Annotated in this window: 57 protein-coding genes and 4 pseudogenes (1 of these 61 running past the window's edge); 23 read left to right on the top strand and 38 right to left on the bottom strand. The window is 60.9% G+C overall.

Annotated features, from left to right (window positions below):
* The coding region (locus M3A49_RS32530; RefSeq protein ID WP_133185892.1) for a transposase at positions 1-210 on the bottom strand (210 nt) is incomplete at its 3' end.
* Between the two features lie 140 nt (positions 211-350).
* On the opposite strand from M3A49_RS32530, the pseudogene M3A49_RS32535 reads away from it, so the two are divergent.
* The 7 genes and pseudogenes from M3A49_RS32535 (at position 351) to M3A49_RS32565 (ending at position 5,880) form a co-directional block, all read left to right on the top strand.
* Positions 351-573 (top strand): annotated as a pseudogene (locus M3A49_RS32535) (IS1096 element passenger TnpR family protein).
* Between the two features lie 241 nt (positions 574-814).
* Entirely contained in the window at positions 815-1,810 is a 996-nt protein-coding gene (locus M3A49_RS32540) for an agmatinase family protein (protein WP_266232633.1), read from the top strand.
* A gap of 25 nt (positions 1,811-1,835) precedes the next feature.
* Positions 1,836-2,621, top strand: a complete 786-nt coding sequence (locus M3A49_RS32545; protein ID WP_266232634.1) for a transporter substrate-binding domain-containing protein — start codon at positions 1,836-1,838, stop codon at positions 2,619-2,621.
* Between the two features lie 5 nt (positions 2,622-2,626).
* On the top strand, positions 2,627-3,304 hold the full coding sequence (locus tag M3A49_RS32550; protein WP_266232635.1) for an ABC transporter permease: 678 nt from the start codon (positions 2,627-2,629) through the stop codon (positions 3,302-3,304).
* Positions 3,301-3,987: an ABC transporter permease gene (locus M3A49_RS32555; RefSeq protein ID WP_266232636.1), complete on the top strand. Its 687-nt coding sequence runs from the start codon at positions 3,301-3,303 to the stop codon at positions 3,985-3,987. The genes M3A49_RS32550 and M3A49_RS32555 overlap by 4 nt, the downstream gene beginning before the upstream one ends.
* Positions 3,988-4,252: 265 nt before the next feature.
* Positions 4,253-5,035: an ABC transporter ATP-binding protein gene (locus tag M3A49_RS32560; RefSeq protein WP_266232701.1), complete on the top strand. Its 783-nt coding sequence runs from the start codon at positions 4,253-4,255 to the stop codon at positions 5,033-5,035.
* Between the two features lie 452 nt (positions 5,036-5,487).
* Entirely contained in the window at positions 5,488-5,880 is a 393-nt protein-coding gene (locus M3A49_RS32565; protein WP_416339060.1) for a hypothetical protein, read from the top strand.
* A 249-nt stretch (positions 5,881-6,129) separates the two neighbouring features.
* Here M3A49_RS32565 and M3A49_RS32570 read toward each other — a convergent pair whose 3' ends face one another.
* Positions 6,130-6,480, bottom strand: a complete 351-nt coding sequence (locus tag M3A49_RS32570) for a hypothetical protein (protein ID WP_266232637.1) — start codon at positions 6,478-6,480, stop codon at positions 6,130-6,132.
* Positions 6,481-7,146: 666 nt separating this feature from the next.
* Here M3A49_RS32570 and M3A49_RS32575 point away from each other — a divergent pair.
* Positions 7,147-7,566: a hypothetical protein gene (locus M3A49_RS32575; protein ID WP_266232638.1), complete on the top strand. Its 420-nt coding sequence runs from the start codon at positions 7,147-7,149 to the stop codon at positions 7,564-7,566.
* A gap of 295 nt (positions 7,567-7,861) precedes the next feature.
* Positions 7,862-8,053, top strand: a complete 192-nt coding sequence (locus M3A49_RS32580) for a hypothetical protein (protein WP_266232639.1) — start codon at positions 7,862-7,864, stop codon at positions 8,051-8,053.
* A 64-nt stretch (positions 8,054-8,117) separates the two neighbouring features.
* Here the strand turns inward: M3A49_RS32580 and M3A49_RS32585 are convergent, their stop codons facing one another.
* Positions 8,118-8,462 carry a hypothetical protein gene (locus tag M3A49_RS32585; protein ID WP_266232640.1) on the bottom strand — a complete coding sequence of 115 codons (345 nt, stop codon included), beginning with the start codon at positions 8,460-8,462 and terminating at the stop codon, positions 8,118-8,120.
* Positions 8,463-8,642: 180 nt separating this feature from the next.
* Positions 8,643-9,305 (bottom strand): H-NS histone family protein, encoded by a 663-nt coding sequence (locus M3A49_RS32590; RefSeq protein WP_266232641.1) that lies wholly within the window; start codon positions 9,303-9,305, stop codon positions 8,643-8,645.
* Between the two features lie 613 nt (positions 9,306-9,918).
* Here M3A49_RS32590 and M3A49_RS42795 point away from each other — a divergent pair.
* Both M3A49_RS42795 and M3A49_RS32600 read left to right on the top strand, forming a co-directional pair.
* Positions 9,919-10,257 (top strand): H-NS family nucleoid-associated regulatory protein, encoded by a 339-nt coding sequence (locus M3A49_RS42795; RefSeq protein WP_416339061.1) that lies wholly within the window; start codon positions 9,919-9,921, stop codon positions 10,255-10,257.
* A 470-nt stretch (positions 10,258-10,727) separates the two neighbouring features.
* Positions 10,728-10,916 carry a hypothetical protein gene (locus M3A49_RS32600; protein ID WP_266232643.1) on the top strand — a complete coding sequence of 63 codons (189 nt, stop codon included), beginning with the start codon at positions 10,728-10,730 and terminating at the stop codon, positions 10,914-10,916.
* 328 nt (positions 10,917-11,244) lie between these two features.
* Here the strand turns inward: M3A49_RS32600 and M3A49_RS32605 are convergent, their stop codons facing one another.
* Both M3A49_RS32605 and M3A49_RS32610 read right to left on the bottom strand, forming a co-directional pair.
* Positions 11,245-11,547: a BrnA antitoxin family protein gene (locus M3A49_RS32605; protein WP_266232702.1), complete on the bottom strand. Its 303-nt coding sequence runs from the start codon at positions 11,545-11,547 to the stop codon at positions 11,245-11,247.
* Positions 11,534-11,800: a BrnT family toxin gene (locus M3A49_RS32610; RefSeq protein WP_266232644.1), complete on the bottom strand. Its 267-nt coding sequence runs from the start codon at positions 11,798-11,800 to the stop codon at positions 11,534-11,536. The genes M3A49_RS32605 and M3A49_RS32610 overlap by 14 nt, the downstream gene beginning before the upstream one ends.
* 199 nt (positions 11,801-11,999) lie before the next feature.
* Between M3A49_RS32610 and imuA the strand changes: the two genes are divergently transcribed.
* Together imuA and M3A49_RS32620 are read left to right on the top strand one after the other, a co-directional pair.
* A complete protein-coding gene (imuA, locus tag M3A49_RS32615; RefSeq protein WP_266232703.1) occupies positions 12,000-12,710 on the top strand; it encodes a translesion DNA synthesis-associated protein ImuA in 711 nt (236 codons plus the stop codon).
* On the top strand, positions 12,631-13,902 hold the full coding sequence (locus M3A49_RS32620; RefSeq protein WP_266232645.1) for a Y-family DNA polymerase: 1,272 nt from the start codon (positions 12,631-12,633) through the stop codon (positions 13,900-13,902). Before imuA ends, M3A49_RS32620 begins: the two co-directional genes overlap by 80 nt.
* 53 nt (positions 13,903-13,955) lie before the next feature.
* Here M3A49_RS32620 and M3A49_RS42535 read toward each other — a convergent pair.
* The 20 genes and pseudogenes from M3A49_RS42535 to M3A49_RS32720 form a co-directional block, all read right to left on the bottom strand.
* Positions 13,956-16,550 (bottom strand): annotated as a pseudogene (locus tag M3A49_RS42535) (LPD7 domain-containing protein); the annotation flags it as partial.
* A 217-nt stretch (positions 16,551-16,767) separates the two neighbouring features.
* The gene (locus tag M3A49_RS32630) at positions 16,768-17,169 is read right to left on the bottom strand and encodes a plasmid mobilization protein (RefSeq protein WP_266232646.1); all 402 of its coding nucleotides are present in this window, start codon (positions 17,167-17,169) and stop codon (positions 16,768-16,770) included.
* A gap of 63 nt (positions 17,170-17,232) precedes the next feature.
* A complete protein-coding gene (locus M3A49_RS32635) occupies positions 17,233-17,568 on the bottom strand; it encodes a killer protein (RefSeq protein ID WP_266232647.1) in 336 nt (111 codons plus the stop codon).
* Between the two features lie 39 nt (positions 17,569-17,607).
* On the bottom strand, positions 17,608-18,099 hold the full coding sequence (locus M3A49_RS32640) for a hypothetical protein (RefSeq protein ID WP_266232648.1): 492 nt from the start codon (positions 18,097-18,099) through the stop codon (positions 17,608-17,610).
* A complete protein-coding gene (gene stbB, locus M3A49_RS32645; protein WP_266232649.1) occupies positions 18,096-18,824 on the bottom strand; it encodes a StbB family protein in 729 nt (242 codons plus the stop codon). The genes M3A49_RS32640 and stbB overlap by 4 nt, the downstream gene beginning before the upstream one ends.
* Before the next feature lie 41 nt (positions 18,825-18,865).
* Positions 18,866-21,484 (bottom strand): DUF5710 domain-containing protein, encoded by a 2,619-nt coding sequence (locus M3A49_RS32650; RefSeq protein ID WP_266232650.1) that lies wholly within the window; start codon positions 21,482-21,484, stop codon positions 18,866-18,868.
* The gene (locus tag M3A49_RS32655; protein WP_266232651.1) at positions 21,477-23,798 is read right to left on the bottom strand and encodes a type IV secretory system conjugative DNA transfer family protein; all 2,322 of its coding nucleotides are present in this window, start codon (positions 23,796-23,798) and stop codon (positions 21,477-21,479) included. The genes M3A49_RS32650 and M3A49_RS32655 overlap by 8 nt, the downstream gene beginning before the upstream one ends.
* Before the next feature lie 97 nt (positions 23,799-23,895).
* Entirely contained in the window at positions 23,896-25,047 is a 1,152-nt protein-coding gene (locus M3A49_RS32660; RefSeq protein ID WP_133189215.1) for an ATPase, T2SS/T4P/T4SS family, read from the bottom strand.
* 21 nt (positions 25,048-25,068) lie between these two features.
* Complete coding sequence (gene virB10, locus M3A49_RS32665) at positions 25,069-26,277, bottom strand: type IV secretion system protein VirB10 (RefSeq protein ID WP_266232652.1); 1,209 nt, start codon at positions 26,275-26,277, stop codon at positions 25,069-25,071.
* Positions 26,270-27,106, bottom strand: a complete 837-nt coding sequence (locus M3A49_RS32670) for a TrbG/VirB9 family P-type conjugative transfer protein (RefSeq protein ID WP_266232653.1) — start codon at positions 27,104-27,106, stop codon at positions 26,270-26,272. Before M3A49_RS32670 ends, virB10 begins: the two co-directional genes overlap by 8 nt.
* Positions 27,103-28,005, bottom strand: coding sequence for a virB8 family protein (locus M3A49_RS32675; RefSeq protein ID WP_266232654.1), 903 nt, complete (start codon positions 28,003-28,005; stop codon positions 27,103-27,105). The genes M3A49_RS32670 and M3A49_RS32675 overlap by 4 nt, the downstream gene beginning before the upstream one ends.
* Before the next feature lie 184 nt (positions 28,006-28,189).
* Positions 28,190-28,549: a hypothetical protein gene (locus tag M3A49_RS32680; protein WP_266232655.1), complete on the bottom strand. Its 360-nt coding sequence runs from the start codon at positions 28,547-28,549 to the stop codon at positions 28,190-28,192.
* Between the two features lie 22 nt (positions 28,550-28,571).
* Entirely contained in the window at positions 28,572-29,504 is a 933-nt protein-coding gene (locus tag M3A49_RS32685) for a type IV secretion system protein (protein ID WP_266232656.1), read from the bottom strand.
* Positions 29,505-29,518: 14 nt separating this feature from the next.
* Positions 29,519-30,169, bottom strand: a complete 651-nt coding sequence (locus tag M3A49_RS32690; protein ID WP_266232657.1) for a type IV secretion system protein — start codon at positions 30,167-30,169, stop codon at positions 29,519-29,521.
* A gap of 210 nt (positions 30,170-30,379) precedes the next feature.
* The gene (locus tag M3A49_RS32695) at positions 30,380-32,779 is read right to left on the bottom strand and encodes a transporter (protein WP_266232658.1); all 2,400 of its coding nucleotides are present in this window, start codon (positions 32,777-32,779) and stop codon (positions 30,380-30,382) included.
* 192 nt (positions 32,780-32,971) lie between these two features.
* The gene (locus M3A49_RS32700; RefSeq protein WP_266232659.1) at positions 32,972-33,400 is read right to left on the bottom strand and encodes a VirB3 family type IV secretion system protein; all 429 of its coding nucleotides are present in this window, start codon (positions 33,398-33,400) and stop codon (positions 32,972-32,974) included.
* Between the two features lie 6 nt (positions 33,401-33,406).
* Positions 33,407-33,751 carry a hypothetical protein gene (locus M3A49_RS32705; protein WP_266232660.1) on the bottom strand — a complete coding sequence of 115 codons (345 nt, stop codon included), beginning with the start codon at positions 33,749-33,751 and terminating at the stop codon, positions 33,407-33,409.
* A 12-nt stretch (positions 33,752-33,763) separates the two neighbouring features.
* Positions 33,764-34,435 (bottom strand): lytic transglycosylase domain-containing protein, encoded by a 672-nt coding sequence (locus tag M3A49_RS32710; protein WP_266232661.1) that lies wholly within the window; start codon positions 34,433-34,435, stop codon positions 33,764-33,766.
* A gap of 37 nt (positions 34,436-34,472) precedes the next feature.
* Positions 34,473-34,766 carry a hypothetical protein gene (locus M3A49_RS32715; protein ID WP_266232662.1) on the bottom strand — a complete coding sequence of 98 codons (294 nt, stop codon included), beginning with the start codon at positions 34,764-34,766 and terminating at the stop codon, positions 34,473-34,475.
* A 3-nt stretch (positions 34,767-34,769) separates the two neighbouring features.
* Positions 34,770-34,982, bottom strand: coding sequence for a hypothetical protein (locus M3A49_RS32720; protein WP_266232663.1), 213 nt, complete (start codon positions 34,980-34,982; stop codon positions 34,770-34,772).
* 614 nt (positions 34,983-35,596) lie between these two features.
* Here M3A49_RS32720 and M3A49_RS32725 point away from each other — a divergent pair.
* Entirely contained in the window at positions 35,597-35,995 is a 399-nt protein-coding gene (locus M3A49_RS32725) for a helix-turn-helix domain-containing protein (protein ID WP_266232664.1), read from the top strand.
* 358 nt (positions 35,996-36,353) lie between these two features.
* On the opposite strand, the gene M3A49_RS32730 is transcribed toward M3A49_RS32725, so the two are convergent.
* Together M3A49_RS32730 and M3A49_RS32735 are read right to left on the bottom strand one after the other, a co-directional pair.
* Positions 36,354-36,935: a hypothetical protein gene (locus M3A49_RS32730; RefSeq protein WP_266232665.1), complete on the bottom strand. Its 582-nt coding sequence runs from the start codon at positions 36,933-36,935 to the stop codon at positions 36,354-36,356.
* A 332-nt stretch (positions 36,936-37,267) separates the two neighbouring features.
* A pseudogene (locus M3A49_RS32735) lies at positions 37,268-37,489 on the bottom strand (IS110 family transposase); the annotation flags it as partial.
* 389 nt (positions 37,490-37,878) lie between these two features.
* On the opposite strand from M3A49_RS32735, the gene M3A49_RS32740 reads away from it, so the two are divergent.
* Both M3A49_RS32740 and M3A49_RS32745 read left to right on the top strand, forming a co-directional pair.
* The gene (locus tag M3A49_RS32740) at positions 37,879-38,589 is read left to right on the top strand and encodes a hypothetical protein (protein ID WP_266232666.1); all 711 of its coding nucleotides are present in this window, start codon (positions 37,879-37,881) and stop codon (positions 38,587-38,589) included.
* Positions 38,590-39,177: 588 nt separating this feature from the next.
* Positions 39,178-39,654: a hypothetical protein gene (locus M3A49_RS32745; RefSeq protein WP_266232667.1), complete on the top strand. Its 477-nt coding sequence runs from the start codon at positions 39,178-39,180 to the stop codon at positions 39,652-39,654.
* A gap of 785 nt (positions 39,655-40,439) precedes the next feature.
* Here the strand turns inward: M3A49_RS32745 and M3A49_RS32750 are convergent.
* From M3A49_RS32750 to M3A49_RS32765, 4 genes are all read right to left on the bottom strand, one after another.
* The gene (locus M3A49_RS32750; RefSeq protein WP_266232668.1) at positions 40,440-41,597 is read right to left on the bottom strand and encodes a hypothetical protein; all 1,158 of its coding nucleotides are present in this window, start codon (positions 41,595-41,597) and stop codon (positions 40,440-40,442) included.
* A gap of 276 nt (positions 41,598-41,873) precedes the next feature.
* Positions 41,874-42,884, bottom strand: coding sequence for a ParB/RepB/Spo0J family partition protein (locus M3A49_RS32755; protein WP_266232669.1), 1,011 nt, complete (start codon positions 42,882-42,884; stop codon positions 41,874-41,876).
* Positions 42,868-44,091 carry a ParA family protein gene (locus M3A49_RS32760; protein WP_266232670.1) on the bottom strand — a complete coding sequence of 408 codons (1,224 nt, stop codon included), beginning with the start codon at positions 44,089-44,091 and terminating at the stop codon, positions 42,868-42,870. The genes M3A49_RS32755 and M3A49_RS32760 overlap by 17 nt, the downstream gene beginning before the upstream one ends.
* A 698-nt stretch (positions 44,092-44,789) precedes the next feature.
* Entirely contained in the window at positions 44,790-44,963 is a 174-nt protein-coding gene (locus M3A49_RS32765; protein ID WP_266232671.1) for a hypothetical protein, read from the bottom strand.
* Positions 44,964-45,022: 59 nt separating this feature from the next.
* Here M3A49_RS32765 and M3A49_RS32770 point away from each other — a divergent pair.
* Positions 45,023-45,537, top strand: a pseudogene (locus M3A49_RS32770) (transposase); the annotation flags it as partial.
* Positions 45,538-45,582: 45 nt separating this feature from the next.
* Here M3A49_RS32770 and M3A49_RS32775 read toward each other — a convergent pair.
* The 5 genes from M3A49_RS32775 to M3A49_RS32795 form a co-directional block, all read right to left on the bottom strand.
* The gene (locus M3A49_RS32775) at positions 45,583-45,912 is read right to left on the bottom strand and encodes an XRE family transcriptional regulator (protein ID WP_266232672.1); all 330 of its coding nucleotides are present in this window, start codon (positions 45,910-45,912) and stop codon (positions 45,583-45,585) included.
* A gap of 701 nt (positions 45,913-46,613) precedes the next feature.
* Complete coding sequence (locus tag M3A49_RS32780) at positions 46,614-46,844, bottom strand: DUF3717 domain-containing protein (RefSeq protein WP_266232673.1); 231 nt, start codon at positions 46,842-46,844, stop codon at positions 46,614-46,616.
* A gap of 63 nt (positions 46,845-46,907) precedes the next feature.
* A complete protein-coding gene (locus M3A49_RS32785) occupies positions 46,908-47,216 on the bottom strand; it encodes a hypothetical protein (protein ID WP_266232674.1) in 309 nt (102 codons plus the stop codon).
* Positions 47,217-47,266: 50 nt separating this feature from the next.
* On the bottom strand, positions 47,267-48,094 hold the full coding sequence (locus tag M3A49_RS32790) for a DUF932 domain-containing protein (RefSeq protein ID WP_266232675.1): 828 nt from the start codon (positions 48,092-48,094) through the stop codon (positions 47,267-47,269).
* A 51-nt stretch (positions 48,095-48,145) separates the two neighbouring features.
* Entirely contained in the window at positions 48,146-48,559 is a 414-nt protein-coding gene (locus M3A49_RS32795) for an antirestriction protein (RefSeq protein ID WP_266232676.1), read from the bottom strand.
* A gap of 208 nt (positions 48,560-48,767) precedes the next feature.
* On the opposite strand from M3A49_RS32795, the gene M3A49_RS32800 reads away from it, so the two are divergent.
* Positions 48,768-50,435, top strand: coding sequence for a ParB/RepB/Spo0J family partition protein (locus M3A49_RS32800; RefSeq protein WP_266232677.1), 1,668 nt, complete (start codon positions 48,768-48,770; stop codon positions 50,433-50,435).
* Positions 50,396-50,803, top strand: coding sequence for a hypothetical protein (locus M3A49_RS32805; RefSeq protein ID WP_266232678.1), 408 nt, complete (start codon positions 50,396-50,398; stop codon positions 50,801-50,803). The genes M3A49_RS32800 and M3A49_RS32805 overlap by 40 nt, the downstream gene beginning before the upstream one ends.
* A 102-nt stretch (positions 50,804-50,905) precedes the next feature.
* Here the strand turns inward: M3A49_RS32805 and M3A49_RS32810 are convergent, their stop codons facing one another.
* Positions 50,906-51,493 (bottom strand): hypothetical protein, encoded by a 588-nt coding sequence (locus tag M3A49_RS32810; protein WP_266232679.1) that lies wholly within the window; start codon positions 51,491-51,493, stop codon positions 50,906-50,908.
* 508 nt (positions 51,494-52,001) lie between these two features.
* On the opposite strand from M3A49_RS32810, the gene M3A49_RS32815 reads away from it, so the two are divergent.
* From M3A49_RS32815 to M3A49_RS32830, 4 genes are all read left to right on the top strand, one after another.
* On the top strand, positions 52,002-52,352 hold the full coding sequence (locus M3A49_RS32815) for a hypothetical protein (protein ID WP_266232680.1): 351 nt from the start codon (positions 52,002-52,004) through the stop codon (positions 52,350-52,352).
* Positions 52,353-52,359: 7 nt separating this feature from the next.
* The gene (locus tag M3A49_RS32820; RefSeq protein WP_266232681.1) at positions 52,360-53,736 is read left to right on the top strand and encodes a hypothetical protein; all 1,377 of its coding nucleotides are present in this window, start codon (positions 52,360-52,362) and stop codon (positions 53,734-53,736) included.
* A gap of 398 nt (positions 53,737-54,134) precedes the next feature.
* Positions 54,135-55,154 (top strand): hypothetical protein, encoded by a 1,020-nt coding sequence (locus tag M3A49_RS32825; protein WP_266232682.1) that lies wholly within the window; start codon positions 54,135-54,137, stop codon positions 55,152-55,154.
* A gap of 311 nt (positions 55,155-55,465) precedes the next feature.
* Positions 55,466-55,706, top strand: partial view of a hypothetical protein gene (locus M3A49_RS32830; protein ID WP_266232683.1) — the 5' portion only. The gene runs 143 nt beyond the window's last position; only the first 241 of its 384 coding nucleotides appear in the window; the start codon lies at positions 55,466-55,468; its stop codon lies off the right edge, out of view.

Below are 55,706 nucleotides of genomic sequence, written 5' to 3' on the forward strand. Positions count from 1 at the left end.
GTCTACCGGTGGCTCGCTAGACACCGGGCCTGCCGCACCGAACACGTCGGCCGCGCGCTCCTGCAACTGCCGTTTCCATTCCGTGATCTGGTTCGGATGCACATCGAACTGCTGCGCCAGTTCGGCCAGCGTCCGCTCGCCCTTGACTGCCGCCAGGGCCACTTTCGCTTTGAACGCCGCTGAGTGCGTGCGTCGGGTTCGTTTCGTCATTTCCTCGGTTCCTTTGCCTGCATTATCGCTGGCTCAGGCCCCGGCCGTTCCACTTATCCCGCTGTCCGATTTTGCGCGGCCACCTCTTCTACGACTACGGTGACAACTGGCAGCATCGGATCAAGGTCGAGAAGGTGTTGGTGCCTGATCCAGACATGCGCCGGCCGCTGTGCCTGGACGGGCAGAATGCGTGTCCACCGGAAGACCGGCGGAGTGCCAGGATATGCCGACTTCCTCGAAGCGATCACCGATCCGACGCACGAGGAGCACGACCACTTCCTCGAGTGGTGTGGCGGCAGCTTCGATCCCGCCGCCTTCGATCTCTTGCTCGCGAATCAGCGGCTCTCAGAGGTCAAGTTCTGATCGTCAAGACGGCCTCAGATTGACGCTTACTGTTGGGTAGACGTCGATAATGGATCGCTTACGTATAACCGAGCACGCAAGCGCGCTGTACGGCTGGACCGCTCTCTGTTTGGAAAGGATCGATCTTGTCAGGAAATTAACTTGACAAAACCTTTTTGAGCACGAAAACTTTATTCCACGGCGCGCCCAGAAGCGCTGATTTGGAGGCTTCGAGCCTCCGTCCACTGGAGAGAGCGAGACAATGGAAAAAGATGGTGCTAAGGGCCTTTTTGAGCTAATGGACCCTCCGGGAATCATTGTGAACCGCCTTAAAGGTGATCCCGCAGAACAGCGAGCTCACGCAGCGTTGGCATACCAGAGAACGCTTGACCTCGATGCATGCCTATTGGGTGTGCCTTTCGACGGGGCTTCCTCCGTGCGCACCGGTTCACGGCATGGGCCCGATGCGGTACGGGCCGGCCTCAGTTACTTCACAACGTACTCGGCCGAATCCAGGAAGCGCTTTGGCGACCGCCTTCGAACCGCCGACATCGGCGACGTCAAGACCGTCTTGACAGACATGACGGGAAGCTTCCGCAATGTCACGGCAGTCACGCGGACATTGTTCGAGCGCAATATTGTACCGGTGACCATCGGAGGGGATCATTCGGTTAGCTGGCCGATTCTACAGGGCTTGTGTACAGCAAAGGGTGGTCAACGGGTCGGCATCGTCCATTTTGACGCTCATCATGATCTTCGCGAGGCACATTTCGGTTTCGAATCGAGTGGCGTCCCGTTCCGTAAGGCGCTGAATTTTGAAGGCTCGCCAATCAAGGGCCGCAACATGACCCAGATCGGCATCGCTGAGTTTTGCAACAACCCCGAACATCACGATTACGCAATCCAGGAAGGGGTCACGGTTGTCACCAACACGGCTGTTAGGCGCAACGGATTGCTCGGATATGTGAAAGAAGCTTTGAACCGAGCATGCGATCAGACGGAGGCAGTTTATGTGTCGTTAGACATCGACGCAATCGACCAGAGTCAGGCTCCAGGAACTGCGTCGCCTAACCCAAATGGACTTGATTCGCGAGATCTGGCGATCGCGCTGTATGACGCTGGCCGTTGTCCGAAGGTGGCAGGGCTAGATATTGTTGAAATTTCCCCGCCCTTCGACTTGAACAACACGACAGCGCTCACAGCGGCGATGCTAGTTCTTCATTTCCTGAGCGGCGTAGCCGAACGCCATACCGTTTGACCTTTCATTGCAAGAGCCGACGACCATGAAAAACCTCCTTGCTGCACTAATCGTTATGCTCGTGGCGATCAATTCGACTGCGTTCGGTAAAGATGTTCGTGTTGCAATTGACGCCACTTCCCCGCCGTTTGAGTCGATAGCGCCGGACGGAAAGTTACAGGGATTTGACATTGACCTCATGAATGCGCTTTGTAGGCGGATCAATGCGCCTTGTAACCTGATCGCGGCGGAGTGGAACGGTATGATTCCCGGTTTGATCAGCGGGAAGTACGACGTTCTGATCTCAGCGCTCAACATCACGGAAGAGCGCAAGAAAGCATTCAGTTTCACGACGCCGTATATGTACCCGAGATTCGCATTCGTTGGCAAAAAGGGCGACAGCACTCAGCTCACCCCTGACGGGCTCAACGGTAAAGTTATCGGTGTGCAGCAGGGCACTCCCCAGGACGCTTTTGTTACCGCGCGTTTTGGGAAAACGGCGACAATCAAACGGTACTCATCCGGCAGTGCGCCATTTCTTGACCTGACAAACGGAAGAGTCGATCTCGTATTCAACCTGGTGATTCAAATCCAGCAGACCTTTCTCAACAAGCCAGAAAATGCTCAACGATATGGATTCGTCGGACCGGTCTTTGCAAGCGGCCAAGCACCAGAGTTGGGAGAAGGCGTCGCGATTGCAGTCGGGAAGCAAAACACAGAATTGCTCGCAAAGCTCAACGACGCCCTAGCAAAGATGAAGCAGGACGGATCATTCAAGGCAATAAACGATAAGTACTTCACGTATGACGTCTCGGCCTTGCCCAAAAACTAACGGACATGTTAGCCGCATACTTCCCCTCTCTCGTTCATGGCGCCTCCGTGACGTTAGCGCTGGCTTTCCTCGCTTTAACCATCGGACTTCCAGTAGGCTTGGCTGCGGCTTTTTGTGGGCTTTCCGGCAAGCGATTTTTGAGGGGTTTGGCGGACGGGTACACATTGCTTAATCGGGGAGTACCGGACCTGGTTCTACTTCTCCTGGTTTTCTACAGCCTTCCGGACGCTCTGAATCGACTCCTCGCGCTATTAAACGTCGATCTGCATTTGGACTTTGATCCGTTCGTGTCTGCGGTGGTCACATTGGGTGCAATTTCTGGTGCCTACATGAGTCAAACATTTCGCGCAGCGTTTCTAGGCGTTCCGAGAGGTCAGTACGAGTCCGGACTTTCTATGGGCATGAGTAAATTCAACGTTGCGTATCGAATTTTGCTCCCACAGATGTTCCGGATCGCACTGCCTGGGCTGACCAATAACTGGCTAGTCTTGCTCAAGGCGACTGCGTTGGCATCCCTGATCGGACTGCATGACTTAATGTTCAGTGCCCGAGGCGCTTCAGAATCTACAAGTCTTCCCTTCACGTTCTACGCAGCCGCCGGATTTCTCTATCTGGCGGGAACGTGGGCGTCGGTGTTCGCCTTGAGGTTGTTACACCAACATCTCTCGAAGGGGTTGCGATGAACGGCTGGCACGTGATAATTGAGAACAGCGATCTGTTCGTTCGAGGATTCTTCACTACCCTATTAATACTGGCATTCTCAGCGCTTTTTAGCATCGTTCTGTCTATACCGTTTGCATTCGCGTTGAACAGTAATCGTGCGGTTTTACGCATACCGGCGAAAGCTTACACGATGACGATCCGTGGTTTTCCCGCGCTTATACAACTTTTCATGGTGTACTACGGCTTGTCCCAGTTTGACATCCTCAGGGACAGCTGGATGTGGCGTTTCTTCTCCAGCGCCTTGTTCTGCACTTTACTTGTTTTCACGCTCAACACGGTAGCTTACACGGGCGAGATCTTCGCAGGCGCACTCCACGAAATCCCACGAGGTGAGATCGAAGCGGGTGCCAGTATAGGCATGTCAGCGTGGCGCCTCGCACTGTCCGTCCAGATACCGCTCATGCTTCGAAAATCGCTTCCGCAGTACAACAATGAAATCGTTCTGTTACTGCATGCAACTGCACTTGCGAGCGCTGTGACTCTTCTAGATCTGACCGGGGCCGCACAGACGATCAGCATGGAGCACTACGTCATGCTTGAACCTTATCTCTGCGCCGCTGCGATCTACTTTTTGCTGACGGCAATCTTGATGAGAGGATTCAAGTTCGCCGAGCGCCGATGGCTCGCGTACCTGATCAAATAACCGCAAGGGAGACGACTAAGTCATGGATCAATCGCCACTACGCAAGAGTCAGTCGCGCGCAAAGAACGAGGTCAGATATGGCACGAGAGCCGGCGCGGTGGACTCTGACGCCTTAGCGCTCGGTGTACCGGCTAGCGGCGCCTTGTCCGAAGTCACTTCTCAGCGTGAGCAGTCGTTGTCCCCTAGTGCGGAGTCGGGTACCGATGCAGAGCACGGTCTTTCGGTAAACGGAAAGCAGGGCTCCGACTTCGATGGCCTAGCGGGGATGAATGTCAATGAAGTCGCCGCGCAATTGCAGGTTACAGATCTGCACAAACGTTTTGGTTCCAACGAAGTCCTGAAAGGGGTAAGTCTAAGGGCGGAAAAAGGCGACGTCATTGCCGTGATTGGATCGAGTGGTTCTGGGAAGAGCACGTTTCTCCGCTGCATTAATCTGCTTGAGAGGCCAAATCAGGGCACCATCGTCGTCGGTGGTGAGGAACTGCGTCTCCGCGTTGGGAAGTGCGGAGAACTGGAGGCAAGGGACCCAAAGCAGCTCCAACGGATGCGCGCAAGGCTTTGTATGGTGTTCCAGGGGTTCAACCTTTGGCCACACATGACTGTGCTTCAAAATGTTGTGGAGGGGCCGCGACGCGTATTGAAGGTCCCACGGGTTCGAGCGGAAGCGACAGCGCGCCACTATCTGAGCAAGGTAGGGATGCTTGAGAAGATCGATGCGTACCCGTCTCGCCTCTCTGGCGGTCAACAGCAACGAGTTGCGATAGCGAGGGCGCTTGCGATGGAGCCGGAAGTCCTTTTGTTTGATGAACCGACCTCTGCCTTAGACCCGGAACTGGTCGGAGAAGTACTACGTGTGATGCGCGAACTCGCAAACGAAAAGCGAACGATGATCGTCGTAACTCATGAAATGGGATTTGCGCGAGAGGTAGCGAATCGCGTGATGTTTTTCCATAAAGGAAAGATCGAGGAAGAGGGTTGTCCAAAGCAAGTGTTTGCATCGCCAAAGAGCGACAGGCTCAAACAATTTCTCTCTGGCTCTCTCAAATAGCTTGAGCGAGCCGGTAGACGCAGGGCGCTTTTACGCAGGCCCAACGGTTGGTCCACAGCCTGTAATCGGTGTATTCAACAACGGCCGGGGTCGGGATGACGAAGAGTCACGTATCGACGTAACGACCCCCTCGTCCGGTGCCGCACGAAGCGTGCCGGTGCGCACTATTGTCGCGAGCGACAAGAGAAGGCTGCATTTCTGCGTTCGAAAGGTGACAAAACATAAAGCTTCGACGCGACATTTCCGTCGGGTGCGCATCGACCTCCTTAACGTTGCTCGCTTCCCATGTTTTTTTCTCTTGCCGAGAGACGCGAACATCCCTCACGACAACGGATGGACCAATCCGCTAGGCCTCCCCAACTGCTTCTCGCCGGGCCTCACTAAACCCGCTAGCTCCAGATTTGAAAGGGTGTTGGCGAAGACCACTAATGCTGTGCTTCCATCAGAGACGAGTGGGTGCACAGAAACATGGCGAGCCGGTTGCTTTCGAAGAAATCCCAACCGTCTGTCCATGCTTTTTGCTTTTGCTCAAGAGGCGATCGTTGTCGACCCGCAAGATCACGCAAATGGTTTTCCCGGCGACGTCACCGGTCACCTGCCTCAAGAAGGTGGCGACGGAGTCCCGGCAGCTAGACCGGCAAACCCCCGAATCGTTCGCCGCGTCCGCAGTACCGCAGCGAAACCTGGCAGCGCTCCCCTTCGCTTGCCTGACGAGTCTGGACAATCTTCACGGTATTGAGCCGATAGCGGAAGCCTTGATCAAGACGCTCGCAGGCAAGGCACGCACGGGTCGCCTGGACGAACTGAAAGCGCTGGAACTGCTGCAGCAGGCGATCCTGCTATAAGCCGGTAGTAGCGTGCCAGGCTCCTCGCATCACGCCGCACAAAGCGCATCGCGGTGACCGGCTCCCGGTACGCAGTAAATTGCGCTGTGTCAGGCCGACATGCCACCGACCTGCATCGCCCGGCTAACCGGAGAGGTCATTCATCTGACACTGCGGGCGATGGCGGAGACTGGATTTTCTCCCGGGGTTTTCCTGGGCATACTGAACAGCGTGTGCCAGGCTATCCGCGGCGCGGAGTTCGCTCGCCGTTCAATGGAGTTTGGACATGTGACGACGGCGGGCAGTTGCCAGAAGCGGATTCTCGTCGGCTTCGGCGCCCCCCACGGCGCCGCCCTTTGGCGCACCGCCATCCGCAATCACGACGTGGACGTCCTGCGCGAAGGCATCTTCCAGACAGCTACGCGCGCGTGCAACGCATTCATCGGCCGGCGCATCGCCCGCACTCGCGGCGGCCTGAGCGATAGCTTTAGCGGCCAGGCCAAATGCGGCGACGATCTCTTCCCACGTCAGTCCGGTCGTCATCGCTTCCTGCACGAGCTTGCCCGCGACAGCACCAATCTTCGCCCTTAGTTCATCGTTCATCTGCTTTAGCTCCTGCAATCCTTGCGCCGCGCACTTGCGGCATCACGCGCCCTGTTTCCGCTGGTCAGGCGGATGCGTCACGGGCGGCTACGGCTACCAGGACGGTTATTCTAGCGTTTGCTCAACGCTCGCCGATTCCATTCTTCCGATGCCCGCTGAACAGGGAGTCGCTCCCGCGTAGCATTTGTGGAAGGACATCGCGAACGATACGGCCCGCGACGCCATTTGACGGGCCGAAGCTCGTTTCAAGGTGAATCAGCCGATCTTTCCCGCGTGCCTTCAAGGCGCTCGACCGATCCGGTTTAGCGCCTGCCATCCTGAACGCCAGGTCGCTGACAGACTCCGGCTCCGTCTGCGCAATCAGCGCGAGGAAGGCACAGTTGTTTTCGTCCTGGTCCGGACAACAACGCCCCGCTGCCTGCTCCGACTTTCCAGCGGTTCCTGGGAAGTGCCGCCAATGCAGGTAAGCGAGGCCGCCGTCAGGCGCTTGCTGGAGTCGCTGCGCGCGGACAGTTAGTCGCGTTTATAGGCGGTTTCGCAACAGGGCTGCAGCCAGGCATCGAAAGGCGACCACACAGAAAACGCGACGAACCGCGAGACAGGGACAAATTTTGACGGGTGCTCTTGCCCCGCGGTGAAGCGTCCCAATATGCGAACCCGAAATCCATTCGCCAGCTGTCGACCATGTCAAACAAGAACTACCGTTCCCCGCGTCGTCCGTCTGCCAGTGCGCATGCAAAATCGCGCTTTCTTCCCATGCCCCGCAAGGAATCCTCGGATCTTGCGCTGCGTGCACGGATTGCGCTCGAGCGTCTGCGCAATGGAGAAGCGGACCGCTCGCTGGTTAATCTCCTCTCGCAGATCATCATCATCACGAGCTTCATCACCCGGGCGGGACATGGGCAGCTCGATATCGCGGACATCGACCGCGTTGAGCGTGGCCTCGCAGAGGTGCTCGATCAGGCAGACCGCACTGGCGTCTGGAATGTGCCTGAATCGTTGACTGACGGTCTCACCGCCGTGGTAAATGAATACGACCGCGCGCTCAGCGTGACCGAATGGAGATCGTACTCAGGGCGAGTGACCACCTCGGAATTGCATTAAAGGCCGCCGGTGAATAAGGACGTGCGGACGTGAGAGAGGCTCGTACAAACGTCATACGGATATTCCGGCATCTGATGGTAACCGGCTCCCATAGAGGGGGACCAAACCGCCGGGCTTGCATTACAGGGAAATGGAGTCGCGGGCGGTGCAGCCTGCGATGGTCGGCAAAAGCGCGCAAGCGCTCACAACAAACAACGACAGGTGTATCGCGCGCTACACTGAGTCCACAACCCCCTGCATAGCCCTGCGCACATTGCATGCACTCCCGGCAACCACATCTCCGATAGATAACAGCATGGAAATCCGCGTTGCGTACGAACATAGTCTCGCCACTGCGCCGGAGGAATTCATCGTTCAGGTGCCTTCGCAGCTCATGACCGATATCCCCGCGAACGTGCCGCGCGCCCTGCTGCCTGAATTCATCGCGAACCTGATCGTCGAACGCTCACCGGCAATCGGAAAGATTCGCAATCTCAGGATTCTCTAGCGGGCCTCTTTTCAGCGGTGATGCCTGTGTGTCGAAAGGCGTTGTTGCCCAGCCTCGGCAACACTCAGAAAAGGCTTTGTTGCCTGATATCGCGCGCTGGAGGCAATGACGGCTTCTGGCGTCGCGCGCCCGTGTGGCGGCGAATGACACGGCGTACATGGGCAACCAGAACGAACTGCTCATCCGCAAAGCTGAGCGTGAGCCGGAACTGCGTCAGCCCATCCGGTCCGATACCGGGCTGCACCCGCAGCGATGCACGCATGTCGAGCCGACGGGCACGGTCCACGAGCTGCGCGCCGCTCATGCCATTCCATGCGGCCGCGATCAGCCAACCAACCGCCGGAGGAATCGACTCGGGTGGACAGTCAACTGGCAAGGCGAGAGATACGACCGCGAAACGATAAGCCATTCGGTTGACGGCGCGCGGCGCTATGTCCGCACTTCCTCACGCACAAACATGGCGCGCCGCTCTCATTAAGGTGACGCGCGAAGAGACCTGAGTGATCAGTCGTAGCGGGCCGCGACTGCGGCGTGGCCAGCATGTCACTCCGCCAGCTACGACTGGATCGCCCGTTACCACCGTTGTCCTTTACGCTGCTGCGACTTCAGGCGTGGCAGCAGCCTCAACTGCGGCCGGTGCCTTTTTAGCTGCAACCTTGCGCGGCGCCGAAGCCTTTTTCGCGGGTGCTGCGGCCTTGCGTCCACGCACACCCTTTGCCGGAACAGCCGCTGCCCCGCCGGCCTTCTTCGTAGCGACTGCCGTCTTCGCCGCCTTCCTGGCCACGACACGTTTTGCGCCTGCCGCCTTCGGAGCTACCTTTTTAGCAGCTACCTTTTTCGCAGCAGACTTTTTCGCAGTTGCCTTCCTGGCAGGCGCTGCCTTTGCGCCGGCAGTCTTCGCCGTTGCCGCAGCTTCAATCAGGAATTTCGAACGATCCTTGACGTCGCGAATCCACAGCGGCGCCAGACCACGACCCGACCACGTCGCACCCGTTTTCGGATCCGCGTATTTCGGCGCAACGTGATGCACGACCGCACCCGGCGCTTTTGATGCTGCCTTTGCCAGCGTCGTCCCAGGTTTGCGACCGCGTCGCTTTGCAACAAAGCCTTCGATATCGGTGACAGTCAGTCCGTGCTTTTGCATCAGGTCACGGATTTTCGTCAGGCCCACCGACGACTGCTTTTCGGCGATCGTTGCCGCCTGCTTCTGGAGTTTGGCAATTTTCGAGTTGATTGCGTCCAGGGTAACCATTTCTATTCCTCGCTGTGGTGTTTTCCGTTCATGCGATCCTGGAACTTCCCTGGCTTGTTTGCCAGGCACTTCGAAGTTCGGTCGGCCCGTCAGAATTGACGCGATCGTGATTATGACCTTATTCAGTACGCTCGTGCAAATTGAAAGCACAGCGCGCAACGGTTTGAATGTCACTGGCGTTCAGGAATAGATGCACGCCCGATGTTGCCTGTGCATCCCGCAGCGCTGCCTTTCTTTATTTGAATGCTATTGCGCCGCAAGATCGCCATCTCGCTATTATCCAGACATGTGCCCGGCATCGTTGGTCGGCGAGGTATGGGTCTTGCCTCAGCGATGCGCCTGTTCGTTTCGCACGATGAATCGCGAGCGCAATAAAAGAAGACTCAACGTGCGCAAGCAAACCTGGTGTCCCGTTCGGGTTGATTTATACTGCTCTCATACCGGTCGCCAGTCGCGGCGCCTCCCGTGCGCCGTTCCCCGCAAACGTGGTTCAAAAACGCTCCACCCTCTTCGCTGCCCCGGCACGGGCAGCGTTGGGTCGCGTGGCATCCTGGCCGCACGCGATTTGCAATCACCTGCCCAACGACAGACTGTTGCGCGGAGAATACATCGAATGGATGAGAGAAAACGAGAAAGCATCGTGGCCTATTTGAGGCGACGAATGGCTGAATTTGGAATCGAACCGGAAGACATTGCTACTTCAATTGCAGCCGATCAGGAGCGTTTGCGGGCAGTGCGTTTCCGCGACGCTTCGGGCAACACTTGGGACGGCAAAGGCGCTCCGCCACAATGGGTCGTTCAGGCAATCAGTGCCGGCCAGTCTCTTGAACATTTTGCAATTGACGGCGCGTCGAATCGCGACCCGGGCAAACGCACCAGCGCCGACTGGCGCAATGACCCGTTTGCCGGCTCGAGACTGGCCACAATCAAAACAGAGGACGTGAGCGCCTGATAGCCGAAGCAATCCGGATCTGGGATCCGACGTCAGCTTCCTTACTCCAGATGCCTGGACACTCACTTGACGTGACTCTCGCCTACTGAGGGATAAAGCTTCAGGCATGGAACGAACGGCTATGTGCCGCGCTTCCCGCACAAACTGGCCAGTCACTGAAAGTTATGCGGTGACTAATCGAAGAGTTGCTGCTGTCCCCCTTCGCCCGAACGTGATTCACGATACATTCAGTTATCCTTCACAGCGGGCATCGATGTGCCGCACGAAAGAAAAACGATAGCCGCGCATCCACCCGGTGCACCCATGAACGGCCAGCGGAGAGCGAATTCTCCTTCGGAAACGGCTCTACTCTCTTGTCAATGCATGAGAAAGCTGGCACAAAAGGGGCCGTTCATATAGATGGAGTTTGACCTGGCGGCGCAAAGCCCGGCCTGGACAAAGCGGCTAGACTATCTCGGTGAAGTGCTGATATGAGCGAAACCCTGAAGAAGCCCAAGCCGGATGTGGCGACCCCGCCGACCGTCGTGGTGCGTGTTTCGCGCTCCAGCAAGAAAAAGGTCGTGGTCACTTCCGGGACGAAGGCGCCACTGCGTAAGCGGGCGAAGACATCGACACGAAGTGCATTTCCCGAGCTGCCCGGGTGGCGGCTTGAGCGCTGATCAGACAACGGGCCGCAAGGCCCGTTGTGCTTGCTGCGTCTTCCCCGTCAGCAAGCGCAAATGTGACGCGCACCAGGGCGCGTCCTCCGCGAGACGTCATTCCTGACCGGCGTCGACCTGTTTTCCCGCCAGCCACCGACCGTTGACCGATCTGCCGGTTGCCAGATGGCGCTGCCCGATCTGGCGGCATCTCGGTGTCAGCGTGTGACCCGGTCGCGCCATGCGGCGACCGATCTGCCGCCCCACCGGACCGTCGGCAGCTTCATGGTCCGATACTCGTCGGCACTGGCCGAACTCCGTTTCAACCACAAGCCACTCCACAGCTTTCTTAGGCTGCCTTGAGCGGGTGCTCTTTCAGGTAGGTTTTTAGCGCGTCATTCATGCGCGTCTGCCAGCCTGCGCCGGTCGCACGAAACGCCTCCAGAACCTCTGCGTCATAGCGCATCGTGACCTGCTCTTTCGGATTCTCCTTCGGCGGGCGGCCCATGCGCTTTTGCATGACTTCAGCGAATGGACGCGCCCTGGCGAAATCCGCAGCCGTCCATTCCGGGTTGTCCGGATCGGCCTCGATTCCGCGCTGGATTGCCGCTTCCTCAGCGGCGGTGTTGCGTGTCAGCTTAGCTTTGCTCATAAGCGTCAATCTCCGTGTTACTCGCCTTGCGCAGGCTGATGATGCGCATGGTTTCGTCGCGGGGCGTGAAAACCACGCTATACAGCCTTGCCCCTAACAGGGCAATGCCCCTGTACCGATCCTCTCCGTACTCGTGCCGCATGTCCTGGACCACCAGCATCCCATCCCAGTCGAGCCGCGCAGCCTCGGCGAGCGATACGCCGTGCTTTTCCTGGTTCGACGCGTCCTTCGCAAGGTCAAATGTGATTCTCATGCAACTTATTGTAGTGTCGAAAAATAGGAGCATGCAAGGACTTTTCGGAGTTACAGAAAGTGCGTCCTGGCGCAAGATCGCAATTCAACATGATTTGAGTACAAAGCAGTCATACACCGACTGACCGCGTGACTTTTGTGAGCGGACCCGATACGATTACTGTATATATGTACAGTTATTTATTGGGGGCACCATAGCGCTGCCGCTACTGGACGTCGAGGCGATATACCCGGATTTGTGGCGTGCCTCGCAACTGGCTTCGGCACACGGCCGCGCGGTGGCGAGCGGACACGAGGCGCTTGACGCGGAGTTGCCGGGCCGCGGCTGGCCGACGGGGGCCTTGACCGAGGTGATCGTCCCGCAACCGGGCTGCGGCGAATTGCGTTTGCTTAAAGCTGCGCTGGAAGCCGTCGCAACGCGGCCGGTCTTTGTCCTGCAGCCTCCGCATCGGCTGCAGCCGGCAGCATTCACCTGGTGGGGGGTGGGCGCTGAAAACATCCGCGTGCTCAAGGCAGCGACAACCGCGGACAGTCTGTGGGCGGCGGAGCAGATCCTTCGTGCCAGAACCGCAGGGGCCCTGCTTTTCTGGCAGCAGCAGGTACGCCCGGAGGCGCTGCGTCGCCTGCACCTCGCTGCACAGCACGCGGACACGTTGCTGTTCCTCTTTCGTCCGACGGCCGCGGCGAACTCGACGTCCCCCGCTCCGTTGCGTGATTCGATCGACGCTGCGCCCGACGGCGTGAACGTCTCATTCATCAAACGCCGCGGACCGCATCGCGACAAACCCGTGTTCGTAGCGCTCTCTCCATCGCCTGTTCTCCTGAATCGTCATGCACCACTGGATCGGCGTTCATCTGCCACGCCTGCCCATCGAGAGCTTCTGCCCAACCTGGTACATGCCGGTGTCTGACAACGGTTTCGTTGTTCTGGAAAAAGGCCGCGTACTCGATGCCGACGCAGCCGCGCGCTCCCAGGGAGTCGTCGATGGCATGCGCCGCGGTGGCGTGCTCACGCTCGCGCCGAACGCGGACCTCAGGGAGCGTGAGCTCACACGTGAAGAACAGACGGTACGTGGCGTCGCGTTCGCGCTGCTCCAGTTCACACCGAACGTCGTGATCGCCGATGAGAATGTCGTCCTAGCCGATGTGACCGCCAGCCTGCGGCTTTTCGGTGGACTGCGCGCGCTTCGCCGGCGCGTGCGTCGCACGGTTGCAGACGTTGGCGTAACGAGCACGGCTTCGATCGCACCGACCGCCGAGGCAACCTGGCTCATTGCGCGTGCCGGTGGTGGCGTTGCGCTCACACAGCGGTCCCTTTCGCGTGTACTAAAACGCATCCCTCTGGGCGTGCTGCCGGCCGCGCGACGTTTCGCCGAATGGTTCGATGGTCTCGGGTGCGCAACGATCGGTGACGTGACGCGCCTGCCGCGCGCCGGACTGAAAAAGCGCTGCGGCACCGCACTGCTCGATGCGCTCGACCGCGCGAAGGGCGAGGCACCCGAGGTCCACGAATGGCTCACGATGCCGCCAGCGTTTGATGCCCGCGTCGAGTTGCCGGACCGCATCGAGTATGTTGAAGCGACACTCTTCGCAGCGCGCCGGCTCACCCTGCAGATGACGGGATGGCTTGCCGCCCGCCAGCTCGCCGTCGCGCGTTTTGTCGTCTCGCTCGAACACGAGCGCGGCCGCGACGCCATTCCCCCAACCGACGTGGAAGTCGCGCTGGGCGAGCCGACGTGGCATGAGGAACACCTTGTCCGGCTGCTGAAGGAGCGACTCTCGCGGATCGAACTCGCGGCAGAAAGAGTTTTTATAGGGCCGCAAGGAAAAGGCTCGCCAGGCTTGAGTCGCTGCAACCGGAAAAATGCACGAAAAGAAAGGGACCCCTTAACAACGGCATCGCACGCTCAGCTCGGCGTTTGGGCAAACGGGTTGTCGCCATTCGAGCATCAGAGGGTCGGCTTACCGTCGTCGGAGGGCTTCGGCCAATCCTGTGCCAGTCGATCGGGCTGCGGCTGTAGCGGTGGATCGGTAGGCCGAGAGGCACCAGGCGTGCCGAGCGCGTCCTGCACCTGCTGGTCGACGCGCGCGTGGCGATACTGATCCATCGCCCGGTTCAGTCGCTCGTCGCTGAACTGCACGCGCAGCCCGGCGTCCACGGCCACTCTCGCGGCCGCCAACTGGTGCGCGTCGTCGCCACTCAGTTCGAGCGTGCGGCCGAACTTGCCCTGCGCGAGCCGCAGCCCGGTTTCAATGGCGGACCGCTCCGCCTGCAGCACCTGAACACTGGTGCCACGATCACGAACAATGTCGCGGCCATCATGCCGGTAGGTAACGTCGCCACGTTCGTTGACGGACCAGGATAGGCCCGGCGAGCGGAAAATGATCGCATTGTATTCGTCCTGCGCGTGCTGCCGTGGAGTGTTCGGCTGGATCACGTTGAACGCCTCGCCGCCGATCTCGGCATCGACTTTGACCGCACCCGATACACGCTCCGGGCCGGCAGTGCGTCGCAACTCCTCGAGCGCGCGCTCATCGCCCTGCTCCGCGCGCGTGCGCAGCCAGCCGGAAAAGCTCGGGCCGCCTGCGGCTCCGAATTTTTCCTTGAGTGCCGCCCGCTCGCGTGCGATCGACTCCCGCAGCGCGTCGTCGCGGCCCAGTTGCCCGGCGCGTGCGAGTGACGTCGCCGCTCGTCGGCCAACCGGTGTGAGCCGCACATCCTGCCGGATTTCCGCGCGCCTGGCGTCGAACGCTGCGCGGATCTCAGCGCGGCGCCACTGTTCATTTGCGCGCTGTGTGAGCCACGCGTCGCTTCGGGCCAAGACATGCGCTTCGCGCGCGACCGAGTATTCGCGCCAAAGTGCCGCGCGTGGCAGCTCGCGCGGATCCGGAACCGGCTCACCGGCCTGCTGTCGCTCATACACTGCGCGTAGCAATGGTGCGGCTTCACGCCACGACAGATTCAGTTCTTTAGTCAGGAAGTCCGACACGTTGAGGTTGCGCGAGCCCGCGCGGATGCGATCGGAGCCGTCGCGGCCCGTCGTGACCGCATATTTCGCGGGCCGCACGCCGTGCGTGTGCGACAGTTCGGCGAGCAGGCGACGGGCATCAAGACCCTGGCGAATCTCACGAAACTCGGTGTGCTGACTACCTGACTCGTCACGCTGCCGAAGCTCGCGCGCGAGTTGCGAGACCACGCTGTCCGAGACGCGGCCAGTGTGCCGCGGTGTGGCATACGTGGCGTCGTCGGTGCGAGAGCGGCGCGACCGGTACGGTGGAACATCAACCGCGAATGCGTGCGGCGTCCGCAGGATTGGCCGGCCTGCCTCGAACTCGAACGACGCGTCGATCGAGTCGAACCGGTCTGGAAACGCGTCTCGCCGGTTGCCGGAAAACCAGCCTGGCGGCGACGTGCCGGATGGTGTCCATGCCGGATGCGACCGCATCACTGGCAGGCTGTCGAACGGATCGCCGAACGCATAGTGCCTCTCAAGCGCACGGTGGTACGCGTCCAGCCCGACTGGGGGAGTTGCGTGCCCTATTCGTTGCGCTGCAGGCTCTCCATCGCGATCTGTAGCCCGTCGCAGGCCGTGCGCGGATACGGCGCCGTCTGGCTCCAGCTGGTGAAACGCATGATGCGGCAATAGCACTGCAGATCGATGTCCGATGCCGTCCACAGGGCGGCCGGGCACGTTTCGCACAGCGTTGAAGGGTTCGGGCGCCGGGTACGCCCCACCTGGGATAAGGTCAAACTCGGCATCGAGGCCGCCGTATCTATCGTCGAGGGGTTCGGACGTGTCGAGTTCTGATTCGCGCGCGCCTGGCCCGTCGACGACGTCGGGCGGCTGGGCGCCGAATTCAAATGCGCGTCCGCTTCGTTGAAGGTGTCCTGCGAAGCCGGGTAGGGAGTCGTCTGCTCGTTCATGATGTGCCTTCAGATGTTGTGCGTAAAAACCGCGCTCGAGATCCACAAGCATCAGCTCTCGGTCGTGGGGAGAGGATTCCTGGTAACGCTGGTACTGACGGCTACCGCTGTTGAGATACTTCACTTCGCGCGCGCGGGTGGTGTACCACTCATCGAGCACGGCCGCTATGTGCGCTGGTGTGCGTCTGGGCGCAACGCCAGCCTCATAACGGTCGGCCGCATCTGCAGTCAGCGCCTGCAGCTTCTCTGCGGTCGGCAGTGCGATGAATTCAGGCGTGAATACGTATTCCTTGAGGTTCACGCCCTTGTCGGCGCCAGCCGGCTTCACATTCGGGTAGGCGTTGTCGAGACCGGTATTGCGCATGCGCACGGCACCGTGCTCGTGCAGCAGCGCCACGAAATCCGCATGGTTCTCGATCTGGCGATCCAGCACCGCGTCGAGAATCTGCTCCTTCAGCTCGCGACTGTTCGCTCGGAACAGGTCGCCACGGTAGCGGCTGATCATTTCTGATGCGTCGGTCAGCAGCGTGCGCCGGTTGTCTTTCGGACTCGCAAGGCCATACTGCGCGTTGACATGCTCCTGGAACGCGTCGATGAAGCTCAGGTTGGAGCGCACGTAGCCGAGCGGTTCCAGGTGCCTTTCAGCCAGCAGGTTCCAGCGCGGAATGACGATATGGATGTGTGGCTTGCGCTCAACCAGTTCGCCAGTCCGCTGGTCCACATAGCTCTTGATCCGGGGCAGGTGTGCCTCGGCATAGAAGCTGTATTCGTCCGGGCGGTAGGCGTGCAGCGCGAACGCCTCGAACTCCCGCACGATCTGAAACATCGTTTCCCGGGTGACGTGATCCTCCTTGAAGGAGAGCGTGATGGACAGGTAACGTTCGACACCGGGTGCGGCATTGATCGACTGGATCACTGCGTCGGTCAGGTCGAGATCACCGGCGAGTACCACACGTTCATCAAGGTCGTCGCGATCCAGGTCGCGGCCAACCTTGCGGCCTTCCTCGAGGTACTGCTTCACGCCGTCGTGACGGCCGTCCACTCTAATCAACACGATGGAGATGGGCCTTCAGCAGTTGCGTGATCAACTCCAGCTCGTCGACCAGGGCGACAAACGTGGATTCGGATAGCTGGCCAGCCACGTGCGCCGTATTCGCCACGTGGACAAGCTGGTTGAGGTTGTTGCCGGTCTTGTTGATCACGTACATGATCCGTTGCCGCTCAACGGTCGCGGGTGGGCGCGCAACGACCTGCGTGCGATTCGTCAGGATGCATTCGCGCAAAAAAGCGGATGGACTCATGCCGGAGCGAGCGACCTTTTCATTGAAGACCTGCCACTGGTCGTCGGTGAGCCGCGTGCTGACCGGCCTGCCGAGCGCCTTTTGCGCTTTTTTGCGACCGCGGCGCTTGGCTTCCGCCACAACATTGAGATCGTCTGCGCTCATCGCATGTTTTCCGTTGCCAGAGAGAATTTCCGGCGGCGAACTGCCGCCACCGGCGTGCAAGAGTCAGGGACCGTACTGGGTTCGACCGTATTGCGAATTGACTGGCCCCTTCACGTCACTCCCGGCCGACTGGCACTGGTTCAGGAAATCGCCTCGCGCGTTGGCCGTGCCGCCCTCATCGAAGTGACCGTGGTGAAAACGGACGATGGAAAAGTAGCCCGTCTCGTATTCGGCGCACGTCTTGCCGCCATTGCCACCCATGATCAAACCGGCAAGACAGAGCACCGCGCCACACGCATCCTGGTTATCATCGGCGTGCGACGACGGCGCGCCGAGCGCACAGGCCAGTGCCCCGCCGCACAGCGCGGCCGCAACCGACCGTCGTTTCATTGCGTTCATGATCTAACGTTCCCCTCGAGGAGATGCGGTGGTTTTCGGCTAGGTGAGCGTGTGTGCCAGACGGGCAACGACCCAGATGAGCGCGGCGCCCGCGCAGAACGCAAAGCCCATGCAGGCGACGAGCGAACCGGTTGCTGCAACTGCCGGATTCGTGGGTACGACGCGACCACGCGATTCAACGGCAGCCCGCAGCCGCGCCAGTTCGTCCACGACATCCGCGGTTGCCGCACGTCGCGCCTGGTCAGCCGCCTTCGCGGCCACCTCGCCGATGAACGCCTGGCGCGATTGCGTGAGCAGCTTCGTCAGTTGCGTGTTCTCCTCGCGCAGCGCCTGCACCGTCGCGGTCAGTTTCTGGTCGGTGGACTCCATCAGCGCGACAACATGGTGTTGTGCATCCACGACCTTCATCTGCTCGATCAGGATCTCCGCGAGGACAGCCAGTTCGTTCGACGCCGGCATCGTGGCGATCACCTGGCCCAGGCGCTCAGACGCACGCCCAGCGTGATCCGGTTGCGGCGTCGGCTCGTTCACGCATCGACCCCTGCCATCAGCGCGTTAAAGGCCTGATCCATCAACGGCTGGATCGACAGCGCCTTGCGCTTGAGGCCAACCAGCCTCACGAGACGGTCCTTCTCCGAGGCGCTCGCAGCGTCGATCAGCTGCGCCTTGTAGTCCACCCCGTCTGTCGCAATATCGTGGATCGTACGACCGGCGGCCGCCGCAAGCGTAAAGACGTCGTTCTTTGGGATCAGCGCATCCTGATTCAGTTCGAAAGTCCGCTCCCTCTCATGCAGTTCGAACAGTTGCCCGAAGTGCCGGCGCAGCGTTACCTCGCGGTCCTCGCTCCTGACCAGATCGACCTTGTTCAGCAGCACACGGATGCGCCCAGGCTCGACGCCGAGATCCGCGAGCATGTTGATCGTCTTCATGGAGTCCTTCATCTGCTTGCTCTCCGGTTCGACCGGCACAACGAAGCACGCGTAATCCTCCTGTGCCCCTTCCGCACCATTGAGGCGGTTGAGATACTCCTCGACGTTCGATGCACCGATATCGACCAGCAGATCACGGCCGCGCATCAGCTCGTCATGCAGTTCGTCAAAGCGCGCGGCAATCATCACCTCGACCTTCGGGCCGGCCGAGTCATCCGTATTGATCGACTCAATCTGGCGTACCGACATGGACGGCAGCCTTGGCGCGAGCAGTTCGCGGGTCACGGTAGTCTTGCCGACGTTGCCCGAGCAGTTCACGATAGCCATACTCATTTCGAAATCCTCATCAAGATTTGGAGCGCCGCCACTTACATCACCTTCGGTGCCAGGCCGCCTGTCTGCGCTTGCGCGGGCGTCGGGCTGTTCGACGGGGCCTGGGCAGGCGCGGCCTTCGGTGCCGTCCACGCCGCATGCAGCTCGGCCGCGCGCCTGTCGATCTCGGCCGGGCCGGCGTCACGACCCAGTTCGCCGCGCGCAATCCGGGCCTCGATCTCCGTGCCCGCCTGCATGCGGGCATCGAACCGGCGAATCACCTCGGCACGCATGCGCGCGGGTGCCCGCTCAAGTGACTTTTCAAGGACTTCGCGCAACTGCGCGACGGTTTTGAGTGCTTCAGGCGTGGGCGTTGCCGCCATGTCCGCTGCAGGCGAGAAACGCGCTGCGCTGGCTGCCGCTTCCGGTTTTGGGTTTGACGGCGCGGCCGCTGGATTCTCCTTCGCCGGGTTCGTCTTCTGCGCGACATCCGGCGTCGGCGACCTTCCGGCCTTGATCGTCAGCGCAGCACGTTCACGCTTCACGGCCTCGAGCAATGCCTCGTCGCTCTCGGCGGGCCTGAAGCCCTTTACATCCACACCCGCGAGGGACGCTTCGATCCACGCGTTGCGGCGGAACGTTTCGCTGCCGCGCACCACGATCGAATCCCAGTTCTTGGCCTTCGCTACTGCCATCATGTCGGCAATCGTTGAGCGATCGTTCTGCCGGGAGTTCAGGCGTGCCCCGACATCCTCGAAGTGCGGCTGCGTGGTCGCTGTCGGATCCCGCTGCGCGCCCGACGACGTACCCAACCCGGCCTCCATGCCATCGAGCTTCCAGAACCGGCCATCCTTCACCATGTAGCGCGCCGCGATATGGGCGGGCACGTCGTAGCCGTCTTTCGTCACGACCGGCTTGCGTGAGGCAGGATCGACGCCGATCTGGTTGTCGCTGCTGTCGGCGATACCCGCAACGCCAGCCTCGTGCGCGTCTGCCGCTGCACCGGCGTCGCCCGCGTGCTGCCCTGGCATCGGCTTGCCCTGTTCGCGAAGCAACCGCTCGGCGGCCGCTCGCTCGCCGTCGCGCACCGTGCGCACGCGCTCCAGATCCTGAGTCGACACGGTGTCAAACGCCGGGCGCTCCGGATCGTTCGCCGGATTTCTTGCGTCCGTTTCATTCTGCGCGGACGTCTGCGTGCGCTGGATCTGCGTGTCGATCATGCCCGCCACCGCCGGTGCGTCCATCGACGTATCGTTCGCAGCGCGGCCGGGCTGACCGACAGGTTCGTTAGCCGCCGCCGCGTTGACAGTCGGGCGAGCGACGTCCTCGTTGCCGGTCACGGCGTTTCCCGTGATGCCACGCAGCCGCATTGCGTCGTCGATTGCCGCTGCATCGCCGACGTCGGCAAAGGTCACCGCATCGCCATCCGTCTTGACGTCCGGCTGCGCCTGCGAGGCTGGAGATTGCGCAGATGATGCATCGACCTGCCTGTCGAGTGCTTCACGCACGTGGGTCACGAACGGCTCGCGGGCGGCGGGCGACAGAAACGCAAGCTCATGATCGAGCGCGGCGGCAACTTCAGGCGCGGTCTTGCCTTTCCCGAACTCCTCCCTGATACGCCCCGTCAGCCCCCGAAAGTCGGCCAGGTCTTTCGCCACCATCGACCAGTCCGTTCTGTCCTCCTGCTCACTACCGGTCGCAGGCATCGCCGCCACCGGTTCGAACGCTTCGGCGATGTCCGCGAAGGTGGCAATGCCGTCACTGCGCTCTGGCTCGCGATGGCGATGCCGGTGTTGCGGCGCGACGCTTGACCCGTCAACCGGAAGCGCGTCGTCCACCGGGTCGGAATCCGTCACATCGCTCGCAGGCGTGCGCTCATCGATTTCCATCGGACTCAAGCCCGCTTCACCGCGAAGTTTGGCCAGCGCTTTGGCTGCCCGTGGCGGCAGGGTCTCCGCCGCAAAACCAGTGCGGTTGCGGATCTGCTCGCCAATCGCGCGCTCGCCATCAACAGCGTTGCCGGACTTGCGCCACGCTTCACGATGGATCGACTCCAGCCGCTGCTCAAGTGCAAGCGTATGGTTGACCTCGTTGCCACGCAGCGTGACCGCCGTCGTAATCGACTGGATCATTTCGCGAAAGCGCCGGCCGAGCGCCGCGTCGTCAAACTTCGGCTGTGCAGCCTGCTGGCCAACGCGCGCGCTCCGTTCATACAGATGCTGCCGGTCGGCGAAGTACTGGTGCCGCGCGTGGACACCGGCTTCCCGCACTCCGTCAATCATCTCGAATGCAGAGGCACCCTGCGCGCGCAACCGGTCCCGTGCCTCCAGCGCCGCCCTTTCCGCGGCGGCCTGAAGGGAGTCCCGCACGAAGGCGCGGGACTCATCGAGCGGTTGACCCATTAGCTCGCTCAGCCGCACGGCTTCTCGCTCGATGTCGGCTTCACTGCCGAACAGCGTCTGCGGCTGCCCGCGCACTGCTCCGGGTGCCTGCCCTGCCTGCGGCTCATGCGCTGGAATCCACCGCGCAAACGGCCCAACGTCAGTGCCGCCCGGCACGTACCATTTTTTCGATCGCCGGTCGAACCTGGCGCCCAGATCGTGCGCCGCATCCTTCTCCCTGAACGGGACGTCCAGATACGTCCGTTTGCCTTTCGGCCTGTTCGGGTCAGCCATGTGATACCTCCTTTGCCTCGTTGTCCGCCAGCGCGACAGACGCGAGCGCCGGTTCAATCCGGTCCTGGACAGCGTCATCCCCGCCTGCCACGTTGAAATCGATGCGGATGCCCGCGAGCATTTCGCGCACGTCCTCGCGCATCGCGACGCCAAGCTCGGCCAGGTCAGCCTCGAAGCCCGCGAGCGCCATGCCGGTCGCGAGTGGCCCGGGCGCGCGTTGGTCGAGCGCGAGAAGCTCGGCCGCGGTCAGCGGCTTCGCACCGGCCTGACGTGCAAGTCGGATTTCGCCAGCGGCCCTCGCGGACAGCGCCGCGTGATACGTCTCCGGGTTGTGCCTCGGGATGCCGTTCGCTCGCAGCTCACCGGCACGCCAGGCCGCCTTGATTTCGTCTTCGGTGGGCAGGCGCTTGTTGATTGCAGCGAGCATCGGACTGACCGAGCGCATGCGGTCGATAAACAGGTCATCCTCGTAATAGGTCGCCTTCTCGCACAGGATCGGACGCTGGAAACCAAGCACGATTTCCTGGTCCTGCTCCATGCGCTTCAGTTCCTGATCGAGCATCAACGCGCGGCCCTGATCTGACGTGTTCGTGCCGGTCGACGTGTTGCGGCCGTGATTACGGCTTTTCGAGGTTGCCTTCTCGGTGAACGTCCCCAGCGTCTCGGACAGTTCCTTTGCATCCTGCTGATTGCCCGGCGCATACGCCACCAGCACTGCGTGGTTGGTGATCAGTGTGCGCGCCCCGGCCGGCCCGTACAGATCGTTCGGCTCCAGCTGCGCCTTCGACTGCAGGATCGTGAGCAGGCGAATCCAGTAGCCCGCGATGAACGCGTTGCCCTTGTCGAGTACCTCGATGCGACCGAGCGCAGTAAATTCGTCCCCCACGCCAAGACACTGATATTTGATGGCCGGATCGTCGCCTGGCAGCACGTCGAGGTTGTCCTCGATCCACTGCGTGTAGAACAGGTTGCCGAGCAGGCTCGCGACGGCAAGCTCACGCACCGGCAGCACAACGTAGATCGACATCAGCTCGCGCCGCACGCGGTCGAGCTCGAAGTCGCATGCGCTCGTCGCCTGGTCGACGATCGGGTTGCTGAACAGGCGCAGACCGGCGTTAAACGTTGCAACAATGTTCAGCATCGTCTCGTCGGGCGAGGCCAGCACGCGCGAGAGCGCGCCCAGGCAATCGCCCGACAGCGGCACCCCCTTCTGCGGCTCGTGCTGCATCAGGTCCGACAGGTGCTCACGCACTTTCCTGTCGGGCGTGGTCGCGAGCCGCAACACCTGTCCGAACGTACAGTCACCCGTCATCTCCATCAGGTAGAGCGCGAGGCCCATGAACAGGTCACTCGCCTGCTCATAGAAGAACTTGTTGCGACCGTCGGTCGTGTGATACAGGCGCGCTGCGATCGCCTGCAAGCGACCGACCCGCACAAAGGATGCACTCTTCGCAATCCTGAAAAGCGGATTCCAGCGGTGCGTGTAGCCAGTCTGATCAAATGGCGCCCAGCGAAACACCTGCTGGCCGCAGGCCTGCCGGTAACGCGACGTTAGGTCGTAGTTCTCTCCCTTCACATCGAGTACGACCACCGAATCCGGAAAGGTGAGCAGATTCGGGATCACAATGGCTGCACCTTTGCGTGAACGCGTTCGCGCAGCAACCATCACGAACTCCGTTCCGCGGAACGTCAGGTACTTGCCCTTGTACCGCCCGACGATGATCGACGGGTCGCGGTGATCGCCCTTGCGGCCGCCCCTGTTTCGACCGCGCCCGTTAGCCTCATCGAGCAGGCCGTACCGCCGAACCTCGTAGCCGTAGGCGAAGCGGGCATCGCCATGCAGTTCGCGCTTCGGCTTCATGACCAGCGCCGCGACGATCGCCGCTACCGGCACAAGCGGTACGATGACCGATGCCGCTGTCGCCATTTGCAGCGAGCGTTTCACCGCCTTCACGTCGCCAAAGGCGCGCCAGTAGTCGTGCAGCGTCCACAGCCCGATTGCGGAGTCCGGCAACTTTTCCAGCTTCGCAAACAGCATCGCGCCGACGTACTGGCCGGCCGCAGCGAGACCGATCAGAACCACCAGTGCGAGCAGACCGGCCGCGATGATCCGGTCGGCAAGCGTCGCGTTTTTTAGCAGCACGGCGCTCGCACACACGCCCCACAACGCGCACGTCACGACGACGAGAGCAATCACGGCCCCCATTTCGACAGGATCGCTGATCGCGTCGAGATGAAGCAGACGGCCGACGGCGAACACGACTGCGCCGGACACAAGGCCAAGCAGGCCGCCAACAAAGAGACGGGCTTTCATGCTGACGCTCCCACTGCCGCGTGCGTCTGCCGCTCCTGGGGTTCCCGGCCGGTTTGCCTGCCACTGTCACCAATGGCGAAATCGTTCGGTCGCGCTCTCATGCATCACCTCGCAGCAGCCTGTTTTTCGTCGCCGGATCGAACCAGATTTCCGTTAGATCGCGGTTCTCCATGAACAGCACGACGTCGACCGTCGTGCGGATCTCGCGCATCAGGTAATCGAACGGGAGCGTCTGGCCGACCGGGCTTTGCTTGACCAGCGTGGCGATGCGCGTGAGTGTCGCGATCGAGTCGTTCGCGTGCACCGTCGTCAACCCGCCCTGGTGTCCGGTGTTGAGCAGCGTCAGGTAGTCCCAGGTTTCGTCGCCACGCAACTCCGCAAGCAGCACGCGATCGAACTTCATGCGCAACGTCGCCTTCACCAGGCGTCGCGCTGGAATCGCCTCGCTGTAGAAGAGGTGAACGTGATTTCGATGCAGTGGCAACGGCAGCTCGTGGGTATCCTCGATCGTCGCCAGACGCGCCTCGCGCGGAATGATCGGGATCAGGTCGGCCAGCGCCTTCATCAGCGTGGTCTTGCCGGAGCCCGTGCCGCCCACGAGCACGATGTTCAGCCGGTTCAGGATGGCCAGCTTCAGAAACCGCACGACATCGCGCTGCGCGAGCGCGTCGAGCATCTCATGCTGGAAGCGCGCCAGGCCATTGGCGCCCAGCGCCCGGGACGGATTGAACACCGCAGTGGCACGACTGACGTCCATGCCCTCTGAGCCTGCCCGTGCCGCCGCAGCATCGATCTCGCCCGGCGTCATTGCGCTACTACCGCCGGGTGCGCCCCGGACCACATCACGGAACCTGGCGAACCGTCCGGCGTCCGACCACTGCTGTACCGAAAGGCGCGTTGTATTCGGCACGCGAATTGTCAGCGACACAGTGCCCGGCTCGCACGCCGGTGGAATCACGATCTGGCCGCGCTCGCCGTCAGGCAGGCGCACCGGCTTCTCCGGCTCGGCCGCCGACAGCGGTGGCTTCGCCTTGTTGTAGATGGCCAGCGCCGGTGCGAACTGGTTCAGCATTTCCAGCGACGCATTCGGAAGATCATGGCGCTGCCAGCCGTCGAGCGTTTCGGTCCAGCCTTCATAAGGCCGGTTAATCGCAAACTCGGTGACGCCGGGCATCGCCAGCATTGCGGCGATGCCGAGTGTCTTGAGGTGACTGCGTACCGTAAGACTGTCGTCGTATTGCATACTCATAAGCATTCCGAATTAAGTGAATCAAGGCGTCACCAGTTCGTACACGTCGGAGAAGTCCACATCGCGCGCAACGAAGATTGTCGTCATCGACCCGTACTGCGAATACGCGGTCGGCGGCACGTTGATGGTGTTGCGCAGCGCTTCGGCCGCTACCTCACCACCGGCATTCGTGGTGTTGTTAAACTGGATGCCACTACTGCCCGAGTTCGCGGCCAGTGTCGACAGCGCCTGACCGGCATCGCTGATCAGGCTGACCATCATGGCGCCGCCAAACCGCGTCCAGAAGTGGTTGTCGACGTAGGCCGGCAGGCCACTGCCGCCGAGCGCATCGGCCGCCGGCGAATCGAGTTGCACCTTTACGCCGTCAGGCGTCGTCAGCCGCGTCCAGATCACGAAGATCCGCGCCTGACCCTGCATCAGCGCCTGCCGCTGCTCGCCCACGACCTCAGAGCCACGCTCGACCAGCAGCACCGTGCCGTTCGCCGAGTACACATCTTTCGCCACGTGGCAGGTGGTCATGCCCGGGTAGTCGGTCACGATCTCCGCACTCTGCACGCACGGGATCGTCGTCCCAGCAATCAGCAGGAAGTCTCGCGACGGCATCAGTTCCGCCTTCACCGTTTCCAGCTTCGACGGCTGCAGCTTGCTGTCCAGTCCATCCTTCGCGAATCCGGCATGCGAACCGGTCAACCCGGGCGTGCCACCAGGGGCTGCCGCGTCGGACGTCCTCTCATCCTTAGATGTGAGCAGCACGTCGCCATCGAGCTTGCGTTGCGCCGGCGTCTCGACCGCGCTGGCCGCCGTCGCTGCAGCGGCGCCGTTTCCACTCACTGCACTGGCTACGTTCGCATGCGCAGGTGTAGCAAGCGCCGCGCTAGCTGCAGCCGCTTCCGACGCCATCGCCGCTTCCTCTGCCCGCTGCTTTTCGATCTTTGCCTTGTCGCGCGCAAAGTCGTGCCGGTCATCTGACGGCTTGTCCTTTGCCGCTTCCGCCCTTGCCGCCTCGGACTCGGCGTGATGCTGCGCCGACCACCGTTTGATCGCGACACCCACTGCGATCGCGCCGAACAGCAGGATCAGCACCATCCCAATGACGATCGGTAGCATCCGGAACGGGCTCCTGCGCTTCGTGCGGCCAACACCCGGCACCCCGCGCTCGCCTATGCCGGCGGCGTCGACCGGTGTCGGGTTCGCCAGGTTCGGACCGTTCAGATTGATATCGTCACTCACCGCCCGCCTCCTTTTGCTTCACAAGCCGCACCGTGCCCGGAATCGTCGTGCCTGTCGGGTTCAGCTGGCCGTCTGGCCGGTATGCATTGTTGCGAATGCCGAGCACGGCGTCCCCCAGGCGCAGGTTGAAGCGCTGCGCCGTGTCGTGCACCACGAGCACGGGGCCGCGCACGTCATCAGGATTGACGAGCGCTTCCTTGCCGTCCCCGTACACGCGATAGATCTGCGGCAGGTCGCGGCTCGTACTGAACTCGAAGTAGGTAAAGCGGCCGTCATCCCACAGCGCCGTTGGCGCGAGTGTCGTGTCGCCATGCATGTCGTAATTGAAGTTGCCCACGCCAGGCGTGCTGACGGTCTGCGCCAGCAGTGCCCGCGCTTCGGCCGAGCGCACCGCGGCCGCCGCCGACGCCTTTGCACGCGTGTCCGGATAATCGAAGGTCAGCGACCAGACTGCTTCCTCGTGCCTCCTGACCGGGACCAGCTTAAGCACATAGCGACGTCTGTTCGTGAGCAGAATCAGGTTGGTGGCCGCCTGCGGTGCCTTCGGCTTGAAGAAAAAGCCGTTGCCGGCTGGGCCGGCCGTCCATGCCTTACCGTCGCCCATGCCGCCGCCGTCGATCTTTTCGCCTTTCTCGAAGACGAGGACAGTCGCCTCGCCCGGGCGATAGGCGATCCGGTACGTCTCATTCGGGTCATACACGGCGCACGCAATGTGCCGGTCACTGCCGCACGCACCGGGCACGACTTCGGCGACAGCCGGTAGCGACATACCGAATAGCGCGGCAGCGATCGACGCTGCAGTAAGCGCTTTCGGGAACCGGATGGTCATGGGTTGGCCCCTCCGGCCGGTGCGCTCAAGGACATACTTGACGGTGCCGACTGGGACGATGTGGCCGCCGACGGCATCGGTGTCGCGCCGTCTGCGGTGCTGCGCGTCCAGTCGCGGTCGACCGAGTAGCTGGTGACACGAAAGCCCGTTGGATTGAGCTCCTGTTCGTCGCTGCGGGTCGGCAGATCGCCTATCTCGTAGGTGATCGTCGCGACCCAGTATTCGGTTTTAGGTGGTGCTGGCGTCGAGCCACCCTGCGACGACAAAGAAATCATCGTCTTCGAGAAGAACACCTGCGCTGTCGATCCAACGAACGTAATCGCACCTGGGCGCACGATCACGCGATATTTGTCGGTGAGCACGTTTTGCGGCGAGTTCTTGCGGTTGTAGAGCGCCGCGTACAACGCCTGCTCGCGTGGCGAGTTCATCAGCGTCACGGTGTCGTACGCATCCTGGATCGTGTACCAGTCGTATTTCTCACGCAGCTTCACATACGTGCGCAGTGCTGCCCGCACCTCGAGTTCACCGAACGTCACGGATCCGCTGTGCGCGACATCAATCACCTGCACGTCGCCGGTCGCGGTGTTGTCCTTGATGATCACCGGTGGTGACGGCCTCTTTAGTTGTACTAAAGCTGACGAGCCAAGAATAGAAATAAGTGCGACAAACATGGCCCCGCCCGCAACGCGCCATGCAATCTTGGTCATGTTTTCCTGCAGCTGCTGCCGGGACTTCTCGAACGAGAGCGCTTCCCTGAAATACATCCGCGCCATCTCGCGTGGATCGGCGTCGGCGAGTTTCGCCGCAATGTGCTGCAGCGCGGTCGCGCAACTGCCGTCGACGGCAACTGCGACTGGCTCAGCCTGCGCCCGCGCCGGCTTCCACGACATCCACTTCATCGCGCACTCCCCTGTGTCGCATGGTTGACAGGCATCCACGGCCCCTCCGGTTGCGTTGGCTTTGGTGCCGACGAGCACGCAGCAAGGAGCGCGGCGCAGCAAAGCAGGACGATGATTTTCACGTCAATCTCCGATCGGGTGGACTGTCCGCCGTCTCTGATCGCTCCGGCGGATAGACTGCCGCTTATTTCTCGCGCTCGAATTCGGAGCCAGGTGTAACGAGATGTCCATTCGACTTATCGATCGTCATTGCATATTGAATGCTGGAACTAACAATCATCTTCCCATCTACAATCGTGGCCGGTTGTTGGCGCATTACCGTTCCGACCTTGTTTCCATCGTCGTTGTACTGATCTTCCCGATGCGAAACATAAAAATCATTTCCGCTCCCATTTCTGCTAATGACGATATCTTTATAGTCCTGACCACTAACGCGCGCCCACTTGCCGATGTACTGATCACCATCATTGCCCTTGCCGCATCCAAATTGCGCCAACGCCACGACGACCACTACTGCCGCCTTCGCAGATCGAAATTCCCTCATGGACATCTCCTGGTATGTAAGATCACACGCGGCCAATCGAGTTGGTAGGCGCCGATGATGCCCCACTTGCGCGCCCGCCTGTCAGCCTCATCGCCCTCATGGCTGCGCTGGCCGCGTTACCGAGCTTACCAACCATCGAGGAGATGCCCACGCCACCGGCAAGTTGCGATGCGAGTGACGGCATGCTCAACGACACCACGATGAACACAAGCCCCGCCCCGATGATCTTTCCTTCAATTGCATAGGTCAGCATCACGTTATGCACGTCGAATGTCTTCGGCAGTACAGAGGTCATGAAACTCACCTCGATCGCGCCTGTTGCACCGAATAGTGCGACGAGCAGGCCATAGTTCAGACACTGTCCGACCCAGTTCTGGAAGAACTGGCGCGTCGCCGGGAAAAGTGCCGCTACAACGAAGGCCGGCCCGAGCGCGAGCAGCAATCCAAGAGCGAACTTCGCGAGGATGATGTATGCCGCTGCAATCGCGAGAAACGGCACGCCGACCAGCAGGATGCAGATTGCAAGTACTGAAACTTCGATATAGAGGCCGACATCGCTCCACGTCAGTCCCGCGTACATTGCCTTGATTGCGGAGATATAGAGATTCAACAGCGTATCGAGCCCACTACTCAGGCTGTTGCCACCCATCAAGGCACTACTTAGATCGTCCCCGAGGCCATTGAAGAATGGAACGACGTACTCGCTGTAGTAGCTGATATTCATCCCGAGCGTGAGCACAGCCGCCCACCCTGCCATCTTCAGCAAGAAGTCGGATATCGGGCTGTCGTTGTGGCCACGCCAGTACGACACGAGTACGAGCAGGACATAGAGACTAAAGCAGGCAGCGACGAGCGGACTGATCAGTGAAATCATCCGGGCCGAGCCGGTATTGATCGTGTTCAGCACGTTCTGGTCGAACGAGTTGAACATTTCAGTAAAGATCTGCAGTTGCATGGTCGCACTCCGCGTTATTGATCGGCGTTTTCGTCGCCGTTCAGTCTTTGCTGCATGTCGCTATGGGCAGCCTGTTGCGCGAAATCCTTCTCCGCATCCTGAAGTCGCGTCGCGAGATCGAGGCGCATCTTTTCCGCGTTGATCGACGAGTTCTCTGCCGCCCACCGGTTTTGCAAATCGGCCTTCGCCGCCGGATCCTGCGTGAGGTTCGACTGCTGCATCAGCTGCTGGATGTTCGTCAATCGGTCAATCGACGCCTGATACGAGCGCATCGCCATTGCCTTGTTGGCGGCCAGGGTATCGTTCAGACGTTGCTGGCCGGGCGTGTACGCGGTCATCCCCTCCTGGCTCTCGATAGTGCTGGCGAGGCCGCTGATTCCGTTCAACTGCCCGCTCTTCACTTCGTCGTAGACCGACTGCCACTGATCCGGCAGGTAGTTGCGCAACGTCGGGTCATTGAAGATGTTTCCGAGGCCGCGATTGCCGATCGTCGACTGGTACTGGTCCGAGAGCAGGCTGTATTGCTGCTCCAGCTGCTTGACGGTCGAGATCGCCTGCGCGATCGCCTGCAGGTCGATCACCGGGACACCCTGCGCGTGCGCTGCCTGCATCGAGAACGTGCCCGCGATCAACGCAGCGCCCGTCAAATTGCGAATGCTTTTCATCGTCACGCTCCCAAGCTGAACTGCAGTTGTCGGCAAACCATCGCAATACAGTCTTCAGTCCCGCGCAGCCAGTCGAGCAAACCACAAGCAAAACGCGCTCGGCGCCCACTCTCTGAGGCCAGCGCCGGTCGTGCTCGTCCAGCCGTTCCTTGAGCTGTTCGCGCGTCGCTGGCTCGATCGCAGACGAAAGGTGAAGATCGTGTGTCGTCGTCATTCGGTTTCCTCAACAAGTTCGGCCTCGTGCTTGCGATCGCGTTTGCCCTTGCGGCGTGCCTGGAACAGCTGCATTCGCAGGTCCGTGTCGCCATGTGCGTCGCGCGTGCATTCTTCCCAGATCGCAACGTTGTCCAGACTGCTGGAAAGCACCGCGATCTCGTCGTTCATGCCGCCCAGGTCCAGTGTTGCAAACGCCGACTGGTTGCTCTGCTTGATCAGGAACGTGCGAGACTCCTTCGACAGCCTTTTGAGCGTGTCGAATTCGCGGTCGGTCAGGTTCAGGAGCTTGTAACCGTCGCGCGTCGCGTCCGGGTTCGGCAGATAGATCTTTGTCGCCGTCAGGTCGCGGATCTCGGCGAACACCGGACACTGGATTGCATCCTCCGGCGACTGCGAATCCAGGATCAGGAATTCGTCTGCCTTGCGACCCGTCTTGAGCGACTTGCGGATCAGCTCCTGCGTGGTGGGGTAGCTGGCCGGCAGCCAGAATTCGGCAATCACGGTTGCGAGCAGTCCGCCCCTCTTTTGCATCTGGTCCTTGAGGTACAGCAGGTGTGCAAGCACCGGCTCCGTGGCGGCATAGTCTTTCTTCAGGAAGTCAGTGACGTCGAAACCGATCCGGCGCACCTCGGCAATGTTCGTCAACGCATCCGGTACGTTGTCCAGCGCCCACGAGAATCGACCGTTAGTTGCACCACACCACTGGCTCAGACGGACCCACAGGCCGTTCTCGTCGCCCGTATCCGGAATCGACTCGAGCAGGCGGCTGAAGGTTCTGTGCTCGATGTTCTCCAGCTTCATGACCGTGTCGACCGCGTGCTTGATCTGCCGCTGGTCGTCTGCACTGAGCTTGCCGTTCTCGTCGCGGCAGCAGGCACCCACCAGGTCGTAAAGGTGCGCGAGGTTGCGCTTCGTCTCGGGCAGGCCGAACGGCGCGAGACCGGTCGGCTCGCCTTCGCGCAGCGTGTAGTAGACAGCGCCCATCTCCTCGAGGAAGATCCGCAGACCCTGATCGAGATCGAGCGCGAAGATCTTCGGGTCGAACCGCTCGAGGAAGGCGAGCAGCATCGTCTCGAGGGTGGTCTTGCCCGTGCCGGTCGAGCCGAGAATCAGCGTGTGGCCGGCAACCTTCTCGCCCACGCTGTCCTCATCCAGCCGCGAAGCGTGACAGTTCAAGCTGAACAAGCTTTTCGCGACGGTCTGCACTGGCATGAGGGCCGAGCCGTCGCCGAGCGGATTGCCGCGGGCCTTGCCGGCTGAATAGGTATGCATCGAGAACGACGATGCTAGGCTGCGGGTCGACTTCGGCATCGGCCGCGGCTTCGTCCTGAATCCCGGCACCTGGCTCATGTACGTGAACGGTGCCGATGCCGTCGCCTTCACGAACTTGAAGCCGCAATCGTTCAGCGCGCGGCTCGTTACGTACGCGCCGTTACTGATTGCCTTCTCCGGCGTGTCGCCGTACACGACAAGTGCACCGTGATAGTCGCCGAATGCGAGATCGCGACCGGCGATCAGCGCCACCGCATCCTCCAGTTCCCTGATCTGGTGCTTCGCCTTGTCTTCGACCGACCTCAGGTGATTGATCTGGTCTTCGATCGCCTTCATCGCTTCGGCAGTGCTCAGACAGCCCAGGCTCTGCGTGAGGGTGAATTCGACGGGCAGCGACAGCAGCGGATTCGTCTGCCCCCAGCCGGCCTTCGGAAAATCCTTCAGGTCGTAGCAGACCGCGAACCGGGTTGAGCGATCGGTGCGGATCTCAACCGTGTCGTAGTGGAAGTGCAGGTGCGACGTCTGGATCAGGTCGCGTCCGGTTGCGTGCGTGACCGGCACACGCTCATCGACGCCGTTCACGAGCTCGCCAATGAACTGATACGCCTCCGAGAACAGGATGCCGTTGTGCCCGTATGTTTCGAGCAGTTGAGGATCGTAGGCAACGAGAGCCTTCATCAGCCCCTCGCCCAGCTCCTCGAGCTCGCGCACCGTCTCGTCCAGGTCGTCGCCCTGCAGGATCGCGGTGATGTAGAAACTGTTCTCGAAATGATCGTGCCTGCGGAAACGCTGCAGGTATTTGTCGACGGCCTGCTGGATGAACGGATTGCAGAAACGGTACTCGTCGCCGAACGAGATGCGACGGCGGCGAAACGTGGTCCACAGCGACAGGCGATTGCCTTTCTCCAGCGTCATCGCTGCCAGCTGACGGTTCCAGCCGTCGTAGCGTGCTTCGATCTCGCCACGGCTCACCGATTCGAACGGCACGCCGTTCACGCGCATCACCAGGAAGGCGCCGCCGTTGTCGACGCTCGTCACCGTTTCCGACACCGGACGGCCGATGCGCGGCAGCTTGTCCTCCGCGGACGTAACAAGCCGGTTCAGTTCGTTGGTCACGCGCATGCTTCGTCTCCCGCGTACGGCATGTCGTCCGCGCCGCAAATGCGACGGCGCTCCTCCGCGAGCCGGCGAAACACGTTATACATTGTCTTGCCCGAACCGGGAGCCCCAGCCGTCATGGCGTAGCCCACAATAGGCGTGCACGCACTGGCAGCGCCATCTGTTGACAGCGCAGGATTGTGCGCAGGCTTGCGGTCATTCATCTTCGTCCTCCTCTGCCTGCGCAAGCAGGCGCTGACGCAGCGCCTCGAAGCGCTCAAGGTCCCGGCCGCGCGAAAACGAGCGGGTGTACACGTTCAGGTCGCGGCCATACCGCATCGGTGCGAGCGTGTATGTCCTGCCGAATACCGACACACGACGGCGGTCCAGCCAGCAGCGAAATTCCAGCCACGTCAGGCGCAGTGCCAGGTCATCTGTCTCGCAGACATGCCGGAAAAACAGGAAGACGGGCACGCCAGCCGAGCCGATCAACAGACCGCCGGGACCGAGCACGAAGCCACCGACCATACTGGTGATCAGCGATGTGCAGCCGATGATCAGCGCCGGAAACATCGGCACGCCGCCGATCATCGCGGTGCGGTTCAGGCCTGCGTAAGAGGGGTACAGCGTGCGTTCGTCTTCCATAGTGATTCAGGCGAAGAGTCCGAACGCCCAGCCCGCGAGCACGAGTGCCGAACCCACGCCGGCCACCTTCGCGATGCCGCCACCAAAGTCGTGGATCCAGTCGGCCTTGTTGGACCAGCACTGAACCCCAACCCACAGCAGATACGAGCCGGCCATCACGCCACAGAATCCGTAAAACCAGAGCGTGAAGGTGTTGGCCGCCGACGTGCCCGCTGCCAGGCCACCGCCCGCCCGGGCTCCGCGGGCGGCCATCGACATGACCACGGCGCCGATGCGCCCGACATTCCTGCCACGCAAACGCACCAAAGCTGCGGCACGGCCGGTCAAGGATTCGAGAAGAATCTTCTTCATCTGCCTGCTCCGTTAAAAATCGCCCAGGGCGTCCCAGGCTGGATGGTGATTGACCTGTTGGGCGTGGTCGGCCCCGCGGTCGGTGCTCACTGAGTCATCGGCCCGCCGCACACGGGCCGGGTGCACTGCTGCGCGCGATGCCGTGTGCACAACGGGTGCCTTGCCCTCCGGTACGACGGCGATGGGCGGCACGACAGCAGCGCTGGCTTCGCTATCGGGGACGTTCGCCGCCACCCGCTGCACATAACTCGTGCCACCCACATCCGGGTTGAAGCCGCGCGTGAAATTGCCGCTGTAGTAGCAGCTAAGCGCCGCACGCACGGCATCCTGCGGCACGCGTCCGCCGGCAGCCGCGCGGGTGTAGCAGTCGGTGAGGATGGCGCCGCCCGCGCGCAGGTTTGCGCACGGATCGAACGCGGTTTCAGGGGTAAGGCCATAGACCCGCAGGTTCGCGCGATTGACCTGGGCCAGGCCCATGCTGTAGTTCCAGCCAGCCGCCTCAAGCGCGCGCACGGTCGCCACCGCCTCGTCGCGGTTGCGCGGTTGGCGCACCAGGTGGCCGCCGACCACGCCGATGGCGAAGGGATTGAAGCCGGATTCCACCTTGACAAGCGCCTGCAGGGTGGTCGGATAGACGGCCGGGGCGCATTGCTGCGCGAGCATCGCGAAGTCGACTGGCATCATGACCGCTCCGTTGCGGGCCCAAACGCGAGGTGGGTTTTCATGCGACGTCTCGGTCGCGCCTGAGCCGATGCGCGACGCCTTCGGCGACGGCAACCGCGACCGCAGGCAACTGGGGTGTCACCCGCATTGCAGCCGTACTGCCCACGCCCAGGTCGAGAGCGGCCGGAACAATGGCCGATAGCGACAGCCCCTGCATCCGTTGGACGACCCAGCGTACGTAGTGTTCGAGAAGCCGTCCCAGACCGCGGCAGCCCCAATCGGCGAGCACGCCCAGCTGCAACAGGCCCGTTTCAACGGGTTTCGCAAGGGGATGTCTAAAGAGGCCGCGCATGGTTTACCACTCCCGGTTGTCACGCGGCCAGCCGCGTCTGTACGCCACGCAGCCGATCGCGGTCCAGCCCAGACCCACGATGGCCACCGCCATGAGCTCGCGCAACGACGAGTGCCGCTCCACCATCCAGTACGCTGTGCCAAGTAACGATGTTGCGCCCACGAACAACAGCAGTGCGCACGCACCCTTTCGGATCCACCCGAAAACCCTGCCCATTACGATGCCCTCCGATGTGGCCAGACCCCACTTGCATGCTGCGAGCCCGTCGTGCCCATGTGGCTATCCCTCCGACCCCGCCCCACGCGCGCGGACGAAGCTGCCGCACGGTGTCTCGCTGCGCGCAGGATCTCGATTTGAGCATCGACAGCGTCCACCTCTCTCATTAATCATTCAGGAATGCTAACGTTGTACACCGTTGAATAATATGGTACTGATCAAAGCCTCGTGTAACAGGTCCAGATGAGCGCGTTTTCGCTATTGCTAATGCGGAAACTGACCGATTTGACAAACCATTTCAATGCAATGCATATAACTTAGTTATGCTTATTGATTTGGCGAAACCTCCCACAAAAAACGTTAGTACGCTCAGCCCGTTAGCTATCTCCTTTAGACGTCACAACCCCGTCCTTGAGATCTAGCAAGACCGCAGCGTTGAGTTACGTGTGGTCTTTCCGTTTCGAGCTGGGCCGCTAAGCACGGAATTCCTTGCCAGATTGTTCGTCTTCCACTGTTTTCAGTACCATGGGTGGCCCGTATACTGGTCCGATGAGATGAATTTCTTCCAGTATGGGACATTTTTGTCCCATACACAACACAAAAGACCAATTTAAATGCCATTAACGTTTGGTTCGCGCCTAGCCGAAGAGCGTGATCGGCTCGGATTCACTCAGGGAAACATCGCCGAGTGGACAGGCATCAACCGCAAGACTCAATCTGCCTACGAAAAAGAACAGCGCTATCCGGATGCTGGCTATCTGATGACGCTAATCGAGCACGGCGTGGATGTCGCCTATTTGCTAACCGGGAAACGAGCTGCGCGCTACGGAGCGGTGGATGAGCAATTGCTACAAAAGGTGTTTGCGACCATCGAAGCCAGCATCTCTGCCACAGGTATTCCTGTGGATGTTGAGAAGAAGGCCAAGCTGTTCGCACTCGTCTATCAAGCGTCCTCAGAAACTGGGCAGGTAGATCCGCTGATCGTGCGAAAGGCAATCAGCCTCATTTCCTGACAATCTCAACCGGTTGCGTGATTCAACACTGCTGCCCGCTTAATTGCATCCACAGGCGCCTGCGATACCGCGTGCAGGCCCCGCTCTCTGTCATCTCCGCACGCCGTTCCCGCCGCTCGACAATTAATTGCGCGTTTTTGGAACGCGACTCATACCGCGCGTGCTCAGTCAGCCAGTCGTTTGGCTCGCGCGGAAGTCGGAACTGCGAGCCAACATTGCTATTCATCCGCCCCTCTTCAGAATTTCTCGCTTCACTCGGGCGGCCTAGCGATCAACTGGCACTGCAGTGACACTTTCGCCGAAACACCGTGACAACGTCAAGATGCCCAAATACTCTAGTTTTTTATGGGAACTTGTGCTACGCCCCGCTGCCCTGGCTTCTAAGTGCCCGGATGCTGCGCGACGGGTCTGCCCGCCCCCGCTTTTTGCAGAGGTCGGCCGCAGGTTTTTCACGTCTTGTACGTTCTGCCGCGTACATGCGGGAGCGATCGCCTTGCGGATCGACTCCCGCTTCCTGAAACAAGCGACGAAACAGGACAAGCGAGCGACGGAAGTGTTGATTGGCAGCGTCTGACTCGACATGCAGGCGCTCCGGGAACGTTTGCGCATTCTCCGGCGTGACATGGCCGTTAGTCGCATCCGTAATTCCCCTCGCCAACCAGAATGCATAGTGTGGGAAAAGGCGCGCCAGTGCCTCGATCATATCCGGCGTTGGTCGTTGGCGTCGGTGAAATACCTTGCGCCACCGTTGCATGGAAACTCCAGTGTACTCAGTCAGCCGCTCAAAAGGGCCTCGCCCTAGCTCCGGAATTTGAATCAATTCGGTAAACGAATCGACGACTCGCCGGAGCGCTCCGCGCCGCAGGCCACCTTCCGTTTGCCCAAGCCGTGCTTGCTTATTTAGAAGCACGATAAGGCGATCTTCAATCGTTGTAGACATGTCCAGAATATCCTGATCCGATGACTTGTCCTGTTACGCCACAACATTTCGTATGAAAATACTGCACCTCCCTCTGAGCATGCCATCTCGGTTACACTCGGAAACATTGATGACAGTCGTTCGGTAGTCAGTCGGCAAGAAGTTTCCTTGCGGTCTGGTTCAGAGTGGCGGGCGGCAAATCGACTAGATCAATGCACGGCGCATAGTAAGCGACTGATAGACGCATTTTGTCGGGCGTGCATGGCTCGGATCGTAATGCGCAACCATTAGGAGTGCGAGCAATTCGAAATTTTCCGAACTCAGCCAGCTCGTCCCATGTGAAAGCCCACGCGTGACCTTAACGGCACAAAACGCATGGAGGGGCTACTTGCGGCTTCGCAGATCGCTTCGGCATCGAGGGCGTCGTTTTTTTACATGAGCGCCGCCCTGTACGGGGCGACAAACTGGGGTGGAATCAGGCGCACGTCATGTCCGAGAGCGCGGAGTTCGCGTGCCCAGTAGTGCGCGGCGCCGCAGGCATCCATTGCAACGAGACACGGTTTAAGTTTCGCAAAACAGATAACGCATCGATCGCCCGCAATCGCAGTAAGCTTCCGCAGGGTTGAAGTCGCATTTATTTCGTATTCCTTAATTAATTTCCAAAGAAAGCAAGGAATAAGAGAATATGAAGAGCGTCGCCACATCCATCGCTACACGACTAATTTGCACTCAACCCACGCACCTCTTTTGTCGTCGTTTCGTTTTGCATGCCGGTTCGTGTGTGTGGGTTGGTCAATCATATGACCTTTCAAACTATTGCCCACGCGTGGGTTTTCTATTCGTCTTAGGACCCGGTTAGGAAAAATAAAATGCGCTCGACACGCCAAGCTCGCCTGGAATCTAACGACTTCCAAGACCGTTTTTTGTTTGACGCCCTGACCGGGGCGTACGCGACCATCGCAAGATGGGGTACAAAACGATCGAGACGGCGGACGGGACCGATCCAGAGTCTCCGCAACAGATGCTCTCGAAGATCGTCGAGACCCACACGAAACTGAAGATCTCGTTTGATCTTGGCTTCGAGGGTCCGTCGGTCAGCTTCCCCAAGGTCGATCGCAACCACCCCATGCTCAACGCAATGCGGCGCCAGTGGACCATGTCGAAGGATGGCCTGAAGATCATCAAGGGCGCCGGCTCCCGTGGTGCGGGTACCGTGACTATCGCGACCGGTATGGTGTCGGGCGCATTCGCTGAGGTCGAACCGACGATCTACATGCCGGTCGATCTGTTGGTGGACCGCGGATTCTCCGCTGAAGAGCTCGCGTCGATCACGCTGCACGAGATCGGTCGCGTGTTTGTCTATTTTGAGTTCATCTCCCGCACCGCTACGACCAACCAGGTGCTGGCTGGCATTGCGCGGGCACTGGACACCGCTGACACACAGAAGGATCGTACGGTGATCCTGCTCGCGGCCCGTGAAGCACTCAAACTCAAGGACTTCGCTGCGAGGAGCTGGAGAACAGCACTGATAAACGGGTCATCGAAGCCGTCCTCTTGTCGAACGTTGTGCGCGAGAGCCGCTCGGAGCTGGGGAGTGACATCTACGACGAAAACAGCTACTAGTTCCTCGCGGAACAGTACGCGACGCGTCATGGCGCGGGGCGCTATCTCGTGACCTCGCTGGACAAGCTCTACAAGTCGTCGTGGGGCATCAGTACCCGGTCGTTGCCGAGCTTTGTGATGGTCGAAGGCCTCAAGCTCGACACGCTGACCCTGAGCGTTGCACTGCTCCGCACGCTTCCCGCGTTTTCGCTCTATGCGGGTTTTCTGAGTCTGATCATGATCGCTTCGGACAGTCATCTCGACGCGACCTACGACCGTCCGAAGATCCGAAGATCCGAAGATCCGACTGCAGCGCATTCGCTACCAGCTGGTGGAGCGGCAGAAGCTCAGAACGCTGCCAGAGGACCAGCACGAAGACATCAAGGAAGATATCCGGTACATCGACGCTGCGTTGAAGGACCACAAACCGCCCGGTTTCAGATATGGAACTGTATGCCGAGGTCACCCATCCCGGCGGCATCCGCTTCTCCAAGATCATCTTTCTCGGCTCGGGGTATTGGGCGCTCGAAGGTCCGACCGAAAACCACGACTCGTCCTGGAAGTCCGACCGCGCGGGCGCTCACGCGTGCCGAGTACTACTCGGCCAAAGCAGTAAGCGCCGACATGCTTTCACTTCCACCAAGCCTCCTTTGGTAACACCATGCAACCCACGTTTGATCTCGCCAATGATTGTTTGGCACTGGAACTACTCTCCGATAATCTCGCACACCTTCATAGCCTCGCGTCTCTTTTGCATGCGGATGTCCGCCTGACGCTTCAGACCGCCGCCGAAGCTTACGCGCCGTTGGGCGACAACCGTTTGTTGGAGGCGTACTATGCTGCCGGCACCGAGTCCGCGCACTTGCGAATCGCCACCGAGAACATCTTCAATGCGATCGGTGCGCGTATCACGAAAACCCTTGAATTCTTGCTCAGTCTGATTCGCAAAGCCGTCGGCTACATCACGGGACTGGTCACCGGTAAGAAGAAACCCGATCCCGCCGCTGACACGGCCAAACTAAAGGCGCTAAGCGAGACGCTGGAAGAGGCGAAACTCGATCAGAGTAAAGTCGAGGCCGTGATCCGAGCGAGGACGCTCGATAAGTCATTCCTCCAAGGCGTAAGTCGGGAACGGTGACCATCGCTCCGTAGATCGAGTCGTCAAAGAATGCCGGACGCAGCCAGTCCCTCAGCCACGTTAGACCGCATTTTCCAAATCCAGTGCTCTGCGTTCGATCCAATGCGATGGTGCATGTCATCACTGCTGAGCCGTCCTCGCGCGTCGGCAAAACGATGGGTAACTCTGCGAAGAGAGGTTGGCTGGCTCGCTGATGCGTGTGCGGAGTAACTCAACGAAACTCAGGAATAAGCTGCGCTCTCCAGTGCGCAACACCATCGCGACTTCTGGCTCTCGCGCCGAGGTGTCCTCTGCTGAGAACCATGGTTGTGATGTCGGGGGTTGGTGCCAGCGACGCGGGCTTTGATTGATTGCGAGTCGCACGACGTTGTTTGGGCTTGGCCGTGTGGCGAAGGCCTCTGCAATGAGATCCGTGGCGCGCTTGAAATCGGTCGTCGGTAAGAGAGATCCGGTGCCCACGAAACCAAATCGGCCACTCCTCGGTAGTCGCTGCGCAAGGCTCGATCGAACCGTATGCGGACTTCCTCCAGTATCAAAGTCCGGTCTTTGGCCACCGACCCTCCGTGCTCTCGTCGATTTTGATCATGTATTGGTGTCGTTCATTACGAAATACGTGATGCGTACTACAGAAGCGTACTTCGGCAGCTGTTTGCTACCTCCAGCACGTTCCCGTTTACGGTCTGTGGGGTCGTGACTTCCAAAACGACGCACATCCCGTGAAACAATGCCGATGAAATCCGCTCAAACGCCTATCCGGCAAGGGTTAGATCGATGTGTAAGAAACCTTAGGCGTGTTTCACGCGCGAGCCACAGAGCGCTTTGAGAGCGGCGAGATGTGTCGCCACGTCGCGCGTGAGCTGCCGCGGCGACTCGTCGGTCTTTGCGGAGACCGGAGCGCGCGGAACCGGAGAGGCAAAGCCAATTCGTTTGATCTGACCCCGCTTAATCAAATCCGCGAACTCTACAGCCCATTCTCCGCCGAGGCGTCGGGCGACGTCCTCACCTGAGCGATAGACGGTCAAACACGCCCCACCCTCGCTGACGACGTAGCGCTGCATGCCGCTAGCGTCCTCGAACGTCTGGCCATCTAGTTGCGTGAGTTCGCGTGCAGCGCCTTGCTTCGCCTGAGCGGCATCTCGGACAGCCGCTTGTTCGGCGGAACGGGCGCGCAGTTGGTGGCCGAAGTCGGTCGGGCTTGCGAGCAGTGCTCGCAGGTAGCTGATCGGGTACGTTGCCTTGCGCAGCGGTTCCCAGCAAACCTCGACGACCTCGGAAAGCAATTTCCCAGCTTCACGGGCTTGGCGCATGAGCTTGAAGATCAGGAAATCCGTGAAGCCGAGCGACCGCAAACGCTGCAGGTCTTGCGGCGGTTGTCCGGCTTTGTTTGTGGAAAACTCCCCCGGTTGTCTCTTTTGAAAAGATGTAGGGATAAGATCCTTAGTATTAGCACCGTCTGCCACACTGTCATACGGCTGCTTAAATTCTTTCTCGGACTGGGCAGTTGCTTCGGTAGGCTGTGTTTCGGCTTCAGCGGCGGGTGCGTCCACGAGTCCGAGCAACACCGCAGCTTTTTCCGTCAGATACAGATACGCGCGTCCGAACAGACCCGCTTCGACGTAACGGCGCTGCGGGCGACGGTCGATCAGCCCAGCGGTCTCCAGGTCCGTGAGGCTGCGATAAAACGTGCGCTCGGATTGCATTGCGCGTTCGGTCAAGAGCGTGCGACGAGCAAAGATCTCACCGAAGGGTTTGTCGGCATCGACGGTGCGGGCGAGGGCGGCCAGAACCGCACGTGCGCGCGCCGGTACGCCGTCGAGCCGAGCGGCCCGATGCGTCGCCCGGAGGATGACCCAAGGGAGGTTGACGTTGTCAGTGGAGAGATCTGCTTGCGAAGGGTGTGTTTGTCCCTCGCCAGCCGTACCGAGTACGCGCGCGATAGCCATAGCCAGTCCATTTCCAAGAATGGATTCGAAAACGCTTGACTGACCAGGGGGATCGGCTACACTCGGTGCTGTACAAAGCCTGCCCGGTTATGTACAGAACTCGATGACTGGTTGGCGCCAGATATCGGGTAGGTAGCTTAGGACCCAGTCCTCAAGCTGCTGGTCAAAAGCCTTCGGTTCCACCCGAGGGCTTTTGTTTTTGTGCCGTGCTTAGCTCACGTCAACGCTCCTGAAGGTTAGTCGGCATTACCGACTCCTTAAAAATCAATCACTTAGTCATTCTGGATGGTGGCTGCTGTCTTGTGCCATCCGCTCGAGATGCAAGCGAATCGCCTCTTGAGCCGCACTCGCCTGCTCTTCCGACTTGAACTCGATGCGCATGACGTTGCCCACACGGCGCACGTCGCACCAAGTCGCCTTCCCTGCTTTGACCTTGAATTTCTCTGCTGCCGCGGGAGCCTTCGTCGGTGCGTCAACCGTCCGCGCAAACTTCAGCGCCTGCTTCTGATCGAGTTTTTTGTCGGCCAACTGCTTGACTGCCTCGATCACCCGAGCCGCTTTCCCTGCCTCTGCGAGGCTGGCCAAGTCCGCTGCCGCTCCGGCTCCGAGGATCGTCTTGTTCGTGTCGACGATCTCCAGCACTTCATCGGGGAGCCGGCCGAACGCGAACAGATCACTCACGGCCTGCTTCGAGAGACCGGAACGCTCGGCAACATCGGTTTGTGTGAACTCGGGGTGACCTTCCTGGAAGCGCTTGAGCCCGATGAATTTCTCGTAGTCGGTCAGATCCGACTGCATCAGGTTCGCGAAGAACGCGCCGTCGGTCGCTTCGACCTCGTCTTTGGCGGTGCCCAACACACAACGAATCGTGGGTAGGGAGAGGTCCCTGTGCGTGTCCACGCGATGGTGGCCCGACCAGATATCCCACTCGCCGTCGGGGCGCGTGAGAACAACGACCGGCTCGATGAGTCCGTTGTGGCGAACGTTCTCAAGCAACTCGACGTACTTCTCGCGCGGCTTGAACCGCCGGCGACCCGGAACCTCGTGCAGCTTGTCCACCGGCAGTTCAACTGCGCCGCCGGTATTGCGCGCCGCTTCGAGCTCGGCGGTCAGCTCCTCGATCTTCCTTTGGTAGCGTTGGGCCTCAAGACGGAAAGCGCCAAGCTGACCAGGCATCGTCATCGGACGCTGTTCAGCGATTGGCGTACGTTCCGTGGCGCCCTCTGCAACCTTGTCGGCGAGATTCGCCGTCCGCGCCATCAACCGGTCTTTAAGTTTGCTCGACATCTGCCACCTCGCTACCTTGAGCCGCAATCTGCAGACGCCACGCGTGCTGCAGTTCAGCTTCCAACTCATCGATCACGCCGTCGAACGACTCGAGCGCCCGGTTGTACGTCGCGGTCGAGCCGTCGTACTTCGAGAGGTCGTAGATCGTTTTGAACTCGGCCGTCGCGTTCTTGACCAGATCGCTCTCCAGTACCTCGGAGCGAGCAAGCAGTTCCGCGTAGGTCTGCTGGATCCAAGACTTCACGACATCGGTGGTCGAAACACCCGGCTTCACTTTTGAGAGCACGACCTTGATGAATGCAAAGGTCTTCTCCACCGACCGCCCATCGGACAGCGAGCGGAAGAGTTCGGCGAACTGCCGGAAGAACTGGGTGCTCGACGCGTAGTCGAGGGTTTCCGGGGGCAGGGGGATCACCATCCCGTCCGTCGCCATGAAACAGCCGATCGCGAGATACGAGAGCGTCGGCGGCGTATCAATCACCACCACGTCGTAACGCTCGCGGATCGTATCCATCGCGCTGTCCAAGACCTTCCAGAACTCGTAGTCCGGTTCCGAAGCCTGCTTGTTCGGCAGATAGTAGTCAGCACCGAACAGCGCAGACGACGAGGGGATGATGTCCAGACCGTCCCAGTACGAGGGGATCGCGACGTCGATAAGATCGGCAGCTTCACCGTAGACAACCGGCATCACCGTCATCTCTTCGGTGACTTCCGGCGTCGGGACATAACCCATGAGCGTCGTGGACGACGCCTGCGGATCGAGGTCAATCAACAGCACCTTATGTCCGTGCAGGGTTAACCCCTGGGCGAGCGCAACGGCGTTCGTCGTCTTTCCGACGCCACCTTTGAAGTTGCCGACGGAGATGACAATGCCCTTAGCGCCCTCGGGGCGCGGCTCGTAGGGGCCAGCCAGTCGCACGAACTGTTGGGCTTCAGCGAGCGTGAACTCACGATTGCGTCCGCGCATCGTCCCAATAGGAAGGCCTTCTCGGTGGCCGCGAGTACAGAGATAATTGATCTGTGCCCGTTCGAGCTTGCAGATCTTCGCGAGGCGAGCGCCCGTCACCGTGGGCGCTTGCTTGCGCGGCCACGGTTCGAGCAGATCGTCGCGGAGCTTAGCGAGCGTGCCCTCGGCGCGATCGGCGATCGCGTTGAGCTCGTTCACCCCAATCGTGATTCTTGGGGGCGAGAGGTCTTTAATTGCCATGTCTGTAACCTCGTTTCACGTCCGTCATCGAAAAATGCCAGATTCTTCGAAATCCGGCGACGTAATCGTTTAGGCGAAATGTAGCGGGTTAACAACGCCCTTGCAAGTTAACTTTCCTGGGTCGTACCCCAGGGAAAGCCGCACCGGGCCTGGCTGTGGCGGAAAATCCTCGAATTTGGATCAGGAAATCCCACCTGGACAAATGGAATTTCTTGCCCACTCAGGTGGCGGCGCGTTGGATTTGCAGTGCAGCACTGTTCTCCTCGCAGCGAGCGATGAGGTTTGCGTGGACCTCTAGGTCGTGAAAAATCTCCCACGTTCCGCAGAGATGGCCAAGTTGGTGGACGATCGGTCGCACCGCGGGGTCTTCGCTTGGGTTGGTCCCGTCTTGGTGACAGGCGCCGATAGACTGGATCAAAGCTCTGCCGTTTGGGAACCCCGTAAAAAGTTAACTCTGCTTCTGGTCGTCGGAGACCAAAAAAGTAGGCGTGGCATAAGCCCCCTCCCGGAGGAGGGAGCTTGTGGGATGGTCAGTGGGCGTGCCGAGCCGCGGAGCGCGTACGCTGAACCCGAATGTTCGAGTAGCTAAGGCGTTGGACAGAGGCGAGGCTGATCAGCCAGTTCGGCTTCTCTTCCCGCAGGTGCCGCTGATCGTTGTAGATGGTTCCTTCACAGACGCCGAGGAAAGTCGCCATCCGTCAGCCGGTGAATCCTTCGGCGCGCATGCGGGCGATCCAACGCATGCGTTCTTCCTTCGTGAGCCACGCTGTGACGATTTCGTGGCCGTCCAGGTAGTGACGGATCTCGGTGTAGCGTCCGATGCTTGCCGTTACCACCGCGATGTTCAGGATCTTGTCCAGTTCGATCAGCACGCGTCGGTTGGACTTGACGCCCGTGGGATACATTTCGTCGATAAATTGCTTGATACGGTCACGTACCGTCGCCGCAGGACGAGGCGTCGCGCCATCTGATGTGCGATCGAGGGGAACTGCAGAAGGAAATACTGCAGCATCGCGACCGCATGCGCAAACTGCTGGTCACGCTCGGCTGCTGGGATGAGGTCGATCACAAACAGTTCGCCGGCCGGCTTGCGCGTGACGAGGTGCGGTGCCACGACGGTGCGCCGCTCCCGCCCGAGTTGCGGGAGCGGCTGCTGCGCGAGTGCCAACGACTGGCGCTGGCTGAGCAGCAACTCGCGACGCTGGAGAAGACACGCCAGGCGAACGTGCCGGCTCTCGCGCGCCAGCGAAGCAATGCCCTTGCGCGCCTGAAGGGGATAGGCGACGTAGGCGCGTCGCGCCTCGCGCTCGAGTTGCAACCGTCGTCAGGTGGGCGCCTGCGTGGGGTTGGTGCCGCAGCTCTATGAGAGCGGCCAGAGCCATACCGACCAGGGGCATTAGCAGGCAGGGTAACCGGAGAGTACGCGCGTTACTGGTCGAAATGGCCCACGAAATACAGATGGTCCCCTTTTTGAGCGTCGTCGCAGACCATTCAGTCCGACGGTGTGCCGCTGTCTTCCATATCGTTTGATCCGTGCGTCGTCCGCATCTTCGAAGGATCAATTTCCCAGATGAGCCCGTATCCAGCGGCGTAACATAATAGTGCCCAGGCAGAATAAGGAATGTCATTCTCGGCGCTTGTCCAGCGTCGGATATGACGCCCGGTTTTGTCCTTTAATCCAAGATATGCAGCCGCGGAACGGTCCGTCATTCCAGACTGCCGCAGAATCTCCTGAATTTCTGCACCTGTTGGCTTCGCCCAGTAAATGCCGGGTTGCAGGCATTCGCGGCGGATGGTGAGGTAAGTATTTTTGGTAGTCATTTGTGGTCCATGGAATCAGCCCCCACGGCTTCGCCGCGGGGGATACACGCTCCCTTCGGTCGCTTGACGGCCCCGGCCCGTGGTCTGCTTGGGCTATACCGGATCGTCCCGCCGCTGACGCGGCGCGCCGGCGCTTTCCCCATGTCCGACGATGCGGCCATGGGGGACCCCGTGCGCCTCGATCCGGGCGCGCGGCGCGCGCGATGCTCCCGTCATTATCCAGCCCCCACGGCTTACGCCGTAGGGGATACACGCTCCCTTCGGTCGCTTGACGGCCCCGGCCCGTGGTTCGCCTGGGCTATACCAGATCGTCCCGCTGCTGACGCGGCGCGCCGGCGCTCTCCCCATATCCGACGATGCGGACATGGGGGACCCCGTGCGCCTCGATCCGGGCGCGCGGCGCGCGCGACACTCCCGTAATTATCCAGCCCCCACGGCTTACGCCGCGGGGGAGACACGCGCCCTGTGGGCGCTTGACGACCCCGCTGGTGGTCGGCCTGGGCTAAACCGGATCGTCTCGCCGCTGACGCGGCGCGCCGGCGCTCTCCCCATGTCCGACGGTGCGGACAGGGGGACCCCGTGCGCCTCGATCCGGGCGCGCGGCGCGCGCGACACTCCCGTGATTATCCAATCTCCTTGCATGCAGGGGGGAGGGGCGCCAGCGCGCGGCAGTCCGGTTAGCGTCGCGGCAGATCGCGAGGCTAACGCGGTGGCGGTTGCTGGTTTCCAAGCGCCGTGCGAACGGCGTCGACCTGTTCGGGTGTGAGCCGCGAAACCTCTACAGACGTGGCGCGCTCGTAGATCATCAGGCCGTACACGTCAGCCAGGGGGCGCGCTTTCGCACACAGCGCGCCGCCCTGGCCACGAGATTCCTTTGCGCACCAGTAGTTGATTGCCTGTTCGATTTCAGCAATGGTTAAGACGGCAGTCATGGTCGCCTCACGGGCCCGTGCGATTTCTACGCGGGCGTTCAATATTATTAAGGATGTCAAAATTTAATGCAGATTCCCGTCGTGCTCCATGAGCATGGCAACAGGTGCGCAAGGCGGCACGCGCTCGAAACCAGCCAGGGCGACGCGGGCGATGGCGCGCAACTCCTCGCGACGCATCTCTACCGGATTGTCGTTGTGATCGAGCATACTGGCAATGCGCCGGAGCGCATCGGCGGATTGTGCCGCTGCGTCAGCAGACAGGGCCATGCGGTACAGTTCGCCGCGAACGATGCCACGGTCTCCGTACTGCCAGACAGCCAGGAGCGGCAGCAGGGCGGACAGCCACGTAGGACGGGTGTTGAGCAGATCCATGTGAATTCCCCTTATGGGTGCGCCCCGACTGGGAGGCCGGGGCGGTCCGGTTAGCCGCGCAGGCGGCGCAGTTCGTCAGCCAGCACCCACAAGGCACGATTCAGACGGATGTTTTGATCGATGCCCGCGACCGCTCGGGTCGTGGTGGCCTTGCCCTTCGCGTTCCGACCGTGCAGCCCACCGCGAATCATGTTTTCCTGCACACGGTTGAAGGTGGTCCAGATATCGGAGCCCTGATCCTCGACACGACGCGGCGCGAGAATCTGCCGTTCCGTCACTGGCACAGGCGCGCCCTCGTCGTAGCGCAACGCGAGCGCTGCGCGGGCGAAGGCGACCTGTTCGCCCTCATCGAGCACCGTTGCCGCCATCCCTTCGCGTTGCTCTGCCGTCTCATCAAAGCTTTTCACCACCTTGAATGCGCCTTCGATGACCTCGCCAATCACATCACCCTTGTGCAGGATGCGGATATCGTTCGTCACGTTGCCGCATACGATGCCGTTCTGGCAGGCCCAGCGAATCATTCCGGCGATCATCTGGTAGCTCGATGCGCCATTGTGCGAGTTGACCAGGATAACCTCGTTGGCTTCGCGACCGCCGATCTGGTCGGCGTGGCGCAGGCGGATCATGTGCTTGGTGAAATCGCGCATGTCCTCATTGCGCACACGGGTCTGGCAGACCATGAAAGGCTGAAACCCTTCCTTGCGCAGGGCGTCGAGTACATCGACTGTCGGAATGTAGCTGTAGCGCGCCGAACGGCTTTCGTGCGCGGTGTGGGCAAGAATGGAAGGCGCAACCTCTGCAATCTGGTCATTCGTCAGAGGATGCTGCGAACGCAGCGCGACGGCATTCCCGCTAAAACGAGTTGCAAGCTTGTTCATTTGATTCCCCAATGAAGGAGCCAACCCGGCCCGGGGGCCGGGGCCGGTCGGTTAGTCGATGGCGCGCAGGATGTTCGCGGCTTCCACGTGTTGCATAGAAAACTCACGCAACTGGTGGAAGCGCTCGATGACGGTAGCGTCCTGTGTCTTTTCCGCGAGGTGGCAGAGGGCGAAGAGCGTGACGGTAATGCCGAAGGCATCCGCGCCCATCATGTCGTTGTAGCCATTGAGATGCCAGCGCACGTACACGCGGCCCATGTTGGCCGGAGCCATGTAGAAGCCACCATTTGACAGCGTGAAGTAATGCCACTCGCCGTAATCGTAGCTGCTGCACAGGCGTGCTGCCCAGTCATAGACGAGTGATTCGCCAGCGATGTAATGGCGGCCTAGGTAACGCGGCAGGACATTCAGTTTCAGTTCATCGGGGATGACAGACGAGGTGATCTTGCAATCAGTAGTACTCACGGTTTGCCTCCGTTCCCGGCCGCGGCAGGATGCCTGGCCACGTCTCTATAATAGGCTGTTTCGTCCTTTATATCAAGAAAGGCGCGCATTTAACTCAGTATGGATAATTTGAATTTTACCGTTAATCTCATCACTATTACGGCTGTTATGTCCTATTATTGATGGGTGGCCAGGCATCCCGCCGAGGCCGAAACCCGGAGAATCTTTCATGGGAAAGATTGAAGCAACCGAAAACGCCGCGCAGCGGATCGAATACGTTGCCCTTTCGCGGCTCACGCTCTCGCAGTTGAACGTTCGCAAGAAAGCGCCGACCGGCATCGACGCCATGGCCACCACCATCGCCGAAAAGGGCTTGATCCAGAACCTGGTGGTACATGAAATGAAGGGCAGCGCGAAGCCGCCGAAGCTTGGCGTCTGTGCTGGCCAGCGCCGCCTGGCAGCACTTGACCTGCTGGTTGAGCAGGGACGAATTACCAAGGACTACCAGGTGCCGGTGTTGATCGTCAGCGAAGGCGAGGCGGTGGCCGCGTCGCTGATCGAAAACCGCGAACGCGAGGCGATGAGTCTGGCGGATGAGTGCGTGGCGTTCCGGCTGCTGACGGAGGAAGGCAGGAGCGTGGCGCATGTAGCGGCCCTGTTCGCGGTGCCGGATGTTGCGGTACGCCGCGCGCTGAAAATCGCCAACCTTTCGCCGTCACTGCTCGACCTGTTGCGTGACGACAGGCTCGACTACGAACAGGCGAAGGTACTGGCCCTGGCTGATGACCACGCGACGCAGGAGCGCGTATGGGGCGAAGCCGTCAATAGCTGGCAGCGCCGACCGGACGAGTTGCGCAAGGCCATCACGCGCGCGGAAATTGATGCACGCGAAAGCGCCCTGGCGCGGTTTGTTGGCCTGGACGCCTACGAGGCGGCAGGCGGACGTGTGAGGCGCGACCTGTTCAGCGACGACGCAAACGCCGGATACCTCGAAGATGCCGAACTGTTGCACCGGCTCGCAACGGAACGGCTGATCGAGCTATCCCAGGCGGTCGGAAGTGAAGGCTGGCAATGGATCGAGGCGCGGACGCAGTATCCGGCAATGGAAATCCTGCGTTGTGGCCGCATTGGCTCGACCACGCGCAAGCCCACGAAGGCCGAGAAAGCCGAACTGGCCGCGCTCACCGCAACGAACGACGCCGCCCAGGCCGCGCTCAATGCGTACTACGACGAGGACGGCGAGCCGGACGAGGAGCGGGGCGAGCGTCTGGAGGCTGAGGCCACGGCGGCGACGTTTGCTGTGGACCAGTACGCGGAGCGCTTCGAGGCGTTCGACCCGGAAGAGATGAAGCAGGCAGGCGCATATGTCTATCTCGATGACGATGGCCGGGTCTGTATTGAGCGGGGGCTGGTGCGACGCGAGGCGGCACCGACTGCGCAGGCACGCGCAACGCACGCGGTGAGCGCAGGTGCGGCGCGCGCACCAAAGGAGCGTCCGTTGCACGGAGAGAAGCTGTGCAAACGATTGACCGCGCACCGTACCGCCGCCGTCCAGATCGAGCTTGCGCAGCAACCGACCGTAGCCCTTGCCGTGCTGATGCAGCGCATGATTCCGGTCGTTTTCGATGACGTGTACGGGCGCGCGTATTTGGACTACGCGGTCAGGATCGACGTGCACACGACGCGCGAGGCGCTGGTATCGAATGCCGACGACATGGGCGAGAGCGTGGCCTGGAAGGCGAACGCGAGAAGTGGTCGCGCATGCTGCCCAGGCGCGCAGCAGACCTGCTGCCATGGCTGCTGGAACAGGGCGAGGACGTGCTGTCGAATCTCTTGGCGTTCTGCGTGGCGGCGACGGTGGACGGTATCATCAGCGCAGACCGCCCGCACGCGGTGAACGAGATCTCGAACACGCTTGCGGTGGATCTTTCGCGCTACTGGAAGCCGACGCGCTCCGGGTATTTCGAACACGTGGCGAAAGACCGGATTGCTGCCGTTGTGGGCGAAAGCGTATCGCCCCAGGCGGCAAGCGAAGTGCGCGGCATGAAGAAGGACGCCGCAGCGACGACGGCGGAACTTCGCATGACGGACTCGGGCTGGCTGCCGGAAGTGCTGCGTAACCGGGAGGTACCGGAGCGCGTCAGGTACGGCTACCACGAGGACGACGAGGGGGAAGATGACGAAAACGGCGACGCCGCCGCCGAAGCGGACGAAGTTTCCGAAGCGCAGGCGTCGCCTGGGGAGGAGGAAGTCGAGCCGTACTGAGCGCGCATTGCGCGCATTCGAGTAGTCCACACGAGGCCGTCCGGATGGAAGTCCGGGCGGCTTTTCATTGCACGCGCGAATGCAGGGTCAAATTACTGGCGCTCATGCCGGTTTGCCTTTTTCGGGGGGCACCGGGTCGAAGGGGTTGGGCCAGTACTGTTTGACCTTGGCGTCTGCGCGCGCTATGCGCTGTTCGTGCGTCAACAGGTGTTTCTGCTTAAGCGTCAGTTCTGCGGTGATCCAGTCGTCGGGCAGCTTTGCACCGACAGGCGCAATCGGGCGACGCTCACGCACGGCGGGGCGCGCAGCCGCCACAGCTGGGGCCTCGCCAGTGTCACTGTCGGGCACACCGCGTTTGGCTGCTACCGGGTTGGCCGCCTGCCCTGGCACATCTGCGGGAGCACGGCTGACTGCCGGGGCAGTTTCCGCCTGTGACGCGCGCGTGAGGCGGGACACGATGCCCCGTTCGCGCCGGATTCTTTTGAGGGTCAGAGCAAAGGTCTGGTAGGTGAAGACGAGTCCGGTTGCGGCGAGTTCCTGGATGATCGCGGCGTACCGGACGCCCGAGTGAATGGCACGTTCGACGCTCTCGAACACGTCGCGAAGCTGGGCGGTCTTGGACCGGCCATCGGACGAAGCCGCGAGGGCGTCGAGGCGTTGCGCGCGTTGTACGGCAATCAGGGCGTCCATTTTGAGCGCTCACGTCAGGGGGAACGGGCACAGTATGCCGCGAATGATCGAAAGGTGCATCCTATCTGTTAGCTATGCGATCTTTCACGATTCGCAAGCTATACAGGAATGGTTGAGAGTCGATTCATCATGATCCATGGGTGATCTATCAACCGGTGGCGGGCTGCAGGTCGAGGCAAGACGTATATGTAGACGGAAATGCTGACGCATTTCCGTCTACATATACCGTGCTCCAAGGGGATACCCCTTGGAGAACCCGGCAGCCGACGCCAACGAGCGCGCTCGGCGCTGCTTTGCAGACAGACCGGTGGCACGTGCGTCTGGGCGCACCAGCAGTTTTTCACCGAAGGAGTCGCATGCGCATCTTCGCAAAGGCGTCGGCGTGCGCGATGTCCGTGAGCACGAAATTGGCGTGCTCCCAGCTGTGCACTTCGGGCTTTTCATGCGCAGGCGGCGACGGGACCCTGGCGACGGCAGTATATTCTCAGCATTGTTCCTGGGGAGTCCGATGAAACTCACATCTGCAAGAATGCTTGAGATCATGGAGTCGAGCCGCGAGTACCTGGCGGGCGAGCTGGCCTGGCGATTCGATACGTCGATGGCGCAGATCAACGACATGCTTTGCACACTCGCCGAAGAAGGTCTTGTGCACATGAGCAGTCATTCATCACGCATCGTCCGCCTTCAACGGCTGTCGTTCGTGCCCCAGCCACCGAAACCGCTTGTATCAGACATGGCTACATGTGCAGCTGTATCCACCCCACCGTTCGCCCGCCAGATGCATGGCTGGTTGCGGAACTACGAGGCGTCGCTCCTGAGCGTGCAGAGCCTCGCGATGCTCGTCCGAGCTTCACACTGAGCGGAACATGGAACTTGTCGAGCGGGATCACCCCGGGACGGTGAGGCGACATCTGAGTGGTGAAGAAGCTGCAGCTGTGCGGCGGTTCTGCGGCGACGGACAGCAAGTGCGGCCTGAGGACGTTAGACTCGTGGAAGCCGTGCTCGAAGAGATGCACGACGGACGACATGTGCGTCTTTGGCTCGAGTGCGACTGTGTCAGAGCACCCGGTGGCCGGCCGCGGTTGACAGCCCGGGTGCGTGAAGACGGTCCGCGTCATTTCGTGCGCATGCACCAGTACGGCGAGCACGACTGCGCGCTCGCGTCGTTCCGTCAGACACCGGAGCCGGAAAACGTTGGGCCGGACGATGATTGCGCGCGGCCAGGCCAGCACAATCCGCTCAGACCGGTAGCTGACGCGCTTGACTATCTGGACGATCTCCATGAAGGTGCGGCACGGCTGGGCGGTTCGACGGGATCGGGTGGCGGCCTTGGCGAAAGGGGCCGCCGCCTGCCGCGCCTCGGACGCATCCTCCACACGCTTCTTGGGGACGCAGACTTCGCACGGCTGCACGTTGACGCGTTGAACGAAAAGTCCAGATCGTGGGAGCGGCTCGAGGCATATGCAGCAGATCAGGCGCTGAGCGCGCAGCTATCGCTCTCGCAGGTACTCTATTTCAAGCCATGGACGCCTCTCGATGAGAAGATGACCGAGGTCGACGCCCTGGCATGGCCGAAAAAGAAGGCGCGCAGTGCGCTTCTGCTGTTCGTCGCCGACGAGCTTCGCGCAGGCACTGCAATCAAGAAAACGAGCAAGGGAGAATGTATTCTTCGCCCCGAAAAGGGCATCCGCGCCGGAGGCCGCGATCGGCGGCTGACGCAGCCTCCCTACTGGGTGCTCAGCGTGGTTGACCGCGATCGCGATGGCAACGCGCGCGTCCGGGAAGCGTTCGCGCAGCATGCGTATTCGTTTGCGCGCCCCGTACCTCTGGACAGCCGGTATGAGCGCGTCACGATGAGAGTGCTGTTCGACGTCATGGCATGGGTCAAAAAGCACGGCGTTGAGGTGACGCTCTGGAAACCGCTGTTTGACCGGGAGGTGAGGCAGACTGACGCGCCGAGCCAGTGGTGCCGACCCGACTTCGAACTGACGTTCCGATCGGTGGCAGCCGCCGGCGTTGCGGCAAGGCTGCACCGTGTCGTCATCGAGACGATGGGCGCTGACGATCCTGACTACCTTGAACGCAAGTCGCGTACTCAGGAAATTATGAAGCGCCGCGGCATTCTGATCGAGCATCGCGTCGCTGATGATGCAGCCCAGAAAGAGCGGGACGACGCGTTTTTCCGCAGGGTCGCTGCAAAGATCCTGCATCTCGCCGGGGTGCCGCAGACAGGGCCAGGCTGAACGTGCCCTGGCGTCATCGTGGTCCCTGAAGGAAAGACAGGAAATCACGGGTCATTGCCGTCTGCAGGCTTGCGGTCCTCAAAGCCCCGGGCGGCGAATGATATGGATTGCGGGATACGAGTGAGGGCCGGCGGGAAGCGCCATCCGCGCACCAGGAGTCGCGGTTTGGCAGGGACTGGCAGATGTCAGCTCAGCCGTGTTCCCGCAAGCGCATGGTTTGAAACGGGCGATCCATGCGTGCCCTCCGGCTACACGTCTGCATCGGGAGGCGTCAATGTGGCATCCACGCCTGGAAAGTCAAATTCCTTGCCCTTTCGACAAGTTTTCGCGACTTCGGAGGGTCAATCGGCGGGCAATAGAACTCATGGGCGTGGGGTCGGGTAGCAGCGGCGGCGCACTTGCGGCGCCGCTGCTACCCGACCTTGCTGCGGCAGTGCGCGATCATCGAGTCGGTCGACGAGGAAGGCCACATCTTTCGCGATGTGGTGAAATGGGCTAGCCTCGATCCATTGTCCAGTCAGCTCTTTGGGAGTGAACTCGCCGTGGAACAGCTCGACATTTTCGCCGACAGCCGCGACGTGATGTTGCGCAATGATGTGGTAGACGCGCTGCTGCGCCGGGACGCGGGTGCGGCGCGGGCCGCGTGGACGTGTCTTGAGGCGCAATACCCGAGCGACGGTACACTCCTGGCGTCTGGCACGCTGGTGCTGGCGCTGGAGGCCGATTGCCGCTGGCCGTTTGCGGACCGTGGCGAACTGGCTGTTGCCCGGCGCGAACTCAGTGAAACCATTGCGGCTGCTGCGCAGCGCGTCCTGCCCCTGCCGTGTGTGCAGGCTTGGCTCGCCCCCTGCTGGCGTGCGCTGGCCGAACGGGCTGCAAGAATACCCTTTCACGCAGGCGCTTCGGATGATTGCGCCGCGCCGCTATGGCTGTGCGCTGGCGACTGGGACAAGGCACGACAGGCGGCCGAACAGATTCCGTCCTGGTGGCGCATCCCCGCTCCACTCGAGTGGGCGGCCGAGGCGCGTTACCGGTTAGACGGGCTCGACGTCGCGTGGCCGCTGTTGACGGAGCTGGCGTGGCTCGCGCCGACGCGGTTCGTGGCGATGATGGGTCGGCTTGGCGATCGCGTGCTCGATGCGTTGCGGCGGCAGTTTGATGCGGAATTCGCCGGGACCGGTGACGCGGCAGATTTCGCGTGGTTCCCCGCCTGGCTGCTTACAGTCAAGCCAGGGCTCGCGGACCGGCTGCGCGAAGCGCGGCTCTCGCGGCACGTCGGCGCGGAGCGGGCAACGTCATTGCTGCGGCAAATCCTGAGCCTTGAGCGCCAGGGTCGTCAGCACGATCTTCTCGAGCGTCGCGCGGCGTTACGTGGCCTGCATGCGGGCCTCTATGCTGCCTACATGAAGACGCGCTGATATGGCGCCCCCATGACATCATGGCACGTACGATCTCTTACCAATGGACCGCGGCGCTCGCTACCGGCATGAAACGGGACGAGCTGGACGGACGTCTGCGGGACCAGTTTGCGTCAAGCCCTGGGAATACGTTCGTCGCGGCCATGCTCGCGCATCATGTGGCGCCAGGATGTCGCAATGCATCTGACTGACGACTTCTTCACCGCCTGTGCACCCACGTACTCGCCAGCGGGTCGCCGGGCTGGTGCCGTCGACCAGTACGGAGAAACACGACGCGATCGCAGACCGCATTTTTTACAATGAGCAGAATGATGGAAGCGTACAACCCCGAGCGCGAGTCTGAGCCTGAATCATGGCTCAATCTTGATGAGCAGGAGCGAATTGCTCTCGTCGAAAGCTGGCATCGCGGAGCCCGGATCAAGCTTCCCAACGCGAGGTTGCATGCCACGCTACACGTGATCGTCGAAAACCAGCTTGCATTGAGGCTCGACCCCGTGGACCGGGCGATGCATCGCCTCAGGAAAGAGGGGCTTACACGACACGATGCAATCC

Origin of the sequence: Paraburkholderia sp. CNPSo 3076, from assembly GCF_026343935.1 — a bacterium.
Classification (GTDB): Bacteria; Pseudomonadota; Gammaproteobacteria; order Burkholderiales; family Burkholderiaceae; genus Paraburkholderia; species Paraburkholderia nodosa.

What these genes read in the sequence shown, in the direction of transcription:
- M3A49_RS32540 (WP_266232633.1), top strand. Translation starts at nt 815, where the DNA reads ATGGAAAAAGATGGTGCTAAGGGCCTTTTTGAGCTAATGGACCCTCCG.
- M3A49_RS32545 (WP_266232634.1), top strand. Translation starts at nt 1,836, where the DNA reads ATGAAAAACCTCCTTGCTGCACTAATCGTTATGCTCGTGGCGATCAAT.
- M3A49_RS32550 (WP_266232635.1), top strand. Translation starts at nt 2,627, where the DNA reads ATGTTAGCCGCATACTTCCCCTCTCTCGTTCATGGCGCCTCCGTGACG.
- M3A49_RS32555 (WP_266232636.1), top strand. Translation starts at nt 3,301, where the DNA reads ATGAACGGCTGGCACGTGATAATTGAGAACAGCGATCTGTTCGTTCGA.
- M3A49_RS32560 (WP_266232701.1), top strand. Translation starts at nt 4,253, where the DNA reads ATGAATGTCAATGAAGTCGCCGCGCAATTGCAGGTTACAGATCTGCAC.
- M3A49_RS32575 (WP_266232638.1), top strand. Translation starts at nt 7,147, where the DNA reads ATGTCAAACAAGAACTACCGTTCCCCGCGTCGTCCGTCTGCCAGTGCG.
- M3A49_RS32580 (WP_266232639.1), top strand. Translation starts at nt 7,862, where the DNA reads ATGGAAATCCGCGTTGCGTACGAACATAGTCTCGCCACTGCGCCGGAG.
- M3A49_RS32585 (WP_266232640.1), bottom strand. Translation starts at nt 8,462, where the DNA reads ATGGCTTATCGTTTCGCGGTCGTATCTCTCGCCTTGCCAGTTGACTGT.
- M3A49_RS32590 (WP_266232641.1), bottom strand. Translation starts at nt 9,305, where the DNA reads ATGGTTACCCTGGACGCAATCAACTCGAAAATTGCCAAACTCCAGAAG.
- M3A49_RS42795 (WP_416339061.1), top strand. Translation starts at nt 9,919, where the DNA reads ATGGATGAGAGAAAACGAGAAAGCATCGTGGCCTATTTGAGGCGACGA.
- M3A49_RS32600 (WP_266232643.1), top strand. Translation starts at nt 10,728, where the DNA reads ATGAGCGAAACCCTGAAGAAGCCCAAGCCGGATGTGGCGACCCCGCCG.
- M3A49_RS32605 (WP_266232702.1), bottom strand. Translation starts at nt 11,547, where the DNA reads ATGAGCAAAGCTAAGCTGACACGCAACACCGCCGCTGAGGAAGCGGCA.
- M3A49_RS32610 (WP_266232644.1), bottom strand. Translation starts at nt 11,800, where the DNA reads ATGAGAATCACATTTGACCTTGCGAAGGACGCGTCGAACCAGGAAAAG.
- M3A49_RS32620 (WP_266232645.1), top strand. Translation starts at nt 12,631, where the DNA reads ATGCACCACTGGATCGGCGTTCATCTGCCACGCCTGCCCATCGAGAGC.
- M3A49_RS32630 (WP_266232646.1), bottom strand. Translation starts at nt 17,169, where the DNA reads ATGAGCGCAGACGATCTCAATGTTGTGGCGGAAGCCAAGCGCCGCGGT.
- M3A49_RS32635 (WP_266232647.1), bottom strand. Translation starts at nt 17,568, where the DNA reads ATGAACGCAATGAAACGACGGTCGGTTGCGGCCGCGCTGTGCGGCGGG.
- stbB (WP_266232649.1), bottom strand. Translation starts at nt 18,824, where the DNA reads ATGGCTATCGTGAACTGCTCGGGCAACGTCGGCAAGACTACCGTGACC.
- M3A49_RS32650 (WP_266232650.1), bottom strand. Translation starts at nt 21,484, where the DNA reads ATGGCTGACCCGAACAGGCCGAAAGGCAAACGGACGTATCTGGACGTC.
- M3A49_RS32655 (WP_266232651.1), bottom strand. Translation starts at nt 23,798, where the DNA reads ATGAAAGCCCGTCTCTTTGTTGGCGGCCTGCTTGGCCTTGTGTCCGGC.
- M3A49_RS32660 (WP_133189215.1), bottom strand. Translation starts at nt 25,047, where the DNA reads ATGAGTATGCAATACGACGACAGTCTTACGGTACGCAGTCACCTCAAG.
- M3A49_RS32670 (WP_266232653.1), bottom strand. Translation starts at nt 27,106, where the DNA reads ATGACCATCCGGTTCCCGAAAGCGCTTACTGCAGCGTCGATCGCTGCC.
- M3A49_RS32675 (WP_266232654.1), bottom strand. Translation starts at nt 28,005, where the DNA reads ATGAAGTGGATGTCGTGGAAGCCGGCGCGGGCGCAGGCTGAGCCAGTC.
- M3A49_RS32680 (WP_266232655.1), bottom strand. Translation starts at nt 28,549, where the DNA reads ATGAGGGAATTTCGATCTGCGAAGGCGGCAGTAGTGGTCGTCGTGGCG.
- M3A49_RS32685 (WP_266232656.1), bottom strand. Translation starts at nt 29,504, where the DNA reads ATGCAACTGCAGATCTTTACTGAAATGTTCAACTCGTTCGACCAGAAC.
- M3A49_RS32690 (WP_266232657.1), bottom strand. Translation starts at nt 30,169, where the DNA reads ATGAAAAGCATTCGCAATTTGACGGGCGCTGCGTTGATCGCGGGCACG.
- M3A49_RS32695 (WP_266232658.1), bottom strand. Translation starts at nt 32,779, where the DNA reads ATGCGCGTGACCAACGAACTGAACCGGCTTGTTACGTCCGCGGAGGAC.
- M3A49_RS32700 (WP_266232659.1), bottom strand. Translation starts at nt 33,400, where the DNA reads ATGGAAGACGAACGCACGCTGTACCCCTCTTACGCAGGCCTGAACCGC.
- M3A49_RS32705 (WP_266232660.1), bottom strand. Translation starts at nt 33,751, where the DNA reads ATGAAGAAGATTCTTCTCGAATCCTTGACCGGCCGTGCCGCAGCTTTG.
- M3A49_RS32710 (WP_266232661.1), bottom strand. Translation starts at nt 34,435, where the DNA reads ATGATGCCAGTCGACTTCGCGATGCTCGCGCAGCAATGCGCCCCGGCC.
- M3A49_RS32715 (WP_266232662.1), bottom strand. Translation starts at nt 34,766, where the DNA reads ATGCGCGGCCTCTTTAGACATCCCCTTGCGAAACCCGTTGAAACGGGC.
- M3A49_RS32720 (WP_266232663.1), bottom strand. Translation starts at nt 34,982, where the DNA reads ATGGGCAGGGTTTTCGGGTGGATCCGAAAGGGTGCGTGCGCACTGCTG.
- M3A49_RS32725 (WP_266232664.1), top strand. Translation starts at nt 35,597, where the DNA reads ATGCCATTAACGTTTGGTTCGCGCCTAGCCGAAGAGCGTGATCGGCTC.
- M3A49_RS32730 (WP_266232665.1), bottom strand. Translation starts at nt 36,935, where the DNA reads ATGTCTACAACGATTGAAGATCGCCTTATCGTGCTTCTAAATAAGCAA.
- M3A49_RS32740 (WP_266232666.1), top strand. Translation starts at nt 37,879, where the DNA reads ATGGGGTACAAAACGATCGAGACGGCGGACGGGACCGATCCAGAGTCT.
- M3A49_RS32745 (WP_266232667.1), top strand. Translation starts at nt 39,178, where the DNA reads ATGCAACCCACGTTTGATCTCGCCAATGATTGTTTGGCACTGGAACTA.
- M3A49_RS32750 (WP_266232668.1), bottom strand. Translation starts at nt 41,597, where the DNA reads ATGGCTATCGCGCGCGTACTCGGTACGGCTGGCGAGGGACAAACACAC.
- M3A49_RS32755 (WP_266232669.1), bottom strand. Translation starts at nt 42,884, where the DNA reads ATGTCGAGCAAACTTAAAGACCGGTTGATGGCGCGGACGGCGAATCTC.
- M3A49_RS32760 (WP_266232670.1), bottom strand. Translation starts at nt 44,091, where the DNA reads ATGGCAATTAAAGACCTCTCGCCCCCAAGAATCACGATTGGGGTGAAC.
- M3A49_RS32775 (WP_266232672.1), bottom strand. Translation starts at nt 45,912, where the DNA reads ATGACTACCAAAAATACTTACCTCACCATCCGCCGCGAATGCCTGCAA.
- M3A49_RS32780 (WP_266232673.1), bottom strand. Translation starts at nt 46,844, where the DNA reads ATGACTGCCGTCTTAACCATTGCTGAAATCGAACAGGCAATCAACTAC.
- M3A49_RS32785 (WP_266232674.1), bottom strand. Translation starts at nt 47,216, where the DNA reads ATGGATCTGCTCAACACCCGTCCTACGTGGCTGTCCGCCCTGCTGCCG.
- M3A49_RS32790 (WP_266232675.1), bottom strand. Translation starts at nt 48,094, where the DNA reads ATGAACAAGCTTGCAACTCGTTTTAGCGGGAATGCCGTCGCGCTGCGT.
- M3A49_RS32800 (WP_266232677.1), top strand. Translation starts at nt 48,768, where the DNA reads ATGGGAAAGATTGAAGCAACCGAAAACGCCGCGCAGCGGATCGAATAC.
- M3A49_RS32810 (WP_266232679.1), bottom strand. Translation starts at nt 51,493, where the DNA reads ATGGACGCCCTGATTGCCGTACAACGCGCGCAACGCCTCGACGCCCTC.
- M3A49_RS32815 (WP_266232680.1), top strand. Translation starts at nt 52,002, where the DNA reads ATGAAACTCACATCTGCAAGAATGCTTGAGATCATGGAGTCGAGCCGC.
- M3A49_RS32820 (WP_266232681.1), top strand. Translation starts at nt 52,360, where the DNA reads ATGGAACTTGTCGAGCGGGATCACCCCGGGACGGTGAGGCGACATCTG.